Annotated in this window: 45 protein-coding genes (1 of these 45 running past the window's edge); 24 read left to right on the forward strand and 21 right to left on the reverse strand. The window is 50.1% G+C overall.

Translation table 11 applies throughout. The features are described from left to right. Positions 1–478: 478 nt before the first annotated feature. The 6 genes from ACCI51_RS13465 to ahpC (ACCI51_RS13490) form a co-directional block, all read right to left on the reverse strand. Complete coding sequence (locus tag ACCI51_RS13465; RefSeq protein WP_371844028.1) at positions 479–988, reverse strand: ester cyclase; 510 nt, start codon at positions 986–988, stop codon at positions 479–481. Positions 989–1,474: 486 nt separating this feature from the next. Then, positions 1,475–1,996 carry a MaoC/PaaZ C-terminal domain-containing protein gene (locus tag ACCI51_RS13470; RefSeq protein ID WP_371844029.1) on the reverse strand — a complete coding sequence of 174 codons (522 nt, stop codon included), beginning with the start codon at positions 1,994–1,996 and terminating at the stop codon, positions 1,475–1,477. A 103-nt stretch (positions 1,997–2,099) separates the two neighbouring features. Further along, positions 2,100–2,942, reverse strand: coding sequence for an HpcH/HpaI aldolase/citrate lyase family protein (locus tag ACCI51_RS13475; RefSeq protein WP_371844030.1), 843 nt, complete (start codon positions 2,940–2,942; stop codon positions 2,100–2,102). Positions 2,943–2,950: 8 nt separating this feature from the next. Further along, positions 2,951–4,267 carry an acetyl-CoA hydrolase/transferase family protein gene (locus ACCI51_RS13480; protein ID WP_371844032.1) on the reverse strand — a complete coding sequence of 439 codons (1,317 nt, stop codon included), beginning with the start codon at positions 4,265–4,267 and terminating at the stop codon, positions 2,951–2,953. Between the two features lie 714 nt (positions 4,268–4,981). Further along, entirely contained in the window at positions 4,982–6,532 is a 1,551-nt protein-coding gene (gene ahpF, locus ACCI51_RS13485) for an alkyl hydroperoxide reductase subunit F (protein ID WP_371844033.1), read from the reverse strand. A 76-nt stretch (positions 6,533–6,608) separates the two neighbouring features. After that, a complete protein-coding gene (gene ahpC / locus ACCI51_RS13490; protein ID WP_371844034.1) occupies positions 6,609–7,175 on the reverse strand; it encodes an alkyl hydroperoxide reductase subunit C in 567 nt (188 codons plus the stop codon). A 393-nt stretch (positions 7,176–7,568) separates the two neighbouring features. On the opposite strand from ahpC (ACCI51_RS13490), the gene ACCI51_RS13495 reads away from it, so the two are divergent. From ACCI51_RS13495 to tnpB, 3 genes are all read left to right on the forward strand, one after another. Then, the gene (locus ACCI51_RS13495) at positions 7,569–10,925 is read left to right on the forward strand and encodes a Gfo/Idh/MocA family oxidoreductase (RefSeq protein ID WP_371844035.1); all 3,357 of its coding nucleotides are present in this window, start codon (positions 7,569–7,571) and stop codon (positions 10,923–10,925) included. Continuing rightward, the gene (locus ACCI51_RS13500) at positions 10,922–12,118 is read left to right on the forward strand and encodes an MFS transporter (protein ID WP_371844037.1); all 1,197 of its coding nucleotides are present in this window, start codon (positions 10,922–10,924) and stop codon (positions 12,116–12,118) included. The genes ACCI51_RS13495 and ACCI51_RS13500 overlap by 4 nt, the downstream gene beginning before the upstream one ends. Positions 12,119–12,412: 294 nt before the next feature. Continuing rightward, positions 12,413–12,604 carry an IS66 family insertion sequence element accessory protein TnpB gene (gene tnpB, locus ACCI51_RS13505; protein ID WP_371844180.1) on the forward strand — a complete coding sequence of 64 codons (192 nt, stop codon included), beginning with the start codon at positions 12,413–12,415 and terminating at the stop codon, positions 12,602–12,604. A 116-nt stretch (positions 12,605–12,720) separates the two neighbouring features. Here tnpB and ACCI51_RS13510 read toward each other — a convergent pair whose 3' ends face one another. From ACCI51_RS13510 to ACCI51_RS13525, 4 genes are all read right to left on the reverse strand, one after another. After that, a complete protein-coding gene (locus ACCI51_RS13510; RefSeq protein WP_371844038.1) occupies positions 12,721–13,158 on the reverse strand; it encodes a hypothetical protein in 438 nt (145 codons plus the stop codon). Between the two features lie 16 nt (positions 13,159–13,174). Beyond that, positions 13,175–13,603, reverse strand: a complete 429-nt coding sequence (locus tag ACCI51_RS13515) for a hypothetical protein (RefSeq protein ID WP_371844040.1) — start codon at positions 13,601–13,603, stop codon at positions 13,175–13,177. A gap of 666 nt (positions 13,604–14,269) precedes the next feature. Then, positions 14,270–15,667 carry an FAD-binding oxidoreductase gene (locus ACCI51_RS13520; protein WP_371844042.1) on the reverse strand — a complete coding sequence of 466 codons (1,398 nt, stop codon included), beginning with the start codon at positions 15,665–15,667 and terminating at the stop codon, positions 14,270–14,272. Then, positions 15,664–16,989, reverse strand: a complete 1,326-nt coding sequence (locus ACCI51_RS13525) for a cytosine deaminase (RefSeq protein WP_371844043.1) — start codon at positions 16,987–16,989, stop codon at positions 15,664–15,666. Before ACCI51_RS13525 ends, ACCI51_RS13520 begins: the two co-directional genes overlap by 4 nt. Positions 16,990–17,053: 64 nt before the next feature. Between ACCI51_RS13525 and ACCI51_RS19475 the strand changes: the two genes are divergently transcribed. After that, positions 17,054–17,392: a hypothetical protein gene (locus ACCI51_RS19475; protein WP_455363780.1), complete on the forward strand. Its 339-nt coding sequence runs from the start codon at positions 17,054–17,056 to the stop codon at positions 17,390–17,392. 3 nt (positions 17,393–17,395) lie between these two features. Here ACCI51_RS19475 and ACCI51_RS13535 read toward each other — a convergent pair whose 3' ends face one another. Then, complete coding sequence (locus ACCI51_RS13535; RefSeq protein ID WP_371844045.1) at positions 17,396–17,659, reverse strand: hypothetical protein; 264 nt, start codon at positions 17,657–17,659, stop codon at positions 17,396–17,398. Positions 17,660–18,401: 742 nt separating this feature from the next. Then, positions 18,402–18,968, reverse strand: coding sequence for an alkyl hydroperoxide reductase subunit C (gene ahpC / locus ACCI51_RS13540; protein WP_371844047.1), 567 nt, complete (start codon positions 18,966–18,968; stop codon positions 18,402–18,404). Between the two features lie 277 nt (positions 18,969–19,245). On the opposite strand from ahpC (ACCI51_RS13540), the gene ACCI51_RS13545 reads away from it, so the two are divergent. From ACCI51_RS13545 to ACCI51_RS13555, 3 genes are all read left to right on the forward strand, one after another. Then, positions 19,246–20,562, forward strand: a complete 1,317-nt coding sequence (locus ACCI51_RS13545; protein WP_371844048.1) for a DUF2157 domain-containing protein — start codon at positions 19,246–19,248, stop codon at positions 20,560–20,562. Further along, positions 20,559–21,080, forward strand: a complete 522-nt coding sequence (locus tag ACCI51_RS13550) for a GDYXXLXY domain-containing protein (protein WP_371844049.1) — start codon at positions 20,559–20,561, stop codon at positions 21,078–21,080. The genes ACCI51_RS13545 and ACCI51_RS13550 overlap by 4 nt, the downstream gene beginning before the upstream one ends. A 71-nt stretch (positions 21,081–21,151) precedes the next feature. Then, positions 21,152–21,751, forward strand: coding sequence for a CPBP family intramembrane glutamic endopeptidase (locus tag ACCI51_RS13555; RefSeq protein ID WP_371844050.1), 600 nt, complete (start codon positions 21,152–21,154; stop codon positions 21,749–21,751). A gap of 47 nt (positions 21,752–21,798) precedes the next feature. Here the strand turns inward: ACCI51_RS13555 and ACCI51_RS13560 are convergent, their stop codons facing one another. Next, positions 21,799–22,383 carry an exopolysaccharide biosynthesis protein gene (locus ACCI51_RS13560; protein ID WP_299582802.1) on the reverse strand — a complete coding sequence of 195 codons (585 nt, stop codon included), beginning with the start codon at positions 22,381–22,383 and terminating at the stop codon, positions 21,799–21,801. Positions 22,384–22,609: 226 nt separating this feature from the next. Then, positions 22,610–23,260: an NAD(P)H-binding protein gene (locus ACCI51_RS13565; RefSeq protein WP_371844051.1), complete on the reverse strand. Its 651-nt coding sequence runs from the start codon at positions 23,258–23,260 to the stop codon at positions 22,610–22,612. Positions 23,261–23,701: 441 nt separating this feature from the next. Between ACCI51_RS13565 and ACCI51_RS13570 the strand changes: the two genes are divergently transcribed. Together ACCI51_RS13570 and ACCI51_RS13575 are read left to right on the forward strand one after the other, a co-directional pair. Beyond that, positions 23,702–24,925, forward strand: coding sequence for an alkylhydroperoxidase-related (seleno)protein (locus ACCI51_RS13570; protein ID WP_371844052.1), 1,224 nt, complete (start codon positions 23,702–23,704; stop codon positions 24,923–24,925). Positions 24,926–25,036: 111 nt separating this feature from the next. Next, positions 25,037–26,608: a hypothetical protein gene (locus ACCI51_RS13575; RefSeq protein WP_371844053.1), complete on the forward strand. Its 1,572-nt coding sequence runs from the start codon at positions 25,037–25,039 to the stop codon at positions 26,606–26,608. A gap of 3 nt (positions 26,609–26,611) precedes the next feature. Here the strand turns inward: ACCI51_RS13575 and ACCI51_RS13580 are convergent, their stop codons facing one another. Continuing rightward, entirely contained in the window at positions 26,612–27,046 is a 435-nt protein-coding gene (locus tag ACCI51_RS13580; protein WP_299582814.1) for a DUF4174 domain-containing protein, read from the reverse strand. Positions 27,047–27,299: 253 nt separating this feature from the next. Between ACCI51_RS13580 and ACCI51_RS13585 the strand changes: the two genes are divergently transcribed. From ACCI51_RS13585 to ACCI51_RS13595, 3 genes are all read left to right on the forward strand, one after another. Next, positions 27,300–28,688 carry an MFS transporter gene (locus tag ACCI51_RS13585; protein WP_371844054.1) on the forward strand — a complete coding sequence of 463 codons (1,389 nt, stop codon included), beginning with the start codon at positions 27,300–27,302 and terminating at the stop codon, positions 28,686–28,688. Positions 28,689–28,733: 45 nt separating this feature from the next. Further along, complete coding sequence (locus ACCI51_RS13590; RefSeq protein ID WP_371844056.1) at positions 28,734–30,131, forward strand: MFS transporter; 1,398 nt, start codon at positions 28,734–28,736, stop codon at positions 30,129–30,131. Positions 30,132–30,247: 116 nt separating this feature from the next. Beyond that, on the forward strand, positions 30,248–31,633 hold the full coding sequence (locus ACCI51_RS13595) for an MFS transporter (RefSeq protein WP_371844058.1): 1,386 nt from the start codon (positions 30,248–30,250) through the stop codon (positions 31,631–31,633). Positions 31,634–31,668: 35 nt separating this feature from the next. Here ACCI51_RS13595 and ACCI51_RS13600 read toward each other — a convergent pair whose 3' ends face one another. Beyond that, positions 31,669–32,223, reverse strand: coding sequence for a M23 family metallopeptidase (locus ACCI51_RS13600; RefSeq protein ID WP_371844060.1), 555 nt, complete (start codon positions 32,221–32,223; stop codon positions 31,669–31,671). Next, positions 32,207–32,512, reverse strand: coding sequence for a DUF1330 domain-containing protein (locus ACCI51_RS13605; protein ID WP_371844062.1), 306 nt, complete (start codon positions 32,510–32,512; stop codon positions 32,207–32,209). Before ACCI51_RS13605 ends, ACCI51_RS13600 begins: the two co-directional genes overlap by 17 nt. A 773-nt stretch (positions 32,513–33,285) precedes the next feature. Between ACCI51_RS13605 and ACCI51_RS13610 the strand changes: the two genes are divergently transcribed. Next, positions 33,286–33,540, forward strand: coding sequence for a hypothetical protein (locus tag ACCI51_RS13610; RefSeq protein WP_371844063.1), 255 nt, complete (start codon positions 33,286–33,288; stop codon positions 33,538–33,540). A gap of 254 nt (positions 33,541–33,794) precedes the next feature. On the opposite strand, the gene ACCI51_RS13615 is transcribed toward ACCI51_RS13610, so the two are convergent. The 3 genes from ACCI51_RS13615 to ACCI51_RS13625 form a co-directional block, all read right to left on the reverse strand. Then, positions 33,795–34,055: a hypothetical protein gene (locus ACCI51_RS13615; RefSeq protein ID WP_371844065.1), complete on the reverse strand. Its 261-nt coding sequence runs from the start codon at positions 34,053–34,055 to the stop codon at positions 33,795–33,797. 286 nt (positions 34,056–34,341) lie between these two features. Further along, positions 34,342–34,968: a hypothetical protein gene (locus ACCI51_RS13620; RefSeq protein ID WP_371844066.1), complete on the reverse strand. Its 627-nt coding sequence runs from the start codon at positions 34,966–34,968 to the stop codon at positions 34,342–34,344. Between the two features lie 144 nt (positions 34,969–35,112). After that, positions 35,113–36,021 (reverse strand): LysR family transcriptional regulator, encoded by a 909-nt coding sequence (locus ACCI51_RS13625; RefSeq protein ID WP_371844068.1) that lies wholly within the window; start codon positions 36,019–36,021, stop codon positions 35,113–35,115. Positions 36,022–36,168: 147 nt separating this feature from the next. On the opposite strand from ACCI51_RS13625, the gene ACCI51_RS13630 reads away from it, so the two are divergent. From ACCI51_RS13630 to ACCI51_RS13675, 10 genes are all read left to right on the forward strand, one after another. Continuing rightward, positions 36,169–37,182 (forward strand): NADP-dependent oxidoreductase, encoded by a 1,014-nt coding sequence (locus ACCI51_RS13630; protein WP_371844070.1) that lies wholly within the window; start codon positions 36,169–36,171, stop codon positions 37,180–37,182. A gap of 427 nt (positions 37,183–37,609) precedes the next feature. Continuing rightward, a complete protein-coding gene (locus ACCI51_RS13635; RefSeq protein ID WP_371844072.1) occupies positions 37,610–38,119 on the forward strand; it encodes a hypothetical protein in 510 nt (169 codons plus the stop codon). Positions 38,120–38,121: 2 nt separating this feature from the next. Further along, positions 38,122–40,146: a hypothetical protein gene (locus tag ACCI51_RS13640; protein WP_371844074.1), complete on the forward strand. Its 2,025-nt coding sequence runs from the start codon at positions 38,122–38,124 to the stop codon at positions 40,144–40,146. Next, on the forward strand, positions 40,143–43,286 hold the full coding sequence (locus ACCI51_RS13645) for a tetratricopeptide repeat protein (RefSeq protein ID WP_371844075.1): 3,144 nt from the start codon (positions 40,143–40,145) through the stop codon (positions 43,284–43,286). Before ACCI51_RS13640 ends, ACCI51_RS13645 begins: the two co-directional genes overlap by 4 nt. Before the next feature lie 23 nt (positions 43,287–43,309). Further along, on the forward strand, positions 43,310–43,894 hold the full coding sequence (locus ACCI51_RS13650) for a tetratricopeptide repeat protein (RefSeq protein WP_371844077.1): 585 nt from the start codon (positions 43,310–43,312) through the stop codon (positions 43,892–43,894). Continuing rightward, complete coding sequence (locus ACCI51_RS13655) at positions 43,894–44,214, forward strand: hypothetical protein (RefSeq protein WP_371844181.1); 321 nt, start codon at positions 43,894–43,896, stop codon at positions 44,212–44,214. Before ACCI51_RS13650 ends, ACCI51_RS13655 begins: the two co-directional genes overlap by 1 nt. Before the next feature lie 69 nt (positions 44,215–44,283). After that, positions 44,284–45,069, forward strand: a complete 786-nt coding sequence (locus ACCI51_RS13660; protein WP_371844079.1) for a MotA/TolQ/ExbB proton channel family protein — start codon at positions 44,284–44,286, stop codon at positions 45,067–45,069. Then, the gene (locus ACCI51_RS13665) at positions 45,069–45,674 is read left to right on the forward strand and encodes an ExbD/TolR family protein (RefSeq protein WP_371844081.1); all 606 of its coding nucleotides are present in this window, start codon (positions 45,069–45,071) and stop codon (positions 45,672–45,674) included. The genes ACCI51_RS13660 and ACCI51_RS13665 overlap by 1 nt, the downstream gene beginning before the upstream one ends. Next, the gene (locus ACCI51_RS13670; RefSeq protein WP_299582860.1) at positions 45,671–46,222 is read left to right on the forward strand and encodes an ExbD/TolR family protein; all 552 of its coding nucleotides are present in this window, start codon (positions 45,671–45,673) and stop codon (positions 46,220–46,222) included. The genes ACCI51_RS13665 and ACCI51_RS13670 overlap by 4 nt, the downstream gene beginning before the upstream one ends. Positions 46,223–46,231: 9 nt before the next feature. After that, positions 46,232–47,611: an AgmX/PglI C-terminal domain-containing protein gene (locus ACCI51_RS13675; protein WP_299582863.1), complete on the forward strand. Its 1,380-nt coding sequence runs from the start codon at positions 46,232–46,234 to the stop codon at positions 47,609–47,611. A 49-nt stretch (positions 47,612–47,660) separates the two neighbouring features. Here the strand turns inward: ACCI51_RS13675 and ACCI51_RS13680 are convergent, their stop codons facing one another. Further along, a complete protein-coding gene (locus ACCI51_RS13680; protein ID WP_371844084.1) occupies positions 47,661–47,834 on the reverse strand; it encodes a hypothetical protein in 174 nt (57 codons plus the stop codon). An 85-nt stretch (positions 47,835–47,919) separates the two neighbouring features. On the opposite strand from ACCI51_RS13680, the gene ACCI51_RS13685 reads away from it, so the two are divergent. Beyond that, positions 47,920–57,671, forward strand: the 5' portion of a protein-coding gene (locus ACCI51_RS13685; protein WP_371844086.1) for an isopeptide-forming domain-containing fimbrial protein. The gene runs 3,286 nt beyond the window's last position; only the first 9,752 of its 13,038 coding nucleotides appear in the window; the start codon lies at positions 47,920–47,922; its stop codon lies off the right edge, out of view.

A 57,671-nucleotide genomic window follows, 5' to 3' on the forward strand; every position in this document is an offset into this window, starting at 1 on the left:
AGGAAGGTGTTAAATTACTTGAGCCCACTGGAATTTTTGGTGGGTAAACGTGTGTCACTTATGTTGGCAATCTAGGATGCTCTTAATCTTTGTTGGTCTTGTAAATAAAACTTTGATAAGCCATTTTGTTTTTCTACTGTTTCCTCCAGTTTTGTTGCCTTCCCCAATAAAATTAAAAGCCGCAATGTCGATTGATTGCAAACGCAATTTACTGTGTCGATTTAAGTTTGATTATGTTTGTGGACAGTTTCACGAAAGGGCTCATTAATAATTCAATAGGTGAGTGAAGAGGGGGTATTGAATCAAAGGTAGAAGGTGAAGGAATGATATCACCTAATGAAAGTGTGTGTGATGAGCGCCTAGGTCAGCCTACGTGGATGGCTGGTTCTACAGAGAATTTTTATATATTTCGATGCCTTGGTATGAAGTCACCAAGGCATCGTATAGAGGCTCTACAATTTCAGCAGGCGGTATGAGATCATTTCAGGATGCCAATTTGCTTCAGAAATCCATATTTGTCCCATGTGACCCAAGTCTCAACTATTTTCCCATCCTCTATCTTGACGAACTCCACTGCGTCATAGGTGATCGTTTTATTTGTTGGAGATTCGCCCATAAATGAACCGACATGCTTGGTTCTGATTGTTACATGAGTGGAAACCAGATCTCCCTCGGCTACCTGTATGGTATTAAGCAGAGTTAAGTCTTTAAATGCGGCACGAAATTTCACAACTTCGGTTACAAACTCTTTAAGATTGCGTTTTTGGGGTCCAACTCCGCTACTAATCGAAGAGTCAAGATTGTTTACATAATTGGATGAAAATAGGGTTTTTGGATCAATTTTTGAACCATTCTTCCAGATTTCAATGGCTTGCATCGCAATTTTCTTGTTGTCTTGCAAATTATTTGTTTGGGCACTGACACCAGTAGTTACGCCGCTCAGTAAAAGGCATGCTACCAGGCTTATAGGCAAAAGGAACTTAGTCATTGAAATCCGTCCTATATTTAAATAAGTGATTTCATATTAAGTATGCATATTTAGGTAAGTTGCGCCATATGAGTTGTATGACGATTGAGGAGTTTTAAGTTATATCTAGACTTGTATTACCCTCTGGGTCGAGACAGATGAGCTGGGGCTACTGTTAATTTAGGTTAAAGAGCACAATCTGAAGGTGATAATCCAGGTGGGTGGTTGCTAGATACTATGTATTTACAGTGACTGAGCGTAGGTCAATAACTCAAATTTTCATAAATTATTGTTGTTGATATCGCATTTCTGAATATGGCCGATGTCAGTAGTCGCGTTTGAATTCCATATAAACAGGATGAAAAAGCAGAGGCATACTTATACCTGTCGCCAGATACCAGTTAGTTTTAGGGGGGCTGTCTTAAATGATTCAGGCAAGGCGAATTTACCATCTTAGATCTTGATTAATTCTTCAGTGTTGTGGGTGTTAAGGTATATTCAAAGGGATTAAGTGATATTGTAGTCTGGTGCATATCCTCTTTTATAGATCAGTACCGTCCTTGAAAAAGATATAAATAGATCACCGTTTTGCTTAAGGCCTCGTGTTTCTACAGTAATGATTCCTTGAGTCGGTCGTGATTTCGATTCACGTTTAGAGATAATCTCACTTTCTGCATATATAGTGTCACCTTCAAAGATAGGTTTTAGCAGTTTTACCTTATCCCACTCTAGATTGGCTACAACCTTCTTGCTAATTGTGTTGACGGTCATCCCAGTAACAATGGCGAGTGTGAGCGTACTATCAACTAAAGGCAGTTTCCACTCAGTATTTTGAGCATAGTGGGCATCAAAATGTAATTGCGCGGTATTCATTGTTAGTAAGGTCATCCAAGTATTATCTGTACGAGTAATAGTTCTCCCTGGCCTATGCTCAATAATGACACCTTCTTCAAAATCTTCAAAATAAAAGCCAAAGTCTTCACGGTAACGGTTTTCGTTGATTTTCCTATAGGGATTAAATTCCATCATTGTGACCTTTATGGGGTTTGGAAAAAATTCGGGCCTACTTACTTTGTCTTAATTTCCCTAGACCGTTTGGGGGGGTAAAGGTAACTGTAAAGTTAATAGGGTTTTACCTGAGGTTTTCAAAGTTTGAAATTACCTGCATTGATTTTTGGTAAACAGGTTTGTCTATCATTTTACCTTTATACTGACAGGCTTCTCCGGATGCCTTGTTATAGGTTTCTACAATTTCTTTAGCTTGCACATATTGTTCTAGGGTTGGTTTGAAGGCAGATTTTATCTGGTTTATTTGCTTGGGATGAATGGCTGCTTTCCCATTGAAGCCAAGTGATTTAACCGTTTTTAGTTCGTTCATTAGACCGTGATTGTCATTAAAGTCGAAGTAGGGTGAGTCGTAGCAGGTGAGATTTTTCATTGCAGAAGATTCAACGATTTTCATACGTGCTAACAATAGTGCCTGAATGGATCCGTCGCAATTCAGTGCACTGGCATAGTCGGCAGCACCAAACATTAGGGCTTGTAATTGTGCAGGACTATCTCGAACGATGTTGTGTAGATTTACAGTCCCCTGGGCGGTTTCAATTAAGGCAATTAGAGCTATCTCATCATATGTTTGGGAGAGAAGCTGAGATAGCTGATATATATCATTAGGCGATTCTGTTTTAGGATAAAGTACAGCATCGAGATAAAGTTTTTTTTCAGTGACGGCAAGGATATCCTTAAGCCCATCGTTAGTAGTTAAGTGATTTATACGTAAGATATTGACGATATCACTTGATTTTGACAGGTAACGGACGGCGTTATCTCTGCTTATCTGTTTGTCTTTTGTAGATACGCTGTCCTCGAGATCAACAATGATACCATTGGCGCCCGTTTCTTCCGCCTTGGAAAAGGTAGTTGGCTTGTTTCCCGGTGTAAACAGTAATGCAGGATTTAACTGTAAATTGATCATATCGTTATTTATATAAAATGGTGCGCTTTTGCCTGTTTCAATAAATCTTCTCTGAAATTTGGGTGTGCAATATCAATTAATGCATGGGTGCGCTCTGTGGTGGATTTGCCCATAAGCTGACAGCAACCATACTCGGTTACAATGTAATCAACATCTAGCCGGGAATCCGTTGTGATGGTTTTTAGACGAGGCACAATCCGGGAAATTTTCCCATTTTGTGCAGTAGAGCTGCTTGCCAATATAGTTTTTCCATTCTTGGAATAATAGACACCTCTAATAAAATCCAGCTGCCCGCCCACTCCAGAAAATTGGTGGTCAATAAACTCTGCATTTACTTGACCATTAAAGTCAATTTCAATAAAGGAATTTACCGATATCATATTGTCAATTTGGGCAATCGTTTGGGGCTCATTCACGTAGGAAACTGGGAGGCAAAACATCGATGGATTTTCATCAATATAGTCATAAAGTGCTCTGTCGCCTATAGCAAATGTAAAAACATTAACATGGGGGTTGAGCGTTTTTTTTGAATTGTTTACTGCTCCAGATTTAATCAAGTCTACCATGCCCGATGTAATAACTTCGGTATGAATGCCCAGATTTTTTTTGTTTGCTAGCTGTTCGCAGACGGCATTGGGGACACCGCCGATCCCCATTTGTATCGTTGATCCATCGGATACTAAGGGGATAATGTAATCACTGATTTTTCGGTCTAATTCAGAGGTTTCTCTTTGAGGCTCCTCGATGAGTGCCGTATGGTTCTCTACAATAGAATCGACCTCACTGATATGCAGCAGTGTTCCCCCGGATGTTCGCGGCATATATTTATTGACTTCGACTATTAGTCGGTCAGCATGTCGAGATAGTTCAATCGCATAATCACCACTTGTTCCGAAATTTAAATAACCGTATTTATCCATAGGTGCGACAGTCACCAGGAAGGCGTCAAGTGTTACTTGTTTTTTTATGATTTCAGGATATCGACTAAATGAAATTGGTACGTAGTTGATATATTTTTTGCCTTTTGCGAAGCCTTTTTTTGCCAGCTTCACCTCATCTTTGGTTAACATGGATGAGAATGGTCTTACACGATCCAGTAGGTCTTCTTGAAAAATTGTTTGTGTGGCTATATTGCCGCAGCGCATGTAATACACTTTTAGCTTTCTAATATCCTCTGCTCGAACTCGTTTTTCTAAGGCGGTAAGCAGGGCGGGTGGGGTTGCGACACGCATGCCCATAGATATGGTGCTGGTGCTAGGGATAGTTGCGACTGCGTTGTCAGGCGTTGTAAGTTTTTGCTGGTATAAACTGTCGTAATTCATCATAAATTAGCTATTACTGTGCATTGTGTTTAGCGGTATTTGGATTGAGTGGCTGAAGCCAATTATCTGGGTTTCAATGCACTTGAAGTTTCGAATTAGTTCAGCTTAAGGCATTACTGATACCTTGGGCTTATTGGCATGCTTCTCACAATCAGGATGAAGCCGGATTTTTACCAGGACAATAAATTTTCGTTCGTGCGTCGTGTTCAAGTTGTGCAGGGCGTACCTGAATCGCAGATATAAGTCAGCTTCAGGTGGTTTGACTTTCGACAGTATAGACTTACTCAGTTAAACCAGTTAAAAACCCCGTCCTATTGAGCGTCTGTTTTGTATCTGCACGCCATAAAGAAAGGCTGGGAATCTGTTCACTGAATTCAACGCTGAGGGCCATTAGGTAGGAGTGAAAATAACGATTTTTTGCAGAGGGTATGTCGCCAATACCCAGGTGGGGAAAGGTGATGATATTTTAACGACGACGAAGGAAAGAAATAGAGGTAATGGAGGGGTTAATTAGTCGGGTTGATTAAATTACCTTTACTAAAGACTTGGCTATTGGCTATTGGCTATTGGCTATTGGCTATTGGCTATTGGCTATTGGCTATTGGCTATTGGCGAGTCGACTAGCGACAGCGAGTTGATACTTTCTTATTTTGACCAAAAAATCCCATTAGTATTAATAAAGGCCGACCAAAGGTCGGCCTTTATGATTTTCGGAAATTACTCTACCGAAGAGCGTATCAGGTAGTCAAAGGCTCCCAGTGCAGCCGTTGCCCCCGCTCCCATAGAGATCACAATCTGTTTGTAGGGCACAGTGGTGGCATCGCCTGCGGCGTAAACACCGGGGAGAGAAGTCGCACCGCGTGCGTCGATCACGATTTCACCCATGCGGTTCATCTCTAAATGAGTTTCCTTGAGAAACTCGGTATTCGGTACCAAGCCGATTTGTACGAAGATACCTGCCAGGTCGAGTTTCTTGTCTTCACCCGTCTCGCGGTCGGTGTAGGCAAGACCATTGACCTTGTTGCCGTCACCGAGCACCTCAGTGGTTTGTGCGTTGACGATAATGTCGATGTTGCCCATCAGTTTTGCCTTGCGCACCAATACGTCATCGGCGCGTAGAGTATCGGCAAACTCCAGTACGGTGACATGTTCGACAATACCGGCCAGGTCAATTGCCGCTTCGATACCAGAGTTTCCACCGCCGATCACGGCAACGCGCTTGCCCTTAAAGAAGGGGCCGTCGCAATGGGGGCAATAAGCTACGCCTTTGGTACGGTATTCCGCTTCGCCGGGTACGCCAAGCTCTCTCCAGCGAGCCCCAGTAGCCAGTACTACTGAGCGGCTGGATAAAGTGGCACCGCTTTGTAATTGGATATCTACCATTTCGTTGCGCTGCACGTTGACCGCGCGTTGCTCGGTAATAATATCCACACCGTATTCTTTAACGTGTTGCTCCAGGCTGGCGGCTAGTTTCGGACCCTCTGTGTAGGGTACAGAGATAAAATTCTCAATACCTACGGTGTCCATTACCTGACCACCAAAGCGTTCTGCTATCAAGCCCGTGCGGATTCCTTTGCGTGCGGCGTAGATGGCCGCTGCAGCACCGGCGGGTCCACCACCTATCACTAAAACATCGTAGGGGGCTTTTTCCTTCAGCTCCTCCGCTTTGCGTTCGGCGGCTCCGGTATCCAGTTTGCCGACGATCTCTTCCAGAGTCATTCTGCCTTGACCAAAGTGTTCGCCGTTGAGGTAAACCGCAGGCACGGCCATCACATTGCGCCGCTCTACCTCTTCCTGGAATAGGCTGCCATCGATCATCTCGTGGCTGATGTTTGGATTGAGGGTGGCCATTAGGTTCAGTGCCTGAACGACATCGGGGCAGTTCTGGCAGGAGAGTGAAATGTAAGTTTCAAAGTGAAACTCGCCTTTAAGGTTACGCACCTGCTCCAGTAGTTGCGGGTCTGCCTTGGAGGGGTGGCCGCCAGCCTGGAGTAATGCCAGTACCAGTGAAGTGAATTCATGGCCCAGAGGAATGCCTGCAAAACTTACGCGGGGCTCTGCACCGGCAGGGGCGATGGCCATGCTTGGGGTGCGTTTAGCCAGGCCCTGCTGTGCGGTAATTTTGTTGGATAGGCTGGAGACTTCATCGACCAAGCTTTCCAATTCTTTAGATTTCGCACTGCTATCGGTGGACACACGAATCTCGATCGGTTTGACGATATTCTGCAGGTAGGTGTCCAGTTGTTTTTTCAGGTTTGCGTCCAACATCGGTGTGTCCTTTCTCTAACAATTTCAGGCCTTGACCCGGCCTACCTTTTGATGGGCCGAGTCAGAGTATTTGGGTTTAAATTTTTCCGACCAGATCGAGGGAGGGTGCCAGGGTTTCCTCGCCCTCTTTCCACTTGGCCGGGCAGACTTCACCGGGGTGTGCGGCGATGTACTGGGCGGCTTTGATCTTACGCAATAGCTCGCTGGCATCGCGGCCGATACCGCCGGCGGTGATCTCGACGATCTGAATACGGCCCTCGGGGTCCATCACAAAGGTGCCGCGATCTGCGATGCCCTCTTCTTCGATCATCACTCCGAAGTTGCGGGTGATATTGCCAGTGGGGTCGCCGATCATCGGGTATTGGATCTTGCCGATAGTGTCGGAAGCGTCGTGCCAAGCTTTATGGGTGAAGTGGGTATCCGTGGAGACTGAGTAGATCTCAACCCCCAGCTTTTTGAACTCTTCATAGTTGTCTGCCAGATCACCCAGCTCGGTTGGACACACAAAGGTGAAGTCGGCGGGGTAGAAGAAGAACACGGCCCACTTGCCTTTTACATCGGTATCGCTGATTTCAAAGAAGTCGCCGCTCTGGTAGGCCTTGGCGCTAAAGGGTTTCAATTGGGATTCGATGTAACGTGACATGGATAGCTCCTTAATCATCTCTGTCTTGTCGGTCGTTGACTGGGTACGGGATATATACTATCGATCTAGTAATTCTGATAAAAATAACTAATCTTAATGCGTCTGATAGGTTTTACTAATGCAGCGCATCTTCTTGATAGATTTGTGGTTTGGGTTTTATGGGCTGGGGAAGATTAGCGGGGTCTGGAATCGGTGAAGGGCTGGCTTAGAGACTCTGTTTCACGCTCTATGGGGCTGGGTGGGGGTTTCCGTGCCGATGGCTCCCGGAGTGGCTAAAGAGTTTGTATTGGGAAAAGGCTTGGGGACTTTATTGGATGACATTAGCAATGAACTAAAAGAGCGGCCTATAAATGTATGCGCGGGGTTCGCTCAGCACATTTTTGAGGTGCCCAAATGAATCAAAGAGTGGTCCACGCTGTTGTTGTTGGCGTGGGTATACCGGGAGAGTCAATGGGCTGGTTACATCTGTACCAGCTTATGGCGATGCCTAATGTGGTTGTCGATGTCGTGGTTGAAGAGTACTGGCTCTCAAGTGATGTGGTGGACTCTGAGAGGGGGCTGGCCTTCCATAAGGAAATGGCAAGGCTTAGGGCACAGTTTGGGAATTTCGAGATTTATTCTACATTGGATCAATTGCCAAGAGCGGATCCCTCTTTGAAAAACTTGGTAGTAATCTCCATTCGAACATCATCCAATGTGAGAGTATTTGAATCCGTAGTGGCTAAGGGATATAGAAATATATACCTGGAAAAGCCTGGGGCGGATTCCCTGGAAAAACTTCAGACTATGCAGAGACTTGCCGATGCAGACAGTGTAAACGTTGTCATCGGTTATCAAAAGCATATTGCTAGGTATGTAAAAGAGACTGAAAAAATTGATCAAAATTGGAGCTTACACTCCAGGACAGTTGGTTTTATTCACCATAACCCACATCCCGAGAGCAGCTTGGAGAGTGTCTTTAGGCAAAACAGAGAAGGAATGCTACTCAACCAGTGTTGTCATGAGCTAGAGCTTTGTGTGGGCAAGTGGAACCTTGCTCCCCACAATATCGTGGATGTGGTGGTTAATAGAGGTGAGACTGAGCGGAAGAGCTTTGGTGATATTGAAGATTTTAAGAAGCTTTCCTTTACTCTAAAAACCAATTTGGGAGTGAGTTTTTCTTTTTTTGCGACACGTTGCGAGGGTGTAGAAAATTGTATAACGATGAAAAAAGGATTTTCAGGGAACCCTCTGTTGATTAGGCAGGCTCCGCTAGAAATGCTGGATCGTGCGCTAGCATTGACCAGGAAAGAAAAGGGTGGGATGTGGTATTACTACTTATTTGAACAGGATTACCGAACCCTTAAGAAACTATTTGTTGAATCTATTCTGGATGATGATAAAGAAAAATATTTAAGTCTCCCGAGACTGTATCATGCCTGCGGTGTTCTCAAGCTAGCCTCTGCCATTGAGCCTAGCATCTTAGCTCAGGTTCAGGAGGATGACTACCATCACTCTATCACTGAAGTATCCGATACAGTATGCCAAACCCCCACTACGCAGAGAGTTTGGTACCACAAAAATATATTTTCCCCCGGTAATCGGTTCCTTATCAATATATTGCGCCCACCCAAAAATAGAATTATCTGTTGTGTGGATGATCGTGTTTGGGATTTGTACTCTAGAGGTATTTTGGCTTGGGGAGAGTCTGTTGGAGTCAATTTCATTCCGCTAATAATGAAAGGGGGAGAGCAATCAAAAAATATTGATAATTTTTATAAGATGATTGATGAGATATGGGAAATAAACCCACTTCGATATCGAGAACCTATTGTAGCTCTGGGAGGCGGGGCGGTCACTGATACCGTTGGTTTTGTAAGTGCAGTTTGGCGACGTAATACCCCTTGGATACGTATCCCCACTACACTGATGGGAATGATTGACTCGTCAATCGGCATCAAAGTCAGCGTAAATCATAATGTTAAAAATGGGATCGGTGCCTTCCATTGCCCTCTGCATACCATTATTGATCCAACTTTTCTAAAGACAAATCCACAGCGAGTGCTGAAGAGCGCGATTGGTGAGATGATCAAAGTGGGTGTGGTATTTAACAAAGAAGTGCTTAATTTGCTGTCAGAACAGGGCGAATCACTTCTAAAAAATAATTTTCTGGATGCTAACGGTCAACCCGGACAGGCGTCCTATAGTCTGCTTATAGATTGTATTGACGCAATGCTTGACAGCATTGCCGGGGACTTGAAGGAAGAAAACCTGTCCCGGCCGATGGATTTTGGGCACACCTTATCCCGCTGGTTAGAACGCGATGAGTCCTTCAGGCTGATGCATGGTGAAGCTGTGGGTATCGATTGCCTGTTCACTTCCCTGGTGGCTGAGCAGATGGCACTGATATCCCGGGAGGACATAGAATTAATTTTTGGTATCTATGTAAAGTTGGGGCTTGCAGCTAATGTAAAGGGCTTGAGTTTGGATGTGTACAAAACCGCATTAGAGCAAATTTCTATCCACCGCTCGGGTACCTTGCGAGCGCCGTTGCCCTCACCTCTGGGCAATTGTATTTGGGTCAATAAAATAGAAAAACAGCACCTGGAAAACGCCTGGAATAATCTTCAAGAGAGGCTTGCTGATCACAATGAATTGGTATTGGATCCAGAGACAATAGAAATTCAGGATACACCCACTGAGACCGTGAGCGTCACCCACGCACCCAGCCCGAAAGCGTATCCGGGTAAAAAATTACGCTGGGGTTTTATAGGTTGTGGCAGAATCGCCAATGATTTCGCGAGAGTCATCAATTACCTGGAGACAGCCGAAGTACAAGCTGTAGCTTCAAGGGAGTTGGAACGAGCAAGGACATTTGCAAGCCGGCACGGAGCAAATAGGGCCTATGGAAGTTACTCTGAGCTGGTCTCTGATCCCAATGTTGATATCGTATATATTGCGACCATCCCAGAGCTTCATCGGCAGCATGCTGAGCTGGCTTTAAAAGCGGGTAAGCATGTGCTGGTTGAAAAGCCCCTGGCACTCACGGTTGAGGATGCTCTAAAAATCCAACAGCTTGCCACTCAAAGACAACTTTTCTGTATGGAAGGCATGTGGATGCGGTTTTTCCCGGCAATCGAGTACTGTAGAAGCATTATCGATCATGGGGGCATTGGCCGGATATGCCAACTGCGTGCGGATTTAAGTTTTGACTTAAAAAAAGATGAGGGATTGCATTCTGCTAAATGGAAAGTGGGGGCCGGTATGGATGCAGGGGTTTATCCGGTCCATGCTGCACTGATGGTTTTGGGTAGGGATACACTAGATCTTGAGTTCTCAGGCGAGCTTGATAACTATGGATATAGGGAGGATGCGGCTGGGTTAATTTATGCACACTTCAACACAGGGCCAACGGCCGTAGTCTCCTGGAGTCATTTAGTTGAGGGTGCAGAGGAGCTGGAAATCTACGGTACTGAAGGAAGAGTTAAAGTGTATTCCCCAGCACACTGCCCAACAAAAGTTTCGGTTACCAAGAACTTCACTGACCGAAGGACCGAGAATACTACGAATTTATATGAATTCCCCCTGCCAAGAATAAGAGGGAATTTTAATTATCCAAATTCAGAAGGCCTTTATTACGAGGCTCGGGCTGTTCAGCGGTGTATAGAGGAAAGCTTGATTGAGTGTCCAGACCTCCCTTTGGATGACTCGGTACAGGCGATCAGAATGATCATGGAATGTGATCGATATATCAAAAGTAGAGCTGCGTGAAACACAATATTTATTGGTTTGGGTTGTTGGCGTGCTATGGGGCTTTATTCCTACTGGGACTTGTCGAGGTTTATAAAGCACCAATATACCCGCGAATTTTGGATTTTTTTTCTGTATCCCCGTCGAAAGGATCGGCATTTTTCTTTCTTTCCACTTTTTCTGCATTACTGATGACCCTTTCAGGGGCTCTGTGGGTGAAAAGAGTTAGGGTGATCTCTGGGTTGGCGTTATTCGTGACCTTTATGGGGGTCGGTTCTGTGTTGTCCGGTATGTCTGGGGGGGCACACTCCTTTCCTGAACTTATGCTGGGGAGCTTCCTCTTTGGCTTGGGTGCTGGAGGCAGTATGGTACTCATTAATGTGGCAATTCCTCTTTTTGTGCCACACGATCTTACCCGCCAGGGATATTGTGGGTTACACAGCACCTATGGAGTGGCCTCTATTCTGTCTCCTTTGTTGCCTGGTCTACTGTATAAATTTCACTTTGGTTGGGAAGGCGGCTTCTATTTATTTGGCGGTCTTGCGACAGCGATCTTGCTTTTTATCTTGGCTGGCTTATTTAAGAAAAGGGGAGTGCCGCGGGTCGGTGGCGGAGAGAGCAATCCTGGCGCCTATTTGGAGTCAAGTCAACGAGATAAAGCACCAAAAGAATGGTGGATTGCCATTGGAGGCGGGCTGATCGTTTCTGCGTATAACGGGGCAGAGCATATTCTTGCCAGTAGGTTGGTGCTGTTTCTTGAGGCGAGGGGAGGGACTTGGGCCGTAGAAGCCGATATTTTGCTTTCGATCTTTTTTGGTTTGTTGTGTGTTGGGAGAATCATTTTTACTTTTATACTTCTGAAGGGGAGTGCTTTTATTTGGTTAATAGTCTCCTTTGCCTCTACAACGGTCGTATTTCTCCTTGGTTATTGGGTTAGCCCCTTATGGTTGCCGCTTTGTGGTTTGACACTATCTTATTTATTCCCTTATACGATGGAATGGTTGACGACCACCTCTAAGAACCCCCCTTTTACCGTTTCATTCTCTCTGGGGATGGGCGGTGTATTTCTAATATTGGCGCACGCTATGGTGGGGTGGCTGGATGAACATTACGGAATTCAAACAGCAATCTATGTAGTTCCGATCTTTCTTGTCTGTGGGGTGGTGCTCTGTTTATTGATGGCGTTGATAGAAAAGTGGCGAAAGGCACATTGAATTAAAATCCGATTGATTTTTTAAGGGCGGCTGCTGGAGTACATCAGGTAGAATTTAGGCCCAGTTCAAACCTTGGTTGCTGTTGAGATACTCTAAATTGATTTTCGAGATTGAAATATGGCCAGCTTAAATCTTGCTCAGTCTCATACTAAGGCCCGGTTTGTAGTGGCGCCCTGAATTTGTCTAAGAGCTTGTCATCTGTGGCGAAAATGTTCAGGCTAAGTGTATGTATAGAGTGAGCTCGTCGATAAGCGTCAATCTATCGATGGCCTAGCAGCATTGCTCGAGTAGAAAATCGCGTTCTCTCCTGCGTTAGAAGTGCTCTTCGTGTTCTGCAGTCGCGGCCGTGATAAAATCAAATGGCTCTACTGGGAATGCAACGGCTTGCAGTCTGGTATAAGCGCCTTGAGAAATGGCGTTTCCGCTGACTGCGGACTGACGAATTTGGCCACACTGCGGACAATGGCTGTGAATCCCCTGTGCTGAGCGGCCTCAATATCTGGAGCCAAAAGCTCCACTAAGCGGTTTAACTCGATAATATAATCTGAAGTCGTTGTAAAATGGCGGCCATGATTGCCGCCACTATTTTTTCTTGCTCGTCTTTAGAGCTTGAAATCATCCCAGATTTGATAGTGTGGAACCTCGGTTTCCACGGCATAACCAAACATAAGTCCTGAGGATTCAATTGGAGTGACCTTTATAATTCTAATATCCCGGCTTGATAATTCACGCTTTAATAGCTCATAACCGAGGTTGGTCGCTTGAGTAACCCCATTTACTAATTTCCCACCAAAAATAACAGTGATTGTTTGCTCCTCGTTACCGGCCACCTTGACTTCATGCCCATTCAGGTTTATTGCTTTAGTGGGGCCGGAGAATCCTGAGCAGTCACGAGTTAGCTTAAAGGGATTGTTACAACCCATGCTAATGCCTGATACAGCCTCAACACCTTCGGCATCAGCGACACGAATGGCTGGAGCAGAAACACAACCTGTCAATGTGATAACAGCCAGTGACATACCTGCTATGATTTTTTTCATTATGGACTCTATCTAATTAATGGTTTGTGATGAATAATTGATCCACTGCAGTGGAAATCACCTCTTTATGAGGCTTTCTGGCTAAAGAGGTTTGCCAGGAGTTTGAGGAGGCAACAAAGAGATTGTCTGTGTAAGTATGCACCCTAAGGTCAAAGTCTAATAAGTACCACGTCATATCCCACTGCCATTGGGATCCATAATAGATAAGATAATTAATATTTTCTGGTATGTCTATTTTAGGTCCGCTGGATACTGTATAGCCCCTATCGCTAAGCGCTTCGACAATGAGGTTGTCTAAGTTGCGCTCGTCACCATTATCTCTAATAACGTAGTACTTGTCGGTCTTGTTCAGGGATACACCGGGTACTATATATTGACTCTGATTGGATGAACAGGCAGTTAATGCGAATATTGCCAGTAAGAAAATGGGTTTTAAGTAGATCACGCAAAATTCCGTAAAGTAGCACCAGTGTACTGGTTGTTTTTGGGGAGGAGTATCAAAGTGGGATAATACTCCAAGTTTTAAGGCTAAAGCAGTACTCTTATGGAAATCCAATGCGAATTTTTATTCGCCGGCGAGTAGCAATTTTGGTGTGCCGTTATAAGCTTTCTCTATTGAGAAGAGCTTATATAGATTAGATACAGAGATATTTTGCGCTGAGTGTAATTTTTCAATCAGTCTTATTTCAGCGCTACCTGAAATGGACGGGTGATCAGCTTAGCTTGCCTTTTGACTCATAGGAATGGCCTCCAACTGTTTAACCTGAAGACCTCAAGGTAATAAAGCTTCAATTTCTTCAACGGCCTGTGCATGCGGTAAGTCGATGTAAATCTGGCGCAAGCAATCCTACAGCGCAAGACCATTGATTTGGGTAGTTTTGATTAAATCGTATAATACGGCGCTGACTTTGGCGGCATCCCTAAATAACCAGTTCTTGTGAGGATGCCCAAGGGCCTTTCCGACATAGATACTGGCTTCAGTTTGGGGTGTCGCTTGCTGGGCTCGTTGTGCCAATTGTTAACCTATGCGCTGTGCCCTTCAAGACTTAAAGAGAGCCGATAATTCAGCATACTCACTCATACCCGAGTGAATGGCGAAGAGTTACGAACGCTACAAGCCTGGAAACAGAAAATTCTGATCACGATCAAATTTGTAGTCCGGATGGTCCCAGGCGATCAGCTTGCCCGGATTGAGCAGACCTTTGGGATCCATCTGCCTTTTGAATGCCAGTAGAGCCGCGTCGACTGGCTTTGAGCCGCCTTCTTCCAGCGTGTAGCGGTGCGGATTGAAGATCGTACACCCCAGCGCCTCATGCCGCTGGATGATTTCATCAAGCCGGGATTTGTCCGTGAAGCGAACAATTGGTAGACCGATGGGGATCAGACGTCCGTTGTAGCGGATAAACTCCAGGTGGCCGGGTAGCTCCTCTGCAAATATATTTTGCAACGTGCCGATGGTCTCGAGTGGGTTCTCGTCAGGGTAACGGACCTGAAGATAGGTAATCGATGGGTCGCCCCTTAAGCACTGCATGGTTGTGTGGCTCCAGGTGAGCTCATAAGCGGGAGGCAAATGCTCGATATCTTCAGCGGTGGCCCTGTCAGAGCGATACAGTACCTCACCAACTGGCGATCGGCGTAGGAGTCCGTCCAATGCCTCCATGGCAAACGCTGCAACCATAAGAACCACAACGGACTGTTCTTTGCGGATGAACTTTTTGTGCCGCTGGAAATAGTCATGGGGCAACGGCGCTTCGATCGAAGCGATGTTTTTTGTCAAAAGGCCATCCATGTTGGCTAGCTCTTCGGAAAAACGGGCCGCATCCAAAAAATCATCGAACCCGACGAGCACATCGACCCAGTCATAAGCTGCGGTCAGCGGTACTTCGATCTCGGTTATGATGCCCGTCGTGCCATACGCGTGTAGAGCCTTTTGTACATCGCTTCCTGTCAGCTCCACAACTTGTGGCTCCGATTCCATGGTCACTAATCGCAGGCGGATGACGTTGCCCAGATCCCAGAGCCCCCCCCAATTCACCGAGCCGTTCCCCACAGACCCGCCCCCCAGAAAGCCTCCGATGGTCGCGGTACGGTAGATGGAGGGATGCACGCGGAGCTCAAGACCGGTACGGGGTCTCGTCAGCGCATCGATATCCGCCATGACGGCTCCAGGTTCGGCAACGACAACGCCTGACTTGATGTCCTTCACGGCGGCCATTTCCGACAGGTCCAGGATAACGCCACCAAAAAGTGGCATGGCCTGACCATAATTGCCGGTCCCCGCCCCCCGAGCTGTGACCGGAATGTCCGCCGCATAACACGCCTTGTGAACGCGAATGATCTCGGCAACGTTTTTGGGGCTGACAAGCAGGTCACCGGTCACGCCATCAAGCTGTTCCTTGAGAACCGGGGAAAACCAGAAACAATCCCGGCTCTTACGCCTCACAATTCGAGGATTGTCCTCGACCTTAATACCCTCGAGATTAGCTTTCAAAGCTGGGATATCAGTCATGGACGCTGCCCTCCTATGTGCATGTAATAATCCAGTTCGCGGTAATCCGGCAAGGCCTTGTCAATACTAACCCCTGCACGCAGCACACGCCGCGGACCGCCTGGGCGGGACAGGAGCTCGTTCCAGTTGCGCGCACGAAAGAGGACCAGATCCGCCGGCTCACCAGTCCCAATCCAACTGGCAGAAATCCCCATAATATGCGCCGGAGTGGTTGTTATTGAGCGGATCCAGTCTCCAATAGGATGATCCAGATGCAGAATGCGGGTCGCCTGAGTGTAGGTCTCGATCAGATCAAGATCGCCGTAGGGGCAGAAGGGATCCCTCGTGTTATCTGAAGCAACGACAACATCAATTCCGCGGGCGCGCATTTCATGCAACAGGGTTACGCCCCGGCGGCGCGGGGTCCGGCCCAATGCCCGGTCCAGAAGATAGAGGTTGCACATGGGCAGCGCAGCGACCGCGATTCCCGCCTTGGCCACAAGGTCCAGCGTCCGGGCTACCTCGTCATCGGGCTGTACCGACAAGGCGCAACAATGCCCGCACACGATTTTCCCTTGAAAGCCAAGACGCAGGGCTGTTTCGGCGATGTGGCGCAACGACACCGCGGATGGGTCGAGCGTCTCATCGACGTGAAAGTCGAGGTCCAGCGCATGGTCCATGGCCACGCGGAACACCGCTTCAAGATGTAGGTCCAGATCGGGCACCATGTAAGTCGCCGTTCCTAAGAGGCCGCCGGCAGCTTGAACCCTGGCTGCAATACGCCCCAAATACGGATTGTCTGTGGCAAGGTGATCGATGCCGAACAAACACACGCCTTGAAGCTCGACACGGCCCGCCCATTCGTCGCGAATCTCGCAAAAGAGCGGCCAGGTGATCTCATCTTGCGGCGGCACACTGTCGAGATGCGTCCGGATCACGGCCGTGCCATGGGCATAGGCGCAGCGCAGCCCAAACTCCATACGCGCCCGGACATCTTCTCTTGACCAATGTTTTGTCCGGTCCTTGCCGGCCGCTTGTAGCGCTCCCATGAAAGAACCGTCCGGATTGGGTTTGCGCGGCCAGATATGCCCCTTGTCCAGATGGGTATGCAGATCGGCAAATACCGGCAAGACCAGACCATTATCCAGGTCGAGCCCGCCCGCCTCCGCCGGCAGACTTGCAGCCGGGGCAATCTGGATCAGCGTTCCATCCCGAAACACCAGATCGCAGGAAACAAGATCCGATGGGTCAGAATTGCCCGGGTCGCGCAAGACACAGGCGGGGACCCTTGCCTTCCTGATGATGCCGGTGCCTTTAAACCCGGCGCCCCAATCTGCTTGCATCTACGCCTCCCGTTTAAGCGCACTCTCATACCACTTGCGCAACAGCATGCGATAAAGGAAAAGTATGGGCAGAAATATCAAAATGCCCACGATGGATACCAATACGACTGTGGCAAATATGCGGGGCCTGTTCAGCCGATATCCTGTCCGGGGTGGCAGGGCTGGACCGGGAACCGACTGTGCCCGCAACGAACTCGACTGCGATGGCGCCGATCAGACACAGGCCGCCAGCGCGGTGGATTTTCCACATCCCGACGGCCCTGGCAAAGACACGAACTCTCCCTGGCTGATATCGATCGATAGAGTGTTCAGCGAAACCATTGAGGAGCTGGAAGAAGCGCCAGATTGCGTCCTGGTTTGGGCCACGGCCATGCTTTTACTATCCTCCGAAGGTGGCGTTTAAAGCTCATGAACCTGCTTGAACAGTAAATATAGTCTGCGCTAGTTGCCGATCAATTCCTGCATTAAATCCAGCCCAACAACCTTGTCCACGAATTCCTGTGTATAGGCTTTTTTTAAAGTCAAAATCCACATCGACAACCCCGGCCTCAACCATGTTGTTGAAGAAGGATTTCTGTCGAGCATCCGCCACCACCCCAATGCCTGGGGTGAGTGCATCGCCACTGTTGACAATGCCTTCGGATTTCAATTTATCGATGGAATAGGCCAACTGGCTACCCGTTATGCCCGGATTGCCTTTCTCCGATCAGCACCGAAATAACGGAATCGTCGAGAAGAAAACAAAGAAATCAGGGAAGGCAAAGTTCCAAAGCGAATTGAGCAGGCATTTGACTCTATGGAAAATGAGTAGGGCGGAATGTTCGATTAATACTTTCGATACCTTTGACGAGGGTTGCTCGGCTTGATAAATCACGCAAATGTAGGTGAATTGTAAAGAGAAAAGAATGGAGAGCGTGTGTTAGCTTGGTATGTGGAGTTAGAGGGTCAAAGTATTTTTCGATAAGATCTGCTGGTTCTTGCGTGTTGAGGAATTACAATGTAATCACTAAATAAAGAATAAGAATCTCTCAACGCTAGAGGGGCGAGCACTTTAAATATCGGTAAGTATGTTAGAGGTGTCAGTGGTTGATTTAAGTTCCTTGGTTTCAATTATAAATTGGCTAAAGTCTTATATAAAAAGGCCATGGCAATACGGTTAGATAGTGATTCTATTATTAAGCGTGGATTGCCCCGAGAAGAATCCCTTGAGTGATAGCGGACACTCTTGCCGCTTGCAGACTTACTCCTGCCCTTGGCGGAAAAAAAGCCGAACTGCTAGAAAGGGTGAAAATGTGTGGTAATTCAGATTAGATAGCAGCAGTGGTTTATTTGGTTGTAAAGGTTTCACAAATGACAATGCCCACCAAGCGGTGGGCAAAGCCAATTCCAATCCTGTGAGGGCTTGGGAAATCTTAAATCTTACCAACCAGGTCGAGAGATGGTGCCAGTGTTTCTTCACCTTCTTTCCACTTGGCCGGGCAAACTTCGCCGGGATGTGCGGCGATGTATTGAGCGGCTTTGATTTTGCGCATTAGCTCGCTGGCGTCGCGGCCAATACCACCTGCAGTGATCTCGACAATCTGAATACGGCCTTCCGGGTCGATTACAAAAGTGCCGCGGTCTGCGATGCCTTCTTCCTCAATCATCACGCCGAAGTTGCGGGTGATGGTGCCGGTGGGATCGCCGATCATTGGATATTCGATTTTGCCGATCGTATCGGAGGAATCGTGCCACGCTTTGTGCGTAAAATGGGTATCGGTGGATACGGAGTAGATCTCCACGCCCAGCTTCTTAAATTCTTCATAGTTGTCGGCCAAGTCACCCAGTTCGGTGGGGCAAACAAAGGTGAAGTCAGCGGGGTAGAAGAAGAATACGGCCCACTTGCCTTTGACGTCTGTGTCGCTGATCTCGTGAAACTCGCCATTTTGGTAAGTCTTGGCGGTAAATGGTTTGAGTTCGGATTCGATATAACGGGACATGAAGAGCTCCTTTGAGGTATTCCGCGTTGTGTCTGTAACTTCTATGGGATTAATCCTATTGCGATAGGGTATCTAATAAAAATTAACAATTTAAATCTCTCAGATAGCCTCCCGCTATCTTGAGACGCTCTAGCTGCCCAATTGTGGTTGCCAACGAGTGGATATTCGGTCGTCGCCACTGGATTGTAGGAAGGGACGACTTTAGAGATACTCCTGGAAACTCGGGGTGCGTGTGGTGCGGTGCACCGGTGATGGATATTTGCCGCAGGATAGTGGTATGCGATTGATTCGGTTATTGAAGTACGACCTGGCACGCGAGACCGGGGATTGGGTGGATGACGGAGTGATCAGTGAGGCGCAGGCAGAGTTAATCTGCGCCCGCTATGAGGTGGATTACCACCGAGCGCAGCGGCGCTCACTGGGCTACAACGTGCTGGTGGGGCTTGGCTATCTGTTTATCGCCCTGGCCCTTATTACTTTGATTGGGGCCAATTGGGAGGAGATTCCTCGCGCCTTGCGAATGGGAGGATTGGTTGCTCTGACGGTGGGGACCCAATGCGCGGCGCTGCGCGTGTATCTAAAGGGTGATCCACGTGCGGGTGAGGGACTTTTCCTACTGGGGAGTTTCTTCTTCGGTGCATCGATTATCCTGATCGCTCAGATCTACCATCTGGGTGAGCATATGCCCGATGGCATCTTTTGGTGGGCGCTGGGCTGCCTGCCGTTTGCGCTGATTACCAGGAGCCCCTGGCTCGCCCTCCAGAGCGGTGCTTTGGCACTGCTCTGGTTCATTTTGCAAGTGAGCATGGGTTATTACCCGATGCTCTTCCCTCTGTTCATTGCGGCTTCCCTCTATGTGCTCTTGCGCGGGCGCACCAGTGTCACTCTGCTGTTGTTGCTGCTGGTGAGCATCGGTTTTTGGGTTGAGTACTCCCTGTTGCAATTCTGGCGAATTCAGCAGCCGGACGCGGGGTTGGAATTCCAGCCAGAGAATCTGGCAGTGGCGATCTCCCTGTTTGCCATGCTTTACCTTTTCGGCCATTGGTTAGCGCTGAAGAACACGCCGGTGGCCAAAGATTACGCGGCGGTGATTTCTGTGTGGTGCCTGCGTTTTGCTTTGATCAGCCTGCTGGTATTCAGTTTTGCGCAGCCCTGGGAGTCATTGATCAAAGCTGAGTGGGATCACCGCCTGTCCATGTGGGTGGTGGTCACCGCGTTGGCCGCGGTCACTCTGTTTCTGGCACTGACCACGCGGCGCCTGTTATCGACTGGGATACTATTTCTCTGCTTCGCTGCCGCGTTGATTACGGTCAGTACCAGTGAGAATCAGGATCTGGCGGTCAACCTGCAAGTGGCGACTAATTTTGCCCTGGTGGGCGTCGGTGGTTGGTTGATCTACCGGGGGATTCACGATGGCATTTCCCATTACTTCTTCCTGGGGGTGATGTCGATACTGATTACCGGATTGCTGCGCTATATCGATCTGATTGGCGATTACCTGGGTGCGGCCCTGATTTTTATTCTTTTTGCGGGCCTGTTGTTGGGCGCGGCCAAGTACTGGAAGTACCACCAGGACAGGGGGGATACACCATGAAGAGGGGAGTAACGTTTGCCCTGGGGGCAGCCATTGCGGTGCAGTTTTTACTACTTGTAGGGATGTATGTGCAGGCACAGATACCGCTCTGGAACGGGGAGCCTATTCGGGTGAAAACCATTCCGGTTGACCCGCGCTCCCTATTTCGCGGCAACTATGCGCGTTTGAATTACGATTTTTCCCGGGTTGAAGCGTCGGAACTGGCCGGGAGCAAGCGCTTGCGTGAGGGCGAGGTGGTGTATGTTTCTCTGAAAAAATCGACCACGGGACTCTATGTGTATTCCGCTGCGAGCTTAAAAAAACCAACAGAAGGTGTATTTCTAAAGGGGCGAATCGCCTCTGGCAATCGCTGGCGCAATGAGCAGGCATACCGAATCAAGTACGGCATAGAGGCCTATTTCGCCCCCAAGGAAAAAGCCTTGCAACTAGAGCGTGAATTGCGCGATAGCGGAATTGCTGAATTGATGGTGGCGCCCAGTGGTCAGGTACGTCTCAGGAATGTGGTGGGCCATGATTGATCCCGCCAACCAATGATTCATCAGGTATTAGAATCGCCCAGTTAATTATCGCATTCAGGGAGCCACGTTTCATGTCGCAAGGGAAAGGCCGGCGAGTCAATATTTTCTCTACCATGATGGGGGTTCAGGCTGCCTGCCTGTTGCTGGCATTGGTCGGAATCCACCTCTCGGGGGTGACCATTCACCTGATGGGGGCCACCACCTGGCACTCGATTGTTTGGGGGATTCTGGGGGCTACGCTCAGCTTTGTTGTCGTTTTGGGCCTGACTCGCGCCCACAATCGGTTGGGCCGCACTTTGCGATGGTACTGTGCCCAACTGGCCCCAATTTTCTCCAAGGTGTCCCTTGTGCAGATAGTGCTGTTGTCTATCGCGGCAGGCGTGTGTGAGGAGCTTCTATTCCGCGGCTTCCTGCAGACCTGGTTATCACAGCTGAGTTCTCCGGTTCTGGGCCTATTGGGTGCTTCGCTGGTATTCGCGCTGTTGCACTGGGCTTCACTTATTTATGTATTGCTGATTTTCTTTTTTGGACTGATTCTCGGTCTCGCCTATCAGGTGAGCGGCAGCCTGCTGGGGGTGATTGTCTGGCATGCCCTCTACGATTTTTTCGCCCTGACTGCTCTCGCCTATTACCCGCAACTGCTGCATGCGGATCAGTGGGTGGCCAAATAGGCAGAGGCAGGTTGTTCCCTGCGGGTTGGTTTCACCTGGGGCCCGCTTCACAGCAGGGTATGGGCCAATAGCAGAGAGAGCAGGGCGGTGATGGTAAAAGCAATGAGGGCCAGCAGGCCGTCGTGCGCTACCAGGGCCAGTCCGAAAATGGTAAGGGCTAAGCCCGCTGTGGTCGCGGAAAGAGGCACTAGTTCCATCAGTGGCATGGCCAGGGCAATCAGCGAGCAGGTAGTGGCGATTGCATAGGTTCCACTGCGCCTCACCAGGAAGTCCAGGCGGGGCTGTATCCAATGGTCGGCAAGTTCTGCGGGTCGCCGCAACCAGTGCAGAGCCCCGATAAGTTTTTTCTTGGAAATGGAGCGATTTAATAACCACTGGGGCAACCAGACATGCCTGCGCCCCAGCAGCAATTGAATGGCGACCAGGAGCAACAACACTGCCATGGCCGTGGATACACCGGGCACACCACTCAGGGGCGAAAACAGGATCAACCCAACCACCAGCAAAAAGGGTGCGTAAGAACGGAGCCCAATGACCTCAATGACGAGTAGCAGAGAGACCCGCTCAGAGTGTTGGCAGCTGGCTTCGATTTGCTCCAGCAGTTGGCCCAGGCCGGTAAACTCTTGAGGCATAGCGCTGGGGCTCAATTTGAGGAAAGGCGCCGTTTGCGCCAGTTGGGGCCCCAGTGCTTGAAATACGGACGAACTTGCCGGTACTCAGCTGTGACAGCGAATGACAGCGGGCGAAATAGTGTTGCAGGTAAATATTGCGCAGAAATCAGCATGGTGTTCACCGGAAAGGGGAAACCTATAGAGATAGTCTGTGCTGCCGGAGCGCTGAGCGCCAGCCCAGTATCTATTACTCGCTGGAAAATAACTCATCCAAGGTAAAGGTTTCCACGCCTTGGCCGGCCTTTTGGCTCACACGGATCATTTTGGCCGCTACCTGCGCGCCGCTAATCGGTCGGTAGCGGCGCAGTCCAGGGAGTTTGCAGATCCAGGGCATAAGGATGGCGCCAAGCTTCTCTGCGGGGCGGGAATCATGGCGCTCACCCATCAACAGTGAGGGCCGGAAAATACTGACACGGGTAAAGGGCAGAGCCAGGATTTTCTGTTCTAGCTCCCCTTTCATACGCAGATAAGCGCTGCTGCTTTTAGCATTGGCGCCACTGGAGGAAACCAGCAGGTAGTGGGGTACCCCGTTATCCGCAGCCAGTTGCGCCGCGTGAAATTGATATTCCACATCCACTTTATATTGCTGTTCAAGGCCGCCAGCCTGCTTCTTGGTAGTACCCAAACATGAGAAAAGCAAGTCACCCTGGAATAGATTTGCGTACTCCTCAAGGCGGTCAAAGTCCACAACCACATTCGATACCTTGTCGTGAGAAGCCGGAGCTGGGCGGCGGGTTAGGGTGATGATTTGATCGATAGAGGCCTCCCGCACCAGCTGCTCAATCAGATGGCCGCCGATGAGCCCTGTAGCGCCAAGAATAATTGCTTTTTTAGCCATGGTCTTAAATCAATCTATTTCGGATGTTGAAGGATGATCTCCCGAGAAGGGGTATGACTGTCAAGTATTAAAAATACCCTGAGTAATTTCCTAATGTTTTTATCCGCATTGAAGGCAGTTTGTGGATTTTCTAGGACCCCGCCCTGTGTGGCTTTTAGAGCGAACCACACTCGGTGTGTCAGATTTTAAAAATCCTGGAGGATTACGCCGGGGTTGGGATCTGCCCTGGCAGTCAGTGGTAATGCGTAATCTTTTGGTGGCGTCTGAATAACGCAAGTGGTTTTTGAATGCTTTGCCAGATTTTTTTAAATAAAAGTTCGTTTTATTTAAAAAAATAATTTCTATTTTAAGAGTGGAATTACTGTGGCGTTACATAATATTCTCTCGCGGGGCCCGTTTTAAAGTTGTCTAATTAATTAATCACAAGAGCGTATTTGAGCAATGCTATTTGATTATTCGAAATCTCCATATCCTATTCGCGAAGATTTGCGCGATGCAAACTTAAAGGCCTGGCAGTTTATTGGAAAAACTGGAAATTGGTGGTCTGCTCAGCAACACCTTGCAATTGCGCAAGAAGTCCGCGCCGCTTATGCCTGCGCTTTTTGCCGGGAAAGAAAAAAGGCGCTTTCACCCTATCAGGTAGAGGGCCGACACGACAGCAATTCAAATCTTCCCGAAGAGGTTATCGATACTATTCACCGTATAGTGACCGATGCTTCCCGTCTGAGTGAGGATTGGCTGAAAAAAATGCTGTCGGCAGATATTTCCATCGGCCAGTATGTGGAGTTGGTGGCCGTGGTTGTATTTTTAATGAACGTGGATACCTTTCACCGGGCATTGGGATTCGCCTTGGAGGGACTTCCGGCTCTGGAATTTTTAGGAGATGACCACCCCTCGCAATATATGCCCAAAGGTTTACAAGAGGGCGCCGCCTGGGTGCCGATGATAGGCCAGGTACAATGCGCCGAGAGCGAACAGGATTTATACACGGACATTCCCAAACCCACCAACGTGCTCAGAGCACTAAGCCTGGTGCCGGATGCTGTGCGTTGTCAGCGCTATATGGAAAACCGTTACTACTTTTTGCCCTCTCAGGTTATGCAGGTGGGGGAGAACCATGATCGCGCACTGTCACGCACAGAGATAGAGCTGGTTGCCACCAGGGTATCGATGAATAACGAGTGCTTCTACTGTTCCGCCTCTCACGCGATGCTGCTGCAGGTGAGCGGTGAAGTGCAGGGCAAGCCGCAGGATATTACCAGCCTACTTTCTTCTGAAGATTCGCCGGGGAATGGCAGCGCCCAGGTAACCGGCGATAATACGGCACTGCTCGCTTTTGTCGATGCTGTGATGGGAGAGGATATCGCGTTAGTTCGCTCGACTCGTGAACACCTTCAGAGCAAACACGGCAGTTCCGCGCTGGTGGATGTGGCGGCACTGATCGGCAGCTTCGAAAGGATGAACCGCATCGCCAGCGCTACAGGGATTGAACTGGATAAAGAAGTCGACCTGTTGAGCCAGCAGGCGCAAAGTCAGCTGGCACTGGATACCTATGCCCAGGCAACAGAGACCACCGCGGGCGGCAAGGCACTGGGTTGGTTGGTGGGCAAGGTTCGCCCCATGTTGTTCAAAATGGTGGGAAAGAGAGCTAAGGACCGGACCTAGGCAATAGCGGGAGAGTTTGCTTGCGCTATTACGCTGAACAATGAATAGCAGTTAGGGAAAGTCTACGCTTAAGGCATGGTTGAGCGGTAGGGAAACCATGGAGTAGCAGAAATGGACATTTCCAAATTGACCGTAGGTATTGCGCTGGTCTTACTGTTTGGCCTTCCCGCATCGCACGCCTATCCGCCATTGCCGGGAAAGCCCTGGATCATGCCCTTCGATGTGAGCCAGCGTTTCCCTTCTCCCGCGGTCCATCGGGGCACGAGTTCACAACCCAGTCAGCAGGATATTTACGAATTTGCCTGGCGCAGTTTTATCGCGTTGAACTGGCCCTATCAAGAAAATGGGCTGAGAGGTCAGCCGAACCCTCACGCCAGGTTGGCGCCGATCTCAAACCTGCCGGTGCCCGATGACTTGGTCGTGTGGGAAACTTATATGTCTCCCGAGACGGTCTTTGTGCCGCCCCAGCAATGGCCGGTCTACTGGGGCAAGCCGGACACCAGCGGTCTGGTGAGGATCAGTACACCGCCCTGCTATAGCGGCAATTACCAGTACGGCACGCCATTTGCGCCGGGCATCAATCAGCCCTACACCGATGCCAATGTGCCGACGGGGCCCGTGGTGGATCAGAATAAGGAGTACTTGCGGGTCGAGGTCACCCTGGGGCGCTCCTATTTCGACTATATCAAGCAGTTTGGTTATTACGATTCTGATGCCCAGGAGCAAGCGGTTAGGAAATATATTCGCTACGCCAATAAAAAAGGGCGGGCCCCACCGCCTGCCCAGATGCCCTCGGATAATGCGAGCCGTTTTCAACCTGTGCCAACCGGGCTTGAGTTTTATCTTAAGCAGCTGCCGCTCTATGCTCGTCAGGGGCTCACAGAGGTAAAGGCCGCGTGGAAGGTACTGAAGCTCAACGGGGACAATCCGGATGTTCCAGGCCGATACTTCCGCCGGTTGATGCGATTTCCTTTGCCCGATGGTTCATTGAGTGAGCCTATGTTGATGGGGTTAGTGGGCTTCCATATCCATAGGGTCACCCCCTTTGGGCATCTGCCATCCACTTTTGAGCAGGTGGACAATGTCCGTATTGGTAAAAGATTGTTTGATCCGCTACCAAAACCCAAGCAGCCTTCACTGAATCCGGGCGACTTCAATGGGCGCCCGGTGCGCTACGATAACGGCTATGAGGTGAATGGAGAGAGCGGTGTGGCTGGAGTGATACCGCTGGCCTACAAAGCGGGTGAGCCGTTGATTCCTATTGATCAACGGGAGCAGGTCAATGTCTCGAGGGTGACAGCGATCCCCTTTGAAGTACAGCGGGTGAATTGGAAATACCAAACACTACTCAGAGATAGTGTTTGGTCTTATTACCAACTGATTGGGGCCCAAAATAAAAATCTAAAAAACCCGAATCCACACCTGGGGCCCGGTATTTCCGGGCCGCAGACGTCTAGCACCCAAAATCTGGTGAATACCACACTCGAGACTTATACCCAGAGAGGGTTCAGCTGTGCCCGCTGCCACTTAAACGCCTTTCCCCAGGGGGTGACCAGCTTTCCACCCTACGAGGAGAGATTTGAAGACCTACATGTGATGAGTTTTTTGTTGCTCAATGCTCAGTCCGCAAGCCATCCTGAGAAAAACAGCCAGTGCTCTGGCAGTTACAGCCGGCTGCCTTAGCCCTTATTGGCGAGTTGGGGCGTTGTCTTGTCTTTCCTGACGACGCATGGGCATGCGGTCAATCCGCTGGAAAATTTCCACTGGAGAGAATGTTACCGAGCGATATTTCACTCCGCCGTCTTTACCGATGAGTACAACCTGCTCCCCATTGCCTCGCAGGTATTTTTCGCGAATGTTTTTAGAAAAATCAATGGTGATTTCACCTGGATAATTGGTTTCAATCTTACCGTTGACAAACAAAAACCAGAGTAATTTTCGCTCGGCAAATTGTGGTCCCAATTTTAGTAGAGTCTGCAGGGTGTCAGGTGTCTTGGGGGGATTGGCTAGCAGTAAAATACGATTCTTCCACTGAAAATTATTTAGATTATTTATGGGATTTTCCTCGGCAGAAGCCTGTAACGCCAGGAGGGGGAGTAGTAATGAAAATAGTAAGCGCATAGTTGAGACTCTGCTTTTTGGGTTGTCAAATACGTTTAAGTTTAGCTGAGCCGTTCTACTAAACTTCAGGAGTCAGTGTATAAATCTGTCAACTGCTAGAGGTTTGTCAACCCAAGCAAAGTGGCTGGATAGTTTCTCTATTTCAAAATGCTCTTAACGTTGGGAGTGTGCTTCGGGCGATAGTGAGCCAAAAGCAGGGGATGGCCCTGCCTAGCAGGTTATCTCATTTCAGCCTCTTTAGCTGGTATCGTTCATGGCCTATGCACAGGAGCCCAATTCTCCATCAAGACATTTAGGTCTACTGGCAATATTTGTTGCCCTTTTTATTATTGCTATTGATATCAGTGCTTTCTCCCCAGCGATTCCCGCGATCGAAAGGGAGATGAAAATGAATATTACCACTTCTCAGTGGGTGATTAATGGCTATGGACTGGTCTTTGGAGTACTGGTAGTCACGGGGGGGCGTATCGCGGATATCTTTGGGCGACGCCGTACATTTATCACCGGAGCCAGTATTTTCCTGCTGTTTTGCCTGCTCGGGGGGCTGTCAGCTAATGTCCCAATGTTATTGGCCAGTAGAGCGGTGATGGGAATTGGCGCCGCTCTAATGTGGCCTTCAATCCTGGGAATGGCCTACGGTCTGATGCCGGAGGAGCGTGCCGGGGAAACCGGTGGGTTGATTATGGCGGTCTGTGGTTTAGCCAACACGCTCGGGCCAATTGTTGGTGGCTTGTTAACTGATTTACTTAGCTGGCGTTGGATATTTTTTATAAATATACCTATTGCCACAACGGCTGTGTATCTGTGCTGGAAATATATACCGCTAGATATTCCCTGTGACCCAAATGAAAAAATCGACTACTTTGGGGTTATCACTCTGACGGGCTCGTTGTTCAGCTTTCTTTTGGCTTTGAGTTACGCATCTAACCACGGTGCCTGGCATCCATTGGTCGTGATTCTTCTGCTTATGTTTCTTGTGTTCAGCGTTGCATTTGTTGCTATCGAAATACGAGAGCGGGATATTGCCTTAATTCCAAAAGATATTGTTAGAAATAAACGCTTTTTGGCTGCGGGGGTGGTCACTTTGTTCACTTCGGTCACTTTCTTTTCTGTTATTTTGTATTTGCCGCAATTTTTAACTAACGTCCGTGGATTTACCATCATACAGTCGGGGCTGACCCTAGTCCCTATGATGGTTTCTTTCGGTTTGATGTCTTTTGTTGCGGGAAAGTTATACCTAAAGTGTGGGGGGAAAATATTAGTGTGCCTTGGTACTTTGGCTATGAGTCTGGGCATGTTCTATTTGTCCAGGTTGAGTGAGGATTCAGACTATATTTACGGGTTAATTATTTTGGGTGCTGGACTGGGGCTGTTTAACCCTTCTACAACCACAATGGTGATATCGGTAGTGAACCCTAACCGTGCCAGCCTGGCGAGCGCCATTATTTACATGCTCAAAATAACTGGTGGAGCAATGGGGCTGGGTATTAATGCCGCGATCGTTGGTTTTTCCCCAACGATCGCAATGGGGATTAGCCGGGCTTTTGAGGTTAATGCCTGTTTTGCCTTTGTAGGATTCGTTATTGCTTTTTTGTATATGAGTGCTCCTCGGATACCAGAGCGAAAAGAGGGGGAGAGGTGAAAACTGTGCTTGGGCGGTCCCTTCCCGCACTCGGAGAGGTGTGCAATGGTAAGTCCATTGTCCCTTACTAAGCCCCAAGTCTATGGGCTCTGTGCAGTTGCCCTGGCGCTTTTCCTGATTGCGATTGATATGACCGCGTTTGCCCCTGCGTTACCAGCCATAGAGCGTGAGTTTGGCTTTGGTATCACTACCTCCCAGTGGGTGATTAATGGATATGCCCTGGTGTTTGGCATTTTAGTGGTTACGGGCGGGCGCTTAGCCGATATCTATGGGAAGAAGCGTGTATTTATAGTGGGTACAGGGATTTTTGCACTTTGTTCTTTAGTTGGGGGGCTTTCAGTCGATATGGCCATGTTGTTGGTGGTCCGTTGTTTGATGGGAGTCGGCGCGGCACTGATGTGGCCATCTATTATCGGGATGGCCTATAGCCTTGTATCTCAAGAACGTGCAGGGCAGGTGGGTGGTGGATTGATGGCGATACTCGGTCTGGCCAACATAGTGGGGCCTATTGCAGGAGGGATACTCTCGGATTTTGCGAGCTGGCGCTGGATTTTTTTTATCAACCTTCCTATTGCGCTTGCCGCTATCGGTTTATGTTGGAGAGCGGTACCTGAGGATGTGCCTCAGGATACTCGGGAAAAAATTGATTATTTGGGCGTTATAACACTAAGCGCCGCATTATTTAGCCTATTAATTGCCTTGAATCAGGCCTCTGAAATTGGCTTTAGGCATCCCTTAATCGTCTATTTATTGATGTCTTTTCTGGTGTTTATCTGTATTTTTATTTTACTGGAGCGGAATAATCAGGATTTAGCGTTAATTCCTGTAAGTATTTTCATGAATAAAACATTCTTTTTGGTAGGTCTGGTGACATTGTTGTCGGCGATGATATTCTTTTCAATTATTTTATTCCTGCCACAGTTTCTTGTTGAATACCGTGGATTTTCATCGCTGCAAGCCGGCATGGCTTTAATACCTTTGATGGCTACCTTTGCCCTGACTTCATATCTCTCCGGTAGTTTACATAAAAGTTTAGGGGCAAAAGTGCTCATTTGTTCGGGCCTTCTTTGTAAGGGCGCCGGAATATTTTCCCTTTCTTATCTGCGTCAAGATACTGAGTATCTGGAGCTTATACCAGGGTTGGTCTTTCTTGGTATTGGTATCGGTTTATTCAACCCAGCGGCGACTACGGCTGTTGTTTCGGTCGTTGACTCAGGCCGCTCTAGTCTTGCCAGTGCAATACTCTACATGTTCAAAATTGCTGGTGGCGCTCTGGGGGTGGGGGTTAATGCCGCTATCGTAGCCTTTGCGCCAGATATTGTAGGTGGTATTGGTCGGGCTTATACGGTGAATGCCTATTTTGCCTTAAGCGCTTTTGTTATTGCCGTATTTTTTATACCCGGACCAATCCCGCCAATATTTTCCAGAGGGAAAGAAAAGTGATGAAAGGTCATTATATGTATTGTGGAATGGATAGCTTGATATGAGATATTAAGTCAGATGAAGTGTCAATTTTTTAGCTTTTAAGCGATCCATGCTGGGTACGAAGGGGTAGATTCATGGTCAAATCCAAAGAATCTCTCACCAGAAAGCAATATTTGGGCTTGATTGCTTTATCTATGGCTATATTTCTGGTTGCGAATGATTTAACGGCTTTTGCCCCCGCACTGCCTGCTATTGAGGAGGAGTTTAATGCGGATATTACTACCTCACAATGGATAATCAATGGTTACGCATTGGTGTTCGGTGTGCTAGTGATCACTGGGGGCCGTTTAGCGGATCTCTATGGCCGGCGCCGCTTGTTTATTTATGGGACCCTGGTTTTTGTATTCTTCTCACTGCTCGGCGGCTTGGCTATGGATGTGCGCATGTTGTTGGTTTCCCGCGCCCTAATGGGCATTGGAGCAGCAATGATGTGGCCGTCCATTTTGGGGATGACCTACGATCTGATGCCCGATGATCGTTCTGGCCAAGCTGGTGGCTTAATTATGACGGTAGGCGCACTTGCCAATGCCGTAGGACCAGTACTTGGCGGCACATTGGCTGAACTGTTAAGCTGGCGCTGGATATTTTTTATCAATATTCCTATCGCTGCAATTGCTTTATTGATGTGCTTGAAGGCCGTGCCCTTTGAGGTTCCCGAACAAACGGATGAGCAGATAGATTACCGGGGCGTTTTAACGCTTTCCCTCGCTTTGTTTTGTCTGCTTTTCGCAATGGATATTTCAGCACAAGTCGGCTTTAAGCAGCCTTTCGTTATTATACTCTTGGCGATTTTTCTGCTTTCGATATGTGCATTCACCATAATTGAGCATAGGATGGGTAGTTATGCCTTGATTCCGGGTGTGGTAATAGGAAACAAAAGATTTCTCCCTACTGCCGTTGTCACTCTATTGATGGCAACAAGCTATTTTTCGGCTCTATTGTATATACCCCAATTCCTGATCAAGTCTCAGGGGTATACTGCTATGGAGGCCGGGATGTCTTTGATTCCCTTAATGATAATAGCGAGTATATTCGCCTACCTATCTGGGCTTCTGTATGATTTTTTAGGTGCCAGGTCACTGGCGAGTATTGGGATATTCTGCATGTGTGTGGGTATGTTTATGTTATCCCACCTTAAAGAAAGTACAACTTTTCTACAGCTGCTACCTGGACTCATCGTGGTTGGGGTGGGCTTGGGTATGTTCAACCCTTCAATTACAACTGCGGGGATTACGGCCGTGTCATCAAGTCATGCTAGCCTTGCCGGAGCTATTATCTATATGTTTAAACTGTCGGGTGGTGCGGTTGGCCTTGGTATGAATGCAACAATTGTTGCCTATTCCCCAAGTATTGCCGTGGGTATTGATCGGGCTTTTACTGTGAATGCGTATCTCGCTTTGGCCGGTCTGATTGGCTGCCTATTCTTTGTACGCGACAGATCGAAAGAAGTGCCAGAGTAAGCAGTACCAATATATCTTGATGGAGCTGATACTTGTTACCCCTTTGAAGTTTTTAATACCTCCATTGGGTTTAAGTAAAATGCTTTTTTCCAGCCCTGGGTAGTGTTGTCTATTTTCCAAATAAATGGAAAAAGGCTAACTATTGAGTAATGCAGGTGGGCGGGTTTCCCCGATGCATTTCCTGTATTTCCGATACTGCCAATTATCGATCCGGCACTAATGAAAACCCTACTTTCCTTTGATACATTCTCCAGGTGCGCAAAATAGTGAATACGCCACTTTGGTCCCAGACCAACGACAATATTTCCACCCCTGGAAGTATTGCCTTTATATAGGATAAGCATGTTGGTGGCGCTAATAGCTGGACTTCCCTTCCTGGCAAAAATATCTATGCCTTTGTGTACACCAGAGGGGCCCCAAGGCTCGTACCAGAAAGTATCTTTATTCCAATCGCTTGGACTTGCCCCTAAAACCGGTATTTGAGGTTCTTCCGGGATTAGGAAGCCAAGTCCGAAGAGAGTGAAAATAACAATAATGACTTTATTCCGGCTGTGTTTTTTTGAGTTTTCCTTATTAAATATTTTTTTCATAGCTGGCAAGAATCGTTGTGCTGCGAACAGAAGATTCGAAATATTTTGTTTTTGCCGAAAGGTAATCTGGATCCGAGAAGAACTGATCCATAATTTTCATGCTGGGGAATTGAATGGTAAAAACCCGGTTGATGTTATCGGGGGTCTCAGAGAGAAGTGTCTCCGCTATTTTGAAGTCATAACCAAAGGAGCCTCCATAGCCTGCTAATATGGGCTTCATCGCGCTTCGGTATGCCTGGTAAGCATCATCATCAATAACTTCTAGTCCAACTAACATTTCAAATAGCATATTTAGCTTGTCCTGATTAATCGTTAACGCGGTCTACGCTGGCGAGAAATAATAGGCTGCGAATTCAGCCTGTATGAAATACCTTGTTTAGGTCAATATTGCAAGGGTCTCAAGTTGTGAGGGCTCTCTGCAAGGCAGTATAATTGGACGCCTATTCATCATAGCGTAAGGGCAACTCCTTAGACGTTTGTTTTGTCGGTCTGCCGGAAAACCTTTGATTTGACCTGTGGAGTTTATACTTAAGCATTATCATCAGTAGCCAGTTGGTACAAAATAGTGAAATCCTTAAGCGTATGATTTCGCCAGTAGGGCTAAGGGTGGGTATTGGAGGCGTTCTTGGGTAGAGGTTGTTTTTGGAAGTGGGCCCATAATAAGTGACCATGCCAGCATGGTTAAGGGCTGCTTCAATATTATCATGATCAGATTGGAAAGAGCTGTATATGATAATAATTGAGTGCAAATATTGTATCTGCGCGAAGCTTATTCAGGTATTTCTGCAGTGTGGATATTTGCGCTGGAGGTTAAGTTTGTATTTATGGAGTTGCTGTCAAGAGTTAAGTCATGAATCTAAATTTTTTATCGGATGAATGTGGAATCTACCCCCTTGGTCTTTCTAGGATTGTTTGAGGAGGCGGTTGTAGCCTATATATAAATAGGTGCCAAAAGCTACGCCAAAAATAAACATACCTAAAAGAAGATAGTCGATTCTAAAAGTTAGTTCCTTTGAGATCGGGATAGAGAACCACGCAGCGGCGGAGTAGTAAAGAGTGAGTGTGGAAAGTCTCCACGAGCCGAGCGCTGCCGATAGTACAGCTAGAGGTACAGCAATAAAAATCAGGATTAAAGCAGGAGTAAATGGTGCGGACCCCAAAAGAAATGATAGCAACGCTAATATTAGCGCGGTTGTACCGGGTATTAAGCGAAGGTTTTTTTGCATGGAAATATTCAATTTTTATCAAGAAGAGCGGTTTGCTGACTGTTTTTTCTTGGGGATGAAAGGCTTCAGTATAGAGTGGGAGCTGTTCTAGGGCTAGAGATCATTCACATACCGGCTTTATTGGTGGCGCGTGTAAGTGCATTTGATACACTGTTGCTCAGAACAGGCTGGCGAACAGTGGTGCCAAATAAAGATTTTTAAAGTCGTTTGCTCGGTGGCCGGGTTGGCTTGAGGTTTCTTTTTGGTGTGGTTTGGGGGTAACTATAGGAGAGGAGTATCCTGCGAAGCCATGCCCTGTTAGCCTTGGTTTCGCAGGATTTTATCTAAAGAAATCAATAATGGTTGTTATTGATTTTCAGCGACAGTGTTCATTATGGCAGTGCAAAGACTTCCCGGACCGGCACAGGGGCCTTGCAGAATATATGTGGCACGTCTGTCGCAACCAGAAGCACCATAGGTTCTTCTATCCAATTGATGAATGGTCATGGATTTTGTATCGCAATTTAAATCGAAGGGGGCCCGCTTCATAACAGTTTCCTCCATAAGTGAAGCACAGCCACTTAAAACAATTGCAGCAATGGTTAGCCCTGCAAGTTTATATTTCACGATTGACTCCTTTTGAGATTGGGTTTTTTATTGATGGCGGTTCTTAATTTTTGTTGCCTGCCCTGTTTCTTTGGATTTTCCTGTTGGCCATTTAAAGGCTCCTGTATTCAACCCTGAAGTTAACCGGGTGCATGTTCTCCTCCCTGAGGTGTTGATATGTATCCGTTCCATTATTAAAGCTATGATGTAGTGGGGTGGCCACTGTTCGATGCCTGTGTTAATAGCCGCGATCTTTGCTATCTTGCCTTCTTTTTTCGTGGGTATATTCCCGGCTCTACGCGTATTCTTAAAAGTATGGCTCTAGCATATGGCCTCTACTTCCCCAAAATTTACACCATCGGCCAGCAGAGGCCACGATATGCAGATGGAATAAAGGAGTATCAATTTCATCTGGAGCTTGCTTTGGGATCTCAAGCCCATGTGTTGCAGAATATCTATTGGCTGACTCAATAAGTTGGTCACCGTAGTTGACCAGTTCGGCAGGTTGTTGGTATTCAAATGCTTTGTTCAGTAGGTTTTTCCCGATGATATCTTCGCACTTTTTTAAAAATTGGGCTCTGAAAGAATAGGCATCCACGTAACCAAGTGCGCTATTGCTGTAATCGGGTATGCCATCGCTTGGTGGGGATAGTTCTAAGACATAATATCCCATTAGTCGGGATAAAAATTCATCTTCAGTAACGTCTAGAGCTGATTCCCTGTACTTCTCTTTCGCCCACTCGGTAGCGGATTGATCATAACCTACTTGAGGTGTTTTTAGTGTTTCAAAAGCCGAAATGGATATTTCAGAAAATCTTTTCTTTAGTTGTTTTCTTCCCCACCAGACTCGCCCTAATAGCTTTTTAGTGATTTTGTTGAACTCTTCTTCGTATCCAGGTTTTGCTTTATTGGCCGGATTCCAATCAAGACCCATAGTGACTTCCTTGCTAGTCGGTAAAGCTTGAGGTTCTAGAATAGATCATCTTGGTATGGGCAATCGACTTAACGCTTGGTGACAGGTATGCATTGGTGTTTGTAGTCCCCAGCTTATGGGTTGGCTGCGATTTGCCTTTCGGTTTTAGATTTCCTGCAAATGTGTACAAATAAAATCCACGCATAATTTTATTTTGGGAATTTGATATTTGCTGCGTTCGTAGAGTAGGAAAATCCCGATATCCCCCCCTGGGCTGACAGAGACTTTGCCTGCGGTTGGGACTTGTACCAATTCCCCGGATTCCAAGTGTTCGCAAATACTCCAGGTGGGTACGCAGAACATACCGCGGTGATTGAGTGCGGCGGCTAGTAGGGCTTTGCCGTTGTTGCTGATCAAGTGGGTAACTAGTTTCAGCGGCTCCCACCGTTCGCCGTTGTAATAGTGCCAGTCTATGGGCCCTTTGGGTCCTCGGTATTGCAGGGCCTGAATGGATTCTATGGCCTGTTTGTTCAGGGGTAATGTTTGCTGCAGGGTATTTAGGTATTCGGGCGAGGTGGTCAGGGAGAATTCGTTCTTGGCCAGGCGCTTGGCGATGACATGTTCATCGGGTGCAAAGCCGCCGCGTATGGCGATATCTACCGGGTCTTGCCCCAGCTGGGTCAGTTCGTCACTGTAGTGTAGGTCAAAAATAATATTGGGGTACTGTTGGGCGAACTGCTCCAGTACAGGGGTTAGGTGTTGCTCTCCGTATAAGGGCAGACAGCTAATGCGGATTAAACCGCTGGGGGCTTCAAAGGTCTGGCTTACCAGTTCGTCGGCCTGCTCCAGTTGGCGAATGGCTTCGCTGGTCATGGAGTAGTAGAGTTTACCCAGCTCGGTAACTTCCACTTTACGGGTGCTGCGCTGTAATAGCGCAATGCCGAGGAACTGTTCCAGGTCCCTCACCCGCCGCGAGATGGAAGAGGCGGGTACATCGAACTCCTCGGCTACCGCGGTAAAACTGCACAGCTCCGCCACACGCTTGAAATAGCGTAAAGCCCTGATTTTGTCCATAAACCCTCTTCTATTTGGGTCTTTAGTTCGAAATTACTATTTATTATTGTCCAAACGACAAAAGACTTCCATTGAATGTTGTCTGTTTTCTGTGTGGGGCGGGGGGCACAATCGCCCGCATTCGTGAACAGATGAGCAGAGAAACTAATGAAAGCACTCCAAATTACCCAGTACGGGGATATCGACAGCAGTCTGGCTTTTCAGGAGTTGGATGTACTTGAGCCGGGTGCCGGCGAGGTGCTGATCAAGATTCACGCCGCCGCGATCAACCCCGTGGATTTGATGGTGATGCGCGGTGATTTGAAAGCCGTAAAAAAGCTCAACCTGCCGGTGGGCATTGGCCGCGATTTGAGCGGGGAGGTGGTGTCTGTGGGGAGCGGAGTTTCCAAGTACCAGATTGGTGATGCAGTTTTTGCCAGAGTTGGTGAGGATCATGTGGGGACCGTTGCTCAGTGTTTGGTTGTTGATGCTTCGCATTTGGCGAAGAAGCCGGAGAACCTCTCGCACGAGGAGTCCGCGAGTGTCCCTCTGGTGGGTTTGACTTCCTACCAGGCTCTGATTCAGGTGGCTGGTTTAAAGAAGGGTGAGAAAGTATTGATCCATGCGGGTTCCGGTGGCATCGGCTCTGTGGCGATTCAGCTGGCAAAGGCCTATGGGGCCTATGTGATTACTACAACCAGCAGTGACAATGTGGAGTGGGTGCGCAAACTGGGCGCGGATCAGGTGATCGATTACAAGAAAGAAAACTACCTTGAGCTTCTCTCGGGTATCGATGTGGTTTATGACACCCTGGGAAATCAGTACACAAAAGAGGCCTTCAAAGTTTTAAAGCAGGGTGGCAGGGTTGTTTCTATTGCTGGTGTGCTGGATCCGCAGTCGGCGAGAGAGCTTGGCATCAATTGGTTGCTGCGTAAATTGATCCGGCTTAGGTCTGGACCAATTTTAAAGCTCGCCAAGCAAAAAAATGCGCTTTATCGAATGGTCATTATGCAGCCCAATGGCGATCAGCTTCTTGAGTTGGCAGCGTTGTACCAGGATAAAATTTTATCCCCTGTGATCGATAAGATATATCCGTTTGAGCAGAGCATAGCGGCGTTTTCCCATTTGAACACCAAGCGGGCAAAAGGCAAGGTGGTCATTTCTGTGGGGGGCTCCACGTAACCTTCCAGCGCACGCTGGGTCGCTAAGACGGTAGCCGCCGGAAAAATTCTAGGCGGCTGTCGCGGCTTTCGGTAGCGATACATACTCTTGGCGGCTGTGGGCAATGGGCCTCGCGAGACGTTCAAGCGGCATCCACACAAGCCTCCACCCCCGTCAGTTTGTAAACATCCTGTGAGAGCGGAGCGGCTTATAGGGTGAATAATGTACGACATGCTTCACATATTGGCCGGTGGTGTGGTTTTTCAGTGCGAAAAATTAGCGATTGTCGGTTTTGCTAGATTTGACCTCCCTCACATCCCCCCATTCCTCTATTCACTACAATGCCGCTGGCTGAAAGGTCCCTGTTTACAGGCACTTCAATGTGGCTCGCAAGGGTCGTGCACATCGCTGTTATTCATTGATAAGGGTAGGGTTAGAGGTAGGCCACATGTTCAGAATTTTACAGGTAATACTTCTTCTTGTGTTGGCATGCACTGTGAACGCACAGAGTGTCAGTCGCGATGATATTCGCGGGCTGGATGAGCAAATCCAGGATGTGAAAAAAGACGTGATCGACCTAACCGCGACTCTGGCGCAGTTAGAAGAAAAGCTGCTTTTTCCCTCTAATACCCAGGTAGCCCTGTTTGTCTCTATTGCCGATGAGAAGCCTTTTGAGCTTGAATCGGTTGAGGTCAAACTCAATGGTGAAATTGTCGCGCACCATCTCTACACCTATCGCGAAATTGAGTCCCTGCAAAAAGGTGGGGTACAAAAAATTTACACCGGTAACGTGCAGGCCGGCGCGCACCCGCTCCAGGTGCGCTTTATTGGCAAGACACCCTCCGGTAAAGAGTACCGGGCCAATGCCTCCTACCAAGTGGACAAGGCTGTGGGGCCAAAATTTGTCGAGATCAGAATTTCCGGAACTGAGTCCGAGATTAACTTCAAGGACTGGTAATCATGCGCACATCTCTGCTTTCGGTATTGTCCGGCGCGGTCGGGACAGGCCTGCGCGTTATCGGTTTTACCCTGTGTGGTCTGCCACTCGTCTCCAATGCGGCTGATGCCGACAATAGCGAGGCGCTGCAGGACCTGTTCTTTGGTGCGGCTATGTATCACGCGCACCAAGATAAATACTTCGATGCGATTGTGGCCCTGGATTCCGAGTTGGCCCAGTTCCATCGCCTGGATGAGCCGGAGTTGGACCCATTCAGTACACATCTGGGGCAGGCGGAATTCTCCGTCGGCGACCTGGAGCTCTCCTACCGTATGCACCGGGAAGCGGGCCGCGCGATTGAGGCGGTGCTCAAAGGCAATGTCTCCCAGGAAGTGCGCAATGAGGCGGCCTACCGCCTGGCCAAGATTCACTATCACAAGCAACAACCCCTCAATGCTCTGCATGCATTGGAAATGATCGAAGGGCGGGTACCCCTACGTGTGCGTGCGGATGAACAATTTCTGCGCGCTCGGGTATTTATGGAGCTTGGGCGTCTTAAAGAAGCCGTGGAGCTGCTCAAAGATCTGAAAGGTGAGGAATCCCTGGATGGCTTTGTGGAATTCAACCTGGGTATTGCCCAGCTGAAATCCGGTGAAGAGGCGCGCGGTGTATTGGAGTTAACGGCTCTGGGCAAGCGCCGCAGCAGCGACCCCGCCGATCAGGCGCTGTACGACAAAACCAATTTGCTACTCGGTTCCCACCTGATGGAGGCCGGCGAATTGCAGTTGGCGCGTCCCTATTTTGACCGGGTGAATCTCGAGGGTCCATTTTCCAATAGGGCTCTACTCGGTGCCGGCTGGGTTGAGGCCCGCGCGGGGCGTTACGATCGTGCATTGGTGCCCTGGAAAATGTTGCAGAACCGCAAGGGCACCAATGAAGCTGCGCAAGAAGCCATGCTCGCAGTGCCTTATGCCTACGGCAAGCTGGACGTACACAGTACCGCAGCGATTAATTACGGTCGCGCCCTGGATGCCTTCGGCCGTGAAATCGATACGCTGACGGCATCGATCGATAGTATTCGCGAGGGTAAATTTCTCGAAGCCCTGCGTCGGAAAGAAGCCACCCAGGTGCAAAACTGGGTGGTAGCCCTGCGCAATCTGCCCGAGGCGCCGGAGACACACTATCTCCTCGACCTGATGGCCTCCAATGATTATCAGGAGTTCCTGCGCAATTACCGCGATCTGAACGAACTTTTCGAACGCAATAAAGAGTGGCTTAAGAGTCTCACGGCTTACGAAGATATTATCAGCGTGCGCCGAGCTTACTATGAACCCCTATTGCCGCAGCTCGACGATCAATTCCGCACCCTGGATGCGCGCATCAAGTTGCGTATGGAGCAGCGGGATCAATTTTCCAGTCGTATTGAGCAGATGCTGGTCTCCCGCCGCCCGGAATATCTTGCCACTGCCGAAGAGCAGGAGGCCCGCCTGCAGCTACTGCAGTTACACAAGCAAATTGCGCGCAACCCGCGGGGTTTTACCGAGGAGACCCGCAGCCGCTTGGAGCGCCTCCAGGGTATTTTGGCGTTGCGTCTCTCGACCGAGTATCACGAGCGCCTAACGGAAGCGTATAAGCACCTACAGGCACTAAATACAGAGATTGAAAAACTGCAAACGGTTTACCGCTCCTATGTGCGCAGTCGCCAGGCCGCTACCCACAGTTACACCGGGTATAACAAAGATATTCAGCGTTTGCGCGCACAGATTCGCGCTACCCAGCGGCGTCTTGAGACGTTGATGGCGCGCCAGGGCAGCATGCTTGAAGCGCTCGCTATTCAAGAGCTGGAACGCCGGCGCACTCAGTTGGAGAGTTACCAGATTAAAGCGCGCTTTGCTCTGGCCGACAGTTTCGACCGTGCCAATGAATTGCAGGAGCAGCGCGAAGATGAACGCAAGATTGAGCAGCTCCGCGAGGCCCAGCCGGAAGCGCTGCCCGAGGGCAACCCGCCCGAAATGGAAGTGCAGGACAACGCAGGGAGTGAAGGGTGAAAGCCTTAACCAAACACGTGAAACCGTTTGCTAAACAGGGGCGTTCCCTTGCCCTGTATCGCTGCGTACTGGCCGTTGCCGTACTGCTGCTCAATGCCTGTGCGGTAAACAGTGGTAAGACCATTGGCAGCTTGCAAAAAGTCGATATCGAGATTGAAGAGGAGTATATCGACGGAAGCCTGGAGAAGGCTCTGGCCAGTTATCAGCGCTACCTGCAGGAAACCCCGGAATCCAACCTTACTCCCGAGGCAATGCGCCGAATTGCCGACCTGAAAATCAAGCAGGCACACCGCGCGGAAGATGAAGCCATCGATGGTATTGCCACCGCCACGACAAGCAGTGGTGTTGTTGTGGCCATCGATGCCGCGCAAGTGACCGCGGAAAATACGCTGGATGCGCCCGCTGAAGTTGCGGCGACCGTTACGCAGGCGAAAACCGTAACGCCAGAGGAGCGTGGCGGAGCGGAGTCGGATGCAGAATTTGAGGCGCGCGCCAGTGGGAGTGTGGATGTGGCCGCAGATACGGCACCGCTGGAGTCTCCTGCGGAGGACCCCGATGCGCTCATGTCGGCGAATGCCCGTGAGGCTATCAAGTTGTATCTCGATCTGCTAAAAAAATATCCTCTGTACGACCGCAATGACCAGGTGATGTACCAGCTCTCTCGCGCCTATGAGGAAGCCGGCCAAATTGATGCAGCGGTCGATGTGTTGCGTCAGCTGGTGGCAAAGTATCCCGGCTCCCGCCATATCGATGAGGCCTGGTTCCGTCTGGGCGAATACAACTTTACCCGTAAAAAATACCTGGATGCCGAAGAATCTTACGGCAGGGTGATCGATATGGGGCCTGTATCGAGTTTCTACGAGCTGGCTTTGTACAAGCGCGGCTGGTCCCTATTCAAGCAAGATATGTACGAGATGGCACTGGACGATTATATCGCCATGCTCGATTACAAAGTTTCTCAGGGCTACGATTTCGATCAGCAGAGCAACAATGTTGAGCGCAAGCACGTGGAGGATACCTTCCGCGTGGTGAGTTTGAGCTTCTCTTATATGGAAGGCCCGGATTCCATCGTTGATTATTTCTCACGTAAGGGCGCGCGCGAGTATGAATACCTAGTGTACAGCCAGCTGGGTGAGTACTACCTGGATAAGCGTCGCTATCAGGATTCGGCAAAATCCTATACCGCCTTTGTTGAGCGCAATCCGTTGCACCGGGTTTCCGCGGACTTTTCCATTCGTGTTATTGAAATTTATGGCAAAGGTGGGTTTCCCCGGCTGGTGCTTGATGCGAAGAAATCCTTCGCCAACACCTATGCACTCAGTGCTGAGTACTGGAACGTATTTGATATTAATGAATATGGGGAAGTGGTCGAGTTCCTACAGGCTAACCTGATTGATCTGGCCAGCCACTACCATGCGGCTTATCAGAATAAGAAGCTGAAGGATAAAAAAGGCGAGCACTACCGCGAGGCCATTCACTGGTATCGCAGCTACCTGCAATCCTTCCGTGAAACTGAGCGCGCGCCGGAAATCAACTACCAGCTCGCTGGCCTGATGCTGGAAAATCGCGACTTCCATGGCGCCGCCCTGGAATACGAGCGCACCGCCTACGAATATCCGGCCCACAAGGATTCCAGTGAGGCGGGTTATGCGGCGGTATACGCTTATCGCGAGCATTTGGGCAACAAACTGAAAGATGCCGGTGCCGATCTGCGCGCACCCCTGCTGCGCGAGATTATTCGCTCGTCCCTGACTTTTGCCGATACCTTTGCGCAGCATGGCAAGGCGCCACAGGTGATGTTGGGGGCGGTCGAGGATCTATACGGGCTCAAAGACTACGCACCGGCCATAGAAAATGGCCGCCAGTTGCTAGAAAAATTCCCCGCTGCAGAGCAGGAGATACGTCGCTCCGCCTGGATGTTGGTGGCCCACGGCTCCTTTGATACCCAGGCATTTGCCGATGCAGAAGTGGCCTATGGGGAAACTCTGAATCTCACGGCGGCGGATGCCAAAGATCGTGCAAACCTTGTCGATAACCTGGCTGCGTCTATTTATCAGCAGGGGGATATGGCGCGTCAGCAAGAGGACCATGTTACAGCGGCCGCGCACTTCCTGCGTATTCGCGCAGCAGCTCCCGGTGCGACTTTGCTGGCCACGGCAGAGTACGATGCTGCCGCCTCCCTGATTGTGCTGAAAGATTGGAGTCAAGCCGCCTCGGTATTGAACGGTTTTCGCAGGAATTTCCCCGAGCATGAGCTCGCAAAAGATGTCACCAAGAAACTGGCCGTGGTCTACCAAGAGAGTGGCGAACTCTTGTTGGCGGCTGCGGAATTTGAGCGAATTGAGCGCGAGTCCAAGGACGAAGATATTCGCCGTGAGGCCCTGAGCCAGGCGGCAGATCTCTACAGTGCGGCGAAGGATAGCGGCAAGGCTCTGGCGGTATTGCGTCGCTACGTGAAGCTGTTCCCCAACCCCATGGAGCCGGCGCTTGAGACGCGGCAGAAAATTGCCGATCTCTATAAAACGGCCGGAGAGCAAAAGCGCTATATGCGCGAGCTGCGCGAGATGGTGCGTATAGAGTTGCGCGGCGGTTCACAGCGCAGTGATCGTACCCGCTACCTGGCTGGTAGCGCCGCCCTGCAGTTGGCTGAGCCCAGCTATAAGGCCTTTGCCCAGGTGGCGTTGGTGAAGCCTATCGAGCAAAACCTGAATTTGAAGCGCAAGCGTATGAAAAAAGCGATCAGCGATTTTTCGGCCTTGATTGATTATCAGGTGGCGGACGTGACCGCTGCGGCGACTTATTACCTCGCGGAAATCTATCTGCATTTTAGTGTCTCCCTGAAAGAGTCCGAGCGTCCCGGTAATTTGAGTGCGTTGGAGCTGGAAGAATACGAGTTGGCCCTGGAAGACCAGATATACCCCTTCGAGGAAAAAGCGATTTCCGTGCACGAGAAAAATGTTGAGTTACTCGGGGTGGGTATTTACAACCCCTGGGTCGACAAGAGTATCGGCAAGCTGGCTGGGCTGGTGCCGGCCCGTTATGCACGGGCTGAGGAAGCTGGTCAGTATCTGCAAAACATTGTGCCTTTACCGCCGCAACCGGAGCAGATGGATGCCGGTGAAGCGGTTTCCGGTCAGTAACAACAAGAATGGAGTTGAGGGTTATGCAAGCAAGATTACCAATCGTATTCCTGTTGAGTGTCGCGCTGTTCTTGAGTGGCTGTGCGGGCAATCAGGGGGCTAATGGCAAAATCACCGATTATTCTTCGGTGCGGGTGTCCGGCAGTGTAAATCGGGATTTTGAGCGATCCCTGGAATTTATCGCCGAAAAGGAGTTTGTCAAGGCGATCGAATTACTGGAAACGGTGGTGCAGCGGGAGCAGCGCCTGCCGGCGCCCTTTATTAATTTAGGGATTGCCCACTATCAGGTTGGCAATGAAAAAAAAGCAGAGGAGGCTTTTCTCAAAGCCTTGACGCTCGATGCCGAGCACCCGGTTGCCACCAATGAGCTGGCCGTGCTTTACCGCAAGCAGGGCCGCTTTGCCGATGCGCGTAAAATTTATGTGAATGCCTTAGCAGAAAACCCCGAATACCTGCCTTTAATTAAAAATCTAGGCATATTGTGTGATCTCTATCTGCAAGATCTCCAGTGCGCTCTGGCACAATTCCAGCAATATGTGCAACTGGAGCCAGAGGATCAGGATGTATCCATTTGGCTGGCGGATCTTAAGCGGAGGGCGGACAAGTGATGGTGCAGTCTAAATGGGTTTTGCCATTAATTTTTACTTTCGCCGCCTTTCCTATGGCGCAAGCCCAGTCACAAGATGGAGAAGAAACACAATCCACTGAAAAAAAAGTGGACTCAAAAGTAAAGGAACTGTCGGGCATCTCCATTATTGGTAACAAGGAAGCGCCCAAGTCTCTTTATATTGTCCCCTGGAAAAGTTCCGAGGTGGGTGTCGAAAGTGATCTTGTTTCCAGTTTGATGGACGACAAGCTCAAGCCGCTCGACAAGGAAGTTTTCATGCGTGAGCTGGAGTTCTACCAGCTCAGCCTGCCCGGCGACTAACGCCGTCCTTTCTCTGGCGGAAGCCAGAGCAGCAACCAATTACTGCAGTATTTCTCAAGAGGGTTTGTAATGGACTTTTTCAATAGCGTCATCGATTTTTTCCAGACGGGCGGTACTTTTATGTACCCGATTCTCGTGGTGGCTGCCCTGGGTGGCGCCGTGGCCATTGAGCGATTTATTCGCCTGCACTACGAGCGTCACACCAACCGAGCCATGTGGGATAAATTACAGCCGATTCTTTCCAGTGGAGATTTCGATCGCGCGCGTAATCTGGTCAAGCAGGATAACTCCAGTGTGGCCAAACTGCTTTCTATGGGCCTGGCCCGTCAGGGTGCGGTACGCCGTCGCGAAGATATCGAAATCGCGATGGAAGAGAGCATGATGGAAATTACTCCTCAGCTGGAAAAGCGTACTCCCTACGTAGCGCTGTTTTCTAATATCGCCACACTCTTGGGTCTGCTCGGTACCATTATGGGTCTGATCGAGGCCTTTACCGCGGTAGCCAACGCCAACCCGGCAGAGAAGGCCGATTTGCTCTCTGCCAGTATTTCGGTAGCGATGAACACCACTGCATTTGGTTTGATGACCGGTATTCCCCTGTTGATTGTGCATGCACTGCTCAACTCCCTCACTGGTGAAATTATCGATAGCCTGGAAATGGTTTCCGTTAAAGCCTCCAACCTGATCGACAGCTCAACCCGCCGCCGTTTCGAAATCGATGCACCCAGCACAGAAAGTAAGTCTGCAAATAAAAGCAAATCTAAAAGCAAGGCGGAAAGTAAATCTGACAAACAAGCCGAAGCGCAGCCAGCGGCTGAGGCCAATACCGAAGAACTGCAAACGGAAACTGCGTAATGAGAAGGCGGCGCCACGGGAGAGATAAAGAAGCCCCGGAGCTGGACATCACCGCCTTCTTGAACCTGATGGTGGTGCTGGTGCCGTTCCTGCTGGTATCGGCCGTGTTCTCACGGGTCACAATTCTGGAGTTGAATATGCCCAGTGGGGCCGGCGGTGGAGCACCGGATGATCCCGCGGTCACGGTGGAAGTTGTTGTGCGCACGGAGGCGCTGGAAATCAGCGACGGCGAGAAGGTAATTGCGCGCTTCCCCAACTTGAATGCCAGCGAGGAGGGAGAGCCTGCTCAGGCGGTAGCTACCGCTGGGGAAACCTCGGCGGGAGAGGCGACCGAAGAGGGCGAGGCTTTAGCGCTGCTACCAACGGCAGAGGTGTACGACCTGAAAAAACTCACTGAGTTTTTGTTACAGGTAAAAGCCAGCTACCCGGAGAAAACCGATTCCATCCTCCTGATGGAGGCGGATATTGCCTATGAGCATTTGGTTGGTGTCATGGATACTGTACGCGGAGCCGAAGTGCGCGTAGAGGGTAGTGACCCCAGCGATCCGGATGCCGTGGAGAGGGTGGAGTTGTTTCCCGATATTTCCATAGGAGATGCGCCGTGAAACATGAAAGCCGACGTATGAAGCGTATGGCGCGCAGCCATAAGCGCAAAAAAACCACGGGGATGAACCTCACCTCATTGATGGATGTATTCACCATTTTGGTGTTCTTCCTCTTAACCAACACTTCCAGTAATGAAGCGTTGGAGCCGCCCAAGGTGATCACTCTGCCGGATTCGGTTGTAGAGACTAAACCCAGGGAAACCGTGACCTTGATGGTGACGGATGAGGAGATCTTGGTGGAATCCAATTCTGTGATTGCTACCAGTGAGGTGCTCGAGAGTGAGGGAATCATTATCGAAGCCATCAAACAGGCCATGATTGCAGAGATGGGTAAGGCGATTGGCGTGGCCCAGGCCACTGCCCAGGCATCTGCCGAGACAGAAGAGGGCGCGGTCGAGGGTGACATTGAGCCGGAACTACCGGAAGTCAATATTCTCGCGGACCGAGGTATCCCGTTCAGTTTGCTTAAGAAGGTGATGTCCAGCTGTACAGAAGCGGGTTACACCAAGGTATCACTGGCGGTTATTCAGAAAGCATCTCAGGGTTAATGGAAGTTTGTGAATAATTTTCTTCAACAACAGCAGGCGCTCAGCGATTCGCTCGAGGCGGTCCGCCAGCGCATGCACCTGCTCGAGGATGAGCGGCAGCAGATCGAAGCGCAGCTGGCCGAATTACAGGCCCACGGCACCAAGTACCAGTTGCTCGATGAAATTTCTGAACGCCTGCGCCAACTCGAAGAGGTTGGCGCCGGGGAAATGTTCTGGGCTGACGACTACCGGGAAGGCGTCACCGAGCAGGTTATTGAGCGAGTCGGGAAATCTACCCGCAGCTTCAATGACAACCTCGACCGCTTGCATCAAAGTCGCCGCGATGTCCTCGATAAAATTGAATACAGCAATGAGGAAATTTTTGCCCTGGATGAGCGCGCCGATGAGTTGCGCCGCGAGGAAGAGGAGTCCCGCTACGAATTTGAGGTCACCCGTGAATTCGAACAGCCGGATTTTCGTCCGATGGTTATGCCCTGGCATACCCAAGGTGAGGACGAGAAACGTTTCCGTCTCTGCGTCTTTGCTTCATTGTTTATGGCTGCTTTACTGGGGTATCTGGTACCGCTCTACACGTTGCCGGAGCCCGAGAGTCAGGTGGTTGAGATTCCTGAACGCCTAGCCAAGCTGGTTATCGAAAAGAAAACCAAGCCGAAGCCTCCGCCCGAACCGGAGAAGGCCAAGCCCAAAAAAGAGGAGAAGAAACCCGAGACCAAGCCTGAGCAGAAGGTGGCTAAGCAAGAGCCTAAGCCCACCAAAACTGAGAAGAAGCAGGCACGCAAGAAAGCGGAGCGCGCAGGCGTTCTGGCCTTTAAGGATAACTTCCAGGATCTTATCCAGGATGACCTGGATAACCGCCTCGGCCAGCAGACCCAGTTGAGTACGGCGGGTAAGAAAGAAGATCGCAGCCAGCGCTCTCTGATTGCTTCAGCGGCAGCCAAGGGCAGCGGTGGTATTAACACTTCGAATGTGAGTCGCAATGTAGCTGGAACTGGTTCCTCCCTCGGCGGTGTTGAGTTTACCCGTGCGGAGAGTTCGATTGGTAACGAGGGTGACTTCGCTGGTGAGGATCGTCCGCTGAGCGACGGTGTGGGTCCATCGCGTACCGACGAGGAGATCCAGATTGTCTTCGATCGCTACAAGAGTGCTTTGTATCGTATCTACAACCGCGAGCTGCGAAACAATCCGGCCCTGCAGGGTAAGATGGTCCTGAAGATCACCATCGAACCCGATGGTTCCGTTTCCCTTGCACAAGTGGAGTCCAGCGATATGGATTCGCCGGCGCTCAATGCCAAAATTGTTGCACGGGTCAAGCGGTTTAACTTCGGTGAAAAGGCTGGTGTGCCAACAATCACCATTCTCTATCCGATCGACTTCTTGCCTCAGAGCTAACCTGGGTTCCCCCTTCCTGCGCCAGCGGGAAGGGGTCATTTTGGCTTCACTAAATTGGATTTGCGGCGTTTGTTGGAATCCTCCTGCTACTTTTTCCTGCCCTCAGCTCCCCAGGGGTCTCTTGAGAACCACTTGGCAACCCCCAAAAAAGTTCCCTTATCTGAGCGGTATTTATGACCTGCTTCACGGCCACTTTTTCTTCCTCCAAGTAAAGTTCGCGCACCGGGTAAACCCTGTGCGGTGGCGGTGCCTTTGGGCCCTGTCAAGGATTTTGCAAACAAAAAAGCGGCGGCTGATAAGTGACGATGATGTCGGAAGTAATTGGACGGAAATCCTGGAGTAATGCACTTGTTGGTTTAGTGCTGCTGTGCATATGGGCTGTTTTATTTTCGTCGCAGGCCAGAGCGGATCACAATTGCCCCTCGTCGCCTGACAATCCTAGTTTTTTCAATATTCTTGATCATAGTTACAGTAATAGCTGGTGTGAACTCTGTGGTGATGGCCAGGTTACGATTGAAATTGATGTACCCGGTATCCGCAGTGGCTTTAATGGGACTCAGCATATTGAGAATATTGTAGTCACCGAAAATCTGGGGACTTCGCAACTGGAATATATTCCCGGTTCCACCTGGGTGAGCTCTGGCGCTATTTTGAGCGAACCTACCATCAGCGGTACCACACTTCGTTGGGATCAAAATGATCTTTCCGCACTTGCCGCGCGCAATGAAAATACGAGCTTGAGAATTACTTTCGGTGTGCGCAGTAGGGCTGATCGTGAAGAGGATCTGGTCAATAACAATCGCACTATCAATGCAACGGCCTCTTTTGATTATTGTGGCGATTCAGCCATAGATACTGACAGCATGGAGCTGGCTATCCGTGAGCCGCTGCCTTCTATCGATAAGCGCGGGCGCAATATCGATGCGGGTCAGACCAATTACACCAATAATGTTTACGGCAATATCAATGACGATGTGATCTGGCGTATCGCTATTTCGAATGGTGGTGCTGCAGATATGCAGGATGTGCGCTTCGATGATTTGATGACCAATCCGAATATGGACATCAATTATGCTTGCTCAAGTCAAACTGCGGCATTATCTATTGCCAATAATAATGGGAATAATCCCGGTGCTACTGGCTGTGTTTCTGCCAGTAATAATATTAATAATTTTGAGCTTAACGGCAGCTTCTCTGGCGGTTCTGGGCGAACCGATATCCCGGCGAACTCAACCCTGAATATCTATTTGGTGGGTAAAGTAAATACCTCCTGTAGCGATGGCACTAATACAGTGTCTGATGTGCAGTGGGGTTGTGAAATTGATGATGATACTGGTGTGGGGGGGATTTCCTCCCCGGCTGTGGGATCTGGACCAGGGTCTGATACCGAAGCGATGTATGCGCGAGTTAATGATGTTTTAGATATCACCCAGGTTATTACCGGCACCAACTTGAGCCAACCTCTGGGTTCCGCCGGCTTTGTAACCATTACTATCAATAACCAGACCCGTGGATCGGTCAAGGATATCCAGTTCGTCAGCGACTTACCGGATGAGTATGTGGTCGATACCACTTATTTGCCGCAAATTACCCGCGAGCGCCGCGGCATTGACGGTCATGGAGCGAATTACAGCGCTACATATCCAGGTAAAGTAGATACTCTACAGTGGCGTGTCGACAGGAATAATCAATGGGAGGAAACGAAGTGGGATCCCGATTCCCTTCTGACCAACAAGCCGGAGTTTCGGCTATTGAGTAGCACTGTACATCCGAATTATCCGGATCAGCAGCATATGATGCGTCAGGGAGATGAAATACAAATTCGTTTTCGAATTGTTACTACGGAACCCAGCTTTTTCGACAAGGCGGCTGATCTTGATGTGGAGGAGGAGTCGGCAGGCAATGGCAAAGACCCAAATAGCAATATTCGCCTTACTGACAATGTATTAACCATTGACTATGAGGATTTCTGCCCCAGCACTAATCCGCCTACACAGGTTGAAAACCAGTCGGTAACACCGGATCCAGAAGACCTGGATATCAGTACCGTTCACCCCCTGTATATTGTGCGGGATGTGGGTAGCTCCGCGTTGACCGTAGATGTGACCAATAATGGTGGTCATGATGCGGATAATTACGATGTGTATGTCACCTTTGGTGAAGCCATGCGTGTACTGTCCAATGACCGGGCATGTACACTTGTCGGTAAACCCAATCCCGGCACAGTGCCGAAACACCCTCTGTGGAATCAGCCGGATTTTCTGCCGGCTTCGGGCATGGTTTACCGTTGCTCCAACCTGGATGGCGTGATTGAGCCCAGCAAGACGGAGCGGATTGTCTTCCAAGTGGAGAAAAACCACTCAGCCACTGACGACGATCTTACTTTCCGTGCCGATGTAGTGGGGGAAATTACCCTATCTGATGGCACCCCTCTGGGTACCCCCGATCCAGTAGAGCTGACTGAAACAACACCCAAGGAGCAGCTTGCTAATAACTACACCCTCGACGGTATGCGTGCGCGGGTGATGGGCTTTAACCTGGTGAAGGAGCGCTCGGATGAATGTAACGAACTCACGGCAGAAGCAGGGTTTCCCAATAGTAGCGTTCTGATCGGTGAAGAGTGTCGATTCGAAATCCAGGCCGGTGGCTGGTTTGGTTTTGACACACCCGGATTCACCCTGATCGAAGTGCGTGATATCGATATGCACGATGATCTGCCGGATGGCCAGGGTTATATTGCCGACGCGTCACTGAATTGTGCGGATGTTACTTTGCCGCACCCAATCTCCCAGGCGAACTGTGTTGTTATTCCCAGCGGCGATATTGTGGAAAGCGGGGGGCTGAATATTCCCCTGAGTGAGACCGATTTCCTCTGGGAGGTTACCTCTAAAATAACCTTGCGCAACCGTTGGTTTCTTGCAGACATGACCACGCGATTGCTGAATGACCCGGTGGATACCGAGAACACAGATCCCAACCAGCATGCGAACATTAGTACCGACTATGCGCGTGCACAATTTACCGCGGTATTCGATACCGAAACGATTGTGGTGGACAACTATAATACCAGCGGTATTCTGACCAATATTGATGGCGTACCGACCACCGTGCCGGGTTTCCCGGATATTACTGAGTGGTCAGAGTCCGTCACGGTTTCCGAACCCCATATCGAAATCGATAAAAAAGTTTGTAACGAAAGCTTGTATGGCCTCGGTGCCAGCTGTACCAACTTTGTGGACTTCACCAACGAAGGCCACCGTGACCAAACCTATATTTTCCGCCTGACTCTGACGAATCGTGCTTTCGATAGCGGTGTAAACCGGGCACCAGCCTACGATCTAGTGGTAACCGATACCCTCGATCCCACTGGACAAATGTGTGTACAGGCTCTGGACAGCGATAGCCTGGATAATGATGGTGATGGTTCCTCTGAGACCAATAGCGGCGATGACGGTCTAGTGGGTACCACTACTGGTGCAAATAACTATTCTGAGGCGAGCCATTGTAGCGATGGCGGTACGCCAGCCATTATTACTTTTTCCTACGAGCATTCCACAGCACTGGAGCGAATTAATCCCGGTGATTCGGTCACGCTTTATTATCGGGTTAAGCCGCATCGTTCCGTAGCGCCGTTGCAAACATTCCTTAATACCTTTTATGCCCGCTACGACAGCCTGGAAGGGGATTTCGGGCACCAGACTGCCACGCAAATCGATAGTGATGCGGATAATGATGGAATCGGCGATGGCAAACCCGATTCAGGCCGCGCGCGTCATTATAAAACGGCCGATGCCGAAGCGCGTATGCAGATTATTGAAGTAAAAGCGGAACCGAAGCAGGCCCTAGAGTTTTCTAATGGTACTGCCAGTGGCACTAATGCTGATACCGCGGTTGTGGGTGAAGAAATTCGCTATCAGTTAACGGCGAAAATACCGGCGGCTAAATTGCGCAATTTTGTGATTCGCGATGAACTGCCGGCGGGTATGCGCTGTATTGAGGGGCAAACCGTCAACCTCAACGCATCGCCCTATGATGCGGCCGGTTTTATTCCCGGTGGTACATTTAGTGCGACCTGTACCAGCACCGGTACCGCGGATTATGTGGAATGGGATTTTGGTGATCAGGAACTCACCACGGTAACCGGCAGTCTGTTTGATTTCCCAGTGGAATTTATTGCGCGAATTGAAAACAGCGGCAATACCGACGATGGCGATCTACTGGGTAATGGTGGTGGCTATACCTCCGCCCAGGTGAGTTATGTGGATGAGGCTGGTGGAAACATCGTAGTGCCTTTCGACTCCCATGAAATTACCGTGCTGGAGCCGAAGATACAGCTCAGCAAATCCTTCGCCGTAACCCATAGCGATGCGGACGATATTCTCACGGTAACTGTTACCGCGGAAAATACCGGCACTGCGGCGGCTTATAACCTGCAGGTGCTGGATGACCTGACCGGTACCAAGTTGGTTTACGTGCGCAATGTCGGTGGTAATGATCCGCCGCAAAATGTCGATGTCACTTCTGTGGGTGCCAATGCACCGATTTTTAGCTGGAATCGCAACAATGCGGATTACACGATTGCCGTGGGCGATACCAAGACGTTTACCTTTGATGTACGCGTAGAGCCGGGCGTAGAGCCCCATGAAATTCTGGATAACACTATCCAGGCTCGCTGGCAGTCCCTGCCGGGTAAAGATGTTGCACTCAACAGCAGCAATACCATTGGCAACGATGGTGCCGCCGACGGTATGCGTATCGGCGTATTGCCCAATGGCGGCGACGCAATCAACGATTACGAAACCAATGCCAGCGCCCAGACAGAGGTGTTGCCGCTGCAATTTAATAAAACCGATTTGCAGCCGGCTGTGGTGAATACCATTGGCGCCCACAAGAAATTCCAGTTGGAAATTCGTCTGCCGGAAGGTATCAGCCAGAATGTAGTGGTAACCGACCAACTGGGCAGTCCCGAAGGCTATGTGCTTAGCCACAATAGTGACTACGATATCACCTACGATTTTGTCGGTATTGAAACGATTAATGGCAGTGCGCCCAGTGAAGCGTCGTTTAAAAGCTTCCCCGCCGATAATACTGCCGGCAATGCCAGCTGGGATATCGGCAGCGTGGATACCGCCAGTGAAAATGACAGCGCCGGCGGTACTCTGGAACCGCGGATTCGAATTACCTATTTCGCCCGTATTGCCAATGACCTAGCCACCAATGACGGTGATTCCCGTCGTAACAGTGCAGGGGTGGCGTACAGCAATGGTGAAACCGGAGCGGCAGAAAACCTCAATGACAACACCGCAGCGGTTACGGTCGTGGAACCGCTGCTGACGGTAAGTAAGGCCGTCAGCAATGCAACCAACCCCGGCAATCTGCCTGTGGGTGGCGACGTGTTGGAATACGAAATTACCGTGGCCCACGATCGGGCCTCCAGTGCCGCCGCGTTTGATTTGAACCTGGTTGATACACTGCCGCCGGAGCTGCAGTTGGATACCGGCTTTACTCCAACCGCACAAATTAACGGTGCTGGGGTACCGGGCTTTGTCGCCACACCGGCGGCAGCGCCCAACGGTCCGCTGGTATGGGGCCGCGATAACGGTGATAACAGCCTGGATCTGCAACTGGGTGAAACCCTGGTAATCGCCTATCGCACCCAGGTAAATGGGGTCTTCGGTTCCCCCATCAGCAACAGCGTGATGCTGGATTGGACCTCCCTCGACAACAGCAGCATTAATGATCGCGCCTACGAGCGCGATGGCGCCGGTTGTCCGGCGACTTCGGCACCAGATGATTACTGTGTGGGCCCTGCCAACGCCAGTATCGATACGGTGGATAACACCAACCTGAGTAAAACGGTGATCGCGGATTCCGATACCGCCACGCCGGTGGGCACACTGCGTGTAGGTGATACGGTCACCTATCAATTGACGCTAAACCTGCAGGCGGGCACCACGCCCGCAGTGGCGGTTACCGATACGCTGCCGAGCGGCTTGGCGTTCGACTCTATTGTCAGCGTGAATGGCGATACCGCTGCGCCCTACGATGATAACCTCAACGATTATTCTTACTCGGCGATTGCGGTACCGGCGGCGGGAGACACCGGCACGGTGACTTGGAATCTGGGGGATATCCGCAGTAATTTCGGCAATCTCAATCACTTTGTCATCGAGTACACGGCCAAGGTTGTTGCTGGAGCGGGTATTGCCGCACCCACCGCAACCCTGACCAATACCGCTGAACTCAATTACACCGGTGCTGCCAGTACACTGCAGGACAGCGCCAGCATTACCGTGTTGCAGCCGGTAATCGACAGCCTCCAGAAAAGCGATGCTACCTGGCCCAGTTCCCATATGAATGTGGACCCGGCCAATGACGTTATGCAGTTTACCCTGCACGCCTGCAACTCCGGTTTGGCCCCAGCCTACGATCTGTCTCTGACCGATGCTTTGGCTACCCAGATGGATGAAGGCTCCATCGCCAATTTGCGGGTTTCCCTGGATGGGACAGCGCTGATCCAGGGCACCGACTACGGTTATACCGCGCCGGCCAATCGCGGTGACGCTATGCAGTTTGTCTTGCAGGTGCCGATCGAAGCGGGCGCCTGTTTGGATATTCATTACGATATTGGTTTTTACACAGATATCGGCGGCGGTGAAAACTGGGTCAACACCTTTACGGTCAATGAATTCTGGTCGCTTCCGGCAAAAAGCGCCGAGCAGTACGCGGCGGTTCCCCTGCCTACGCCTTATCCGATGGGCACCGTTGCCACTGCGGTCACTCCGCCACAGAAAACCTTGCAGACGGCACAAACGGCCGCCGTGGGCGAGGAAGTGGTCTATCGCATCCAAGTACCTGGCAGTGCGACCACTGCGGCAATTCACGATGTAGCCATCACTGATGTGCTGGACCCCAGCCTGACATTGGTGCAGTTACAGGAAATTAACGGTCGCGTATTTACCGATAACACCAGTAATAACAATATCGCCCTGAGCTTGGATATGATTCCGGCCGGCGATGTCGCCATTTTTGAAGTGCGTGCGCGGGTGGCGAATAATGCCACCGCTCAAGCGGGCCATAACTTCGACAATGAAGCGAGTTATACCTATGCCGCAACCAAAGGTGGAGCTGTACAGGCCGGCGGTGTCGGTAGCGCAGCAACCCTGACCATTGTCGAGCCGGAGTTGTCCGCGACCAATACGGTGGCCAACCAAACCAACCCCGGAAACGATCCGGATGCGGGGGATATTCTGCGCTTTACGCTGGATCTCGCCGCTGCGGGCAACCCGCAGAATTCCGCGGCTTTCGATCTGGCTATCAGTGAGCAACTCTCTCTGGGTCTGCAATTTGTGCCCGGCAGCGTGACTGTTGCCGGTGCCGCCCAAGCCGATCCGGCGGTGACTGGCGACGGGATCAATACCGCGCAGACCCTGGTCTGGGATCGAGTCAATAGCGACCTGGATATCGCTGCCGGTAACAACAGCCTGCTGGTCTTTGATGCCGTGGTTCTGGACGAGGTGTTGGCCGCGGCCACGCTATCCGCCGATGCCCGTATCGAGTGGACCAGCCTAGATGAAGACAACAGCAGTCCTCACGAGCGCAACGGGGCTGATGGTGTCGGTGGTTTAAATGATTATGTGCTGGAAAATATCGCTGCACAGTTGAATGCTGCCAATGACAGTACCCTGAGCAAAACCCGTGTCGACGACAGTTACGGCAGTGGGGATGCGCAGTTGCGTGTCGGTGATTTGGTGGAATACGAGCTGCGTTTATCGCTCCCCGAAGGGACAGCCCCGAATGCACAGTTCGTCGATACCCTGCCGCAGGGCATGGTATTCGCGGGCACTCTGTCGATGAATGGCGATACCAGCGCACCTTTCGCAGCTTCAGCGCCCTTTGTACACAGCGATGTCGCCGAGCCGGTTCAGGCAGGTGATCCCGCCGTGGGCCCGACCACGCTCAGCTGGAATATCGCCAGCCTGCTCAATACGGGAGACAACAATGCGGCTAACGATGAATTTGTACTGCGCTACCGCGCGCGGGTCTTAAACCGCGATGTACACCCCTGGCCGGCCAATAATACGGCGCTGACGAACGCTGTGGCTTTTAGTTTCGATGCCGCTACGGGTGTTGAAACGCGCAATGACAATGAAACCCTGGACCTGTTACAGCCGGATCTCGCGGTCGCGATTACGGCTAATCCCGTCGGCGGTACCACCTTGTCTGCCGGGGATCTTGTCGATTACACCATTACCATTACGAACAATGGCTCAGCGCCGGCCTACGATTCGGTCTTGAAAGATTTGATTCCCCTCGGCCTGCGCCAGGGCGGTGTCAGCGTACAGTCCATTAGTGTGAACGGTGCCGCGGCCGCTGCACCAGGGCTGACTTTCGATAGTGGCACCGGCGCGGCGGTTTGGGATTTCTCTGCCGGCTCGGGTTATGCCATTAATCCCGGCCAAACTCTGCAGATGGTGTACCGCGTACAGGCGGACGCCAATCTGGGGGCGGGTCTCAATCTGCAAAATGCCGCCTATATCGAAACGTATTACTCCCTGGATAACGATAATTTGCCATCTATGGGCGCGACTGCGGTTAGCGTGGATATGCGTGAGGACTATGGCCCCACGGCGCCAGTGGGTGTGCCGTTCAATACCCCCAACGCCGCTCCGTTGTTGATTGAAAATGCTCAGACAACGGCCTCCATTGGCGAGCCGTTTAATTACCGCATCACCATCCCAGAAACGCCACAGCCAGCGGCTTTGCACGATGTCAGTGTGCTGCTCGATCTGAGTGCTTCGGCGGCGGAGCTGGAATTTATCCGCGCGGATAAAGTGTCCGGGAAAAATGCGTTTACTCCGCAAAATACAGGCTCTGCGACGGCATTAGTTATTGCCGATAGCTCTAACGGTATTGATGTACCGGCGGGTGAGCAGGTGGTGATTGATGTCACCCTGCGTCTGCGCGACAACAACCCGCCCAATGTGGATGGCCTGACGTTTAGTAACAGCGCCAGTTACAGCTACAACTACGACAATGACAACCCGGCCCAGGGGCAGGGTGCCGGTGCCGGGAATACCACTCTGGATATGCAGGTGGTGGAACCCACGGCGATCACTCTGAGCAAAACCGGTCCGGCCAGTGTGCAGTCTGGTTTGCCCGGTACCTTCACCTTGGATTTACACAATATTGGTACGGGTCCGGCCTGGGATATTACGGTGACCGATATTCTGCCGGACAATAATCCCGGTGGTATGTGTGAAACGCCACCCAATAATTTCGCCGCGCAAATTATTGATGGGGCGGGTACCGCGGTGGCCACGCTGACCGAAGGCACCGACTTTAATACGACCTTTGATGGGACCAACTGTACCCTCAGCCTGACCTCTATTGGTGCTGGGGCAATGCTGGCTGCGGACCACCACCTACGGCTGAGCTACGATGCCACTTTGGATGCGGATACCCGCGATGGTGACACGCTCACTAATATTGCCGGGGTAGAGCTCTGGCACAGCTGGGATAGCAGTGCACCGCAAGCGCGCCAGTACACACGCCCGGCGCCCACCGATGGCACTCCGGCCGTGCTGGATCACGAGGATGTGTTCAGTGTAAATGCCTCCGTGCCCAAGGTAACTTTCTACAAAACCGTGGAAAATATAAGCCGTGGACAGAACCCGGCCACTGCGGCCAGCCCGGCAGAAGTGCTGCGCTACACCCTCACGCTGAAAAATATCAGTGGTGTGGATGTCAGCGGTATAGAAATTACTGATGATCTGGGTCGCCTCAACAACTTGCCGCTGTTCCAATCGGGCTCACTGCAATTGGTGACGGCGCCGGCGGGCAGTGACAGCAGTGGCACCAATGCCTCGGCCGGCACACACGGCAGTGGCCTGCTGCAGGTGAAGAATCTGGATCTGGCCGCCAATGGCAATGCTGGTGACGCGATACAGCTGGTGTACGAAGTCACTCTGGCCGAGGTGATCGATAGCGGCACGGTGGTGCTAAACCAGGCCCAGGCGCAACTGCCGGGGCAGCTCTTGCAGGATAGTGACGATCCCAA

The sequence above is a fragment of the Microbulbifer echini genome (assembly GCF_041447225.1).
GTDB classification, from domain to species: domain Bacteria; phylum Pseudomonadota; class Gammaproteobacteria; order Pseudomonadales; family Cellvibrionaceae; genus Microbulbifer; species Microbulbifer echini.

Coding starts and splice junctions, on each gene's coding strand:
- ACCI51_RS13465 (WP_371844028.1), bottom strand. CDS start 988: ATGACTAAGTTCCTTTTGCCTATAAGCCTGGTAGCATGCCTTTTACTG.
- ACCI51_RS13470 (WP_371844029.1), bottom strand. CDS start 1,996: ATGATGGAATTTAATCCCTATAGGAAAATCAACGAAAACCGTTACCGT.
- ACCI51_RS13475 (WP_371844030.1), bottom strand. CDS start 2,942: ATGATCAATTTACAGTTAAATCCTGCATTACTGTTTACACCGGGAAAC.
- ACCI51_RS13480 (WP_371844032.1), bottom strand. CDS start 4,267: ATGATGAATTACGACAGTTTATACCAGCAAAAACTTACAACGCCTGAC.
- ahpF (WP_371844033.1), bottom strand. CDS start 6,532: ATGTTGGACGCAAACCTGAAAAAACAACTGGACACCTACCTGCAGAAT.
- ahpC (WP_371844034.1), bottom strand. CDS start 7,175: ATGTCACGTTACATCGAATCCCAATTGAAACCCTTTAGCGCCAAGGCC.
- ACCI51_RS13495 (WP_371844035.1), top strand. CDS start 7,569: ATGAATCAAAGAGTGGTCCACGCTGTTGTTGTTGGCGTGGGTATACCG.
- ACCI51_RS13510 (WP_371844038.1), bottom strand. CDS start 13,158: ATGAAAAAAATCATAGCAGGTATGTCACTGGCTGTTATCACATTGACA.
- ACCI51_RS13520 (WP_371844042.1), bottom strand. CDS start 15,667: ATGACTGATATCCCAGCTTTGAAAGCTAATCTCGAGGGTATTAAGGTC.
- ACCI51_RS13525 (WP_371844043.1), bottom strand. CDS start 16,989: ATGCAAGCAGATTGGGGCGCCGGGTTTAAAGGCACCGGCATCATCAGG.
- ACCI51_RS19475 (WP_455363780.1), top strand. CDS start 17,054: ATGGGCAGAAATATCAAAATGCCCACGATGGATACCAATACGACTGTG.
- ahpC (WP_371844047.1), bottom strand. CDS start 18,968: ATGTCCCGTTATATCGAATCCGAACTCAAACCATTTACCGCCAAGACT.
- ACCI51_RS13545 (WP_371844048.1), top strand. CDS start 19,246: ATGCGATTGATTCGGTTATTGAAGTACGACCTGGCACGCGAGACCGGG.
- ACCI51_RS13550 (WP_371844049.1), top strand. CDS start 20,559: ATGAAGAGGGGAGTAACGTTTGCCCTGGGGGCAGCCATTGCGGTGCAG.
- ACCI51_RS13555 (WP_371844050.1), top strand. CDS start 21,152: ATGTCGCAAGGGAAAGGCCGGCGAGTCAATATTTTCTCTACCATGATG.
- ACCI51_RS13560 (WP_299582802.1), bottom strand. CDS start 22,383: ATGCCTCAAGAGTTTACCGGCCTGGGCCAACTGCTGGAGCAAATCGAA.
- ACCI51_RS13565 (WP_371844051.1), bottom strand. CDS start 23,260: ATGGCTAAAAAAGCAATTATTCTTGGCGCTACAGGGCTCATCGGCGGC.
- ACCI51_RS13570 (WP_371844052.1), top strand. CDS start 23,702: ATGCTATTTGATTATTCGAAATCTCCATATCCTATTCGCGAAGATTTG.
- ACCI51_RS13575 (WP_371844053.1), top strand. CDS start 25,037: ATGGACATTTCCAAATTGACCGTAGGTATTGCGCTGGTCTTACTGTTT.
- ACCI51_RS13580 (WP_299582814.1), bottom strand. CDS start 27,046: ATGCGCTTACTATTTTCATTACTACTCCCCCTCCTGGCGTTACAGGCT.
- ACCI51_RS13585 (WP_371844054.1), top strand. CDS start 27,300: ATGGCCTATGCACAGGAGCCCAATTCTCCATCAAGACATTTAGGTCTA.
- ACCI51_RS13590 (WP_371844056.1), top strand. CDS start 28,734: ATGGTAAGTCCATTGTCCCTTACTAAGCCCCAAGTCTATGGGCTCTGT.
- ACCI51_RS13595 (WP_371844058.1), top strand. CDS start 30,248: ATGGTCAAATCCAAAGAATCTCTCACCAGAAAGCAATATTTGGGCTTG.
- ACCI51_RS13600 (WP_371844060.1), bottom strand. CDS start 32,223: ATGAAAAAAATATTTAATAAGGAAAACTCAAAAAAACACAGCCGGAAT.
- ACCI51_RS13605 (WP_371844062.1), bottom strand. CDS start 32,512: ATGCTATTTGAAATGTTAGTTGGACTAGAAGTTATTGATGATGATGCT.
- ACCI51_RS13620 (WP_371844066.1), bottom strand. CDS start 34,968: ATGGGTCTTGATTGGAATCCGGCCAATAAAGCAAAACCTGGATACGAA.
- ACCI51_RS13625 (WP_371844068.1), bottom strand. CDS start 36,021: ATGGACAAAATCAGGGCTTTACGCTATTTCAAGCGTGTGGCGGAGCTG.
- ACCI51_RS13630 (WP_371844070.1), top strand. CDS start 36,169: ATGAAAGCACTCCAAATTACCCAGTACGGGGATATCGACAGCAGTCTG.
- ACCI51_RS13635 (WP_371844072.1), top strand. CDS start 37,610: ATGTTCAGAATTTTACAGGTAATACTTCTTCTTGTGTTGGCATGCACT.
- ACCI51_RS13640 (WP_371844074.1), top strand. CDS start 38,122: ATGCGCACATCTCTGCTTTCGGTATTGTCCGGCGCGGTCGGGACAGGC.
- ACCI51_RS13650 (WP_371844077.1), top strand. CDS start 43,310: ATGCAAGCAAGATTACCAATCGTATTCCTGTTGAGTGTCGCGCTGTTC.
- ACCI51_RS13655 (WP_371844181.1), top strand. CDS start 43,894: ATGGTGCAGTCTAAATGGGTTTTGCCATTAATTTTTACTTTCGCCGCC.
- ACCI51_RS13660 (WP_371844079.1), top strand. CDS start 44,284: ATGGACTTTTTCAATAGCGTCATCGATTTTTTCCAGACGGGCGGTACT.
- ACCI51_RS13665 (WP_371844081.1), top strand. CDS start 45,069: ATGAGAAGGCGGCGCCACGGGAGAGATAAAGAAGCCCCGGAGCTGGAC.